The sequence below is a fragment of the Actinomyces sp. zg328 genome (assembly GCF_009829635.1).
Classification (GTDB): domain Bacteria; phylum Actinomycetota; class Actinomycetes; order Actinomycetales; family Actinomycetaceae; genus Actinomyces; species Actinomyces marmotae.
Map to the genome: position 1 here is coordinate 115,018 of NZ_VWPE01000002.1, position 57,671 is coordinate 172,688.

46 protein-coding genes and 2 tRNA genes (2 of these 48 only partly in view) are annotated in these 57,671 nt (G+C 72.2%); 36 read left to right on the forward strand and 12 right to left on the reverse strand.

Going from position 1 to position 57,671, the window contains the following annotated elements:
* Window positions 1–23 carry the final stretch of a tRNA (cytidine(34)-2'-O)-methyltransferase gene (locus GVV75_RS01810; RefSeq protein ID WP_159523086.1) on the forward strand. 436 nt of this gene lie to the left of the window's left edge, so the window shows 23 of its 459 coding nt (coding positions 437–459); its start codon lies off the left edge, out of view; it ends in the stop codon at window positions 21–23.
* A gap of 22 nt (window positions 24–45) precedes the next feature.
* Here GVV75_RS01810 and GVV75_RS01815 read toward each other — a convergent pair whose 3' ends face one another.
* Together GVV75_RS01815 and GVV75_RS01820 are read right to left on the reverse strand one after the other, a co-directional pair.
* Window positions 46–933, reverse strand: coding sequence for an SDR family oxidoreductase (locus GVV75_RS01815; RefSeq protein WP_175994029.1), 888 nt, complete (start codon window positions 931–933; stop codon window positions 46–48).
* Entirely contained in the window at window positions 930–1,505 is a 576-nt protein-coding gene (locus GVV75_RS01820; RefSeq protein WP_159523084.1) for a YbhB/YbcL family Raf kinase inhibitor-like protein, read from the reverse strand. Before GVV75_RS01820 ends, GVV75_RS01815 begins: the two co-directional genes overlap by 4 nt.
* 161 nt (window positions 1,506–1,666) lie before the next feature.
* Here GVV75_RS01820 and GVV75_RS01825 point away from each other — a divergent pair, with 161 nt between their 5' ends.
* Entirely contained in the window at window positions 1,667–2,446 is a 780-nt protein-coding gene (locus tag GVV75_RS01825) for a hypothetical protein (RefSeq protein ID WP_159813251.1), read from the forward strand.
* Window positions 2,443–4,131 (forward strand): DNA polymerase Y family protein, encoded by a 1,689-nt coding sequence (locus GVV75_RS01830; RefSeq protein WP_159813252.1) that lies wholly within the window; start codon window positions 2,443–2,445, stop codon window positions 4,129–4,131. The genes GVV75_RS01825 and GVV75_RS01830 overlap by 4 nt, the downstream gene beginning before the upstream one ends.
* Before the next feature lie 31 nt (window positions 4,132–4,162).
* Here the strand turns inward: GVV75_RS01830 and GVV75_RS01835 are convergent, their stop codons facing one another.
* Together GVV75_RS01835 and GVV75_RS01840 are read right to left on the reverse strand one after the other, a co-directional pair.
* On the reverse strand, window positions 4,163–4,897 hold the full coding sequence (locus GVV75_RS01835; protein ID WP_159813253.1) for a phosphatase PAP2 family protein: 735 nt from the start codon (window positions 4,895–4,897) through the stop codon (window positions 4,163–4,165).
* A gap of 101 nt (window positions 4,898–4,998) precedes the next feature.
* Window positions 4,999–6,480 carry an amino acid permease gene (locus GVV75_RS01840; RefSeq protein ID WP_159813254.1) on the reverse strand — a complete coding sequence of 494 codons (1,482 nt, stop codon included), beginning with the start codon at window positions 6,478–6,480 and terminating at the stop codon, window positions 4,999–5,001.
* A 197-nt stretch (window positions 6,481–6,677) separates the two neighbouring features.
* On the opposite strand from GVV75_RS01840, the gene GVV75_RS01845 reads away from it, so the two are divergent.
* Window positions 6,678–10,001, forward strand: a complete 3,324-nt coding sequence (locus tag GVV75_RS01845; protein WP_159716737.1) for an error-prone DNA polymerase — start codon at window positions 6,678–6,680, stop codon at window positions 9,999–10,001.
* Between the two features lie 56 nt (window positions 10,002–10,057).
* Here the strand turns inward: GVV75_RS01845 and GVV75_RS01850 are convergent, their stop codons facing one another.
* Complete coding sequence (locus GVV75_RS01850) at window positions 10,058–11,431, reverse strand: AI-2E family transporter (RefSeq protein ID WP_159716739.1); 1,374 nt, start codon at window positions 11,429–11,431, stop codon at window positions 10,058–10,060.
* Window positions 11,432–11,487: 56 nt separating this feature from the next.
* Between GVV75_RS01850 and GVV75_RS01855 the strand changes: the two genes are divergently transcribed.
* Both GVV75_RS01855 and GVV75_RS01860 read left to right on the forward strand, forming a co-directional pair.
* Window positions 11,488–12,369, forward strand: a complete 882-nt coding sequence (locus tag GVV75_RS01855) for a D-hexose-6-phosphate mutarotase (RefSeq protein ID WP_159813255.1) — start codon at window positions 11,488–11,490, stop codon at window positions 12,367–12,369.
* Window positions 12,370–12,505: 136 nt separating this feature from the next.
* Window positions 12,506–12,593 (forward strand) — tRNA-Leu (locus GVV75_RS01860).
* Window positions 12,594–12,682: 89 nt separating this feature from the next.
* Here GVV75_RS01860 and GVV75_RS01865 read toward each other — a convergent pair.
* A complete protein-coding gene (locus GVV75_RS01865; protein WP_159716743.1) occupies window positions 12,683–13,234 on the reverse strand; it encodes a DUF805 domain-containing protein in 552 nt (183 codons plus the stop codon).
* A 203-nt stretch (window positions 13,235–13,437) separates the two neighbouring features.
* Between GVV75_RS01865 and GVV75_RS01870 the strand changes: the two genes are divergently transcribed.
* From GVV75_RS01870 to GVV75_RS01880, 3 genes are all read left to right on the forward strand, one after another.
* Window positions 13,438–14,583 (forward strand): GNAT family N-acetyltransferase, encoded by a 1,146-nt coding sequence (locus GVV75_RS01870; RefSeq protein ID WP_159716745.1) that lies wholly within the window; start codon window positions 13,438–13,440, stop codon window positions 14,581–14,583.
* 138 nt (window positions 14,584–14,721) lie between these two features.
* Window positions 14,722–15,816, forward strand: a complete 1,095-nt coding sequence (locus tag GVV75_RS01875; protein ID WP_159716747.1) for an NAD(P)/FAD-dependent oxidoreductase — start codon at window positions 14,722–14,724, stop codon at window positions 15,814–15,816.
* A 104-nt stretch (window positions 15,817–15,920) separates the two neighbouring features.
* Window positions 15,921–16,220, forward strand: a complete 300-nt coding sequence (locus GVV75_RS01880) for a DNA primase (RefSeq protein WP_159523064.1) — start codon at window positions 15,921–15,923, stop codon at window positions 16,218–16,220.
* Window positions 16,221–16,252: 32 nt separating this feature from the next.
* Here GVV75_RS01880 and GVV75_RS01885 read toward each other — a convergent pair whose 3' ends face one another.
* The 4 genes from GVV75_RS01885 to GVV75_RS01900 form a co-directional block, all read right to left on the reverse strand.
* Window positions 16,253–17,233 (reverse strand): aldo/keto reductase, encoded by a 981-nt coding sequence (locus tag GVV75_RS01885; RefSeq protein WP_159716749.1) that lies wholly within the window; start codon window positions 17,231–17,233, stop codon window positions 16,253–16,255.
* A gap of 69 nt (window positions 17,234–17,302) precedes the next feature.
* Window positions 17,303–17,524, reverse strand: a complete 222-nt coding sequence (locus GVV75_RS01890; protein ID WP_159523060.1) for a sulfurtransferase TusA family protein — start codon at window positions 17,522–17,524, stop codon at window positions 17,303–17,305.
* A 68-nt stretch (window positions 17,525–17,592) separates the two neighbouring features.
* A complete protein-coding gene (locus GVV75_RS01895; RefSeq protein WP_159625408.1) occupies window positions 17,593–18,708 on the reverse strand; it encodes a YeeE/YedE family protein in 1,116 nt (371 codons plus the stop codon).
* A 465-nt stretch (window positions 18,709–19,173) separates the two neighbouring features.
* Window positions 19,174–20,130: a RecB family exonuclease gene (locus tag GVV75_RS01900; protein WP_159625406.1), complete on the reverse strand. Its 957-nt coding sequence runs from the start codon at window positions 20,128–20,130 to the stop codon at window positions 19,174–19,176.
* A gap of 159 nt (window positions 20,131–20,289) precedes the next feature.
* On the opposite strand from GVV75_RS01900, the gene GVV75_RS01905 reads away from it, so the two are divergent.
* The 17 genes from GVV75_RS01905 (at window position 20,290) to pyk (ending at window position 41,457) form a co-directional block, all read left to right on the forward strand.
* Window positions 20,290–22,974, forward strand: coding sequence for a tetratricopeptide repeat protein (locus tag GVV75_RS01905; RefSeq protein WP_159813256.1), 2,685 nt, complete (start codon window positions 20,290–20,292; stop codon window positions 22,972–22,974).
* A gap of 26 nt (window positions 22,975–23,000) precedes the next feature.
* Window positions 23,001–24,110: a site-2 protease family protein gene (locus tag GVV75_RS01910; protein WP_235925141.1), complete on the forward strand. Its 1,110-nt coding sequence runs from the start codon at window positions 23,001–23,003 to the stop codon at window positions 24,108–24,110.
* 33 nt (window positions 24,111–24,143) lie between these two features.
* Window positions 24,144–25,397, forward strand: a complete 1,254-nt coding sequence (locus tag GVV75_RS01915) for a multidrug effflux MFS transporter (RefSeq protein ID WP_159716753.1) — start codon at window positions 24,144–24,146, stop codon at window positions 25,395–25,397.
* A 146-nt stretch (window positions 25,398–25,543) separates the two neighbouring features.
* Window positions 25,544–26,647, forward strand: coding sequence for a tRNA (adenine-N1)-methyltransferase (locus GVV75_RS01920; RefSeq protein WP_159625402.1), 1,104 nt, complete (start codon window positions 25,544–25,546; stop codon window positions 26,645–26,647).
* Window positions 26,640–28,358 (forward strand): proteasome ATPase, encoded by a 1,719-nt coding sequence (gene arc / locus GVV75_RS01925; RefSeq protein ID WP_159716755.1) that lies wholly within the window; start codon window positions 26,640–26,642, stop codon window positions 28,356–28,358. The genes GVV75_RS01920 and arc overlap by 8 nt, the downstream gene beginning before the upstream one ends.
* Window positions 28,359–28,402: 44 nt before the next feature.
* Entirely contained in the window at window positions 28,403–30,112 is a 1,710-nt protein-coding gene (locus tag GVV75_RS01930; RefSeq protein ID WP_159716920.1) for a proteasome accessory factor PafA2 family protein, read from the forward strand.
* Window positions 30,113–30,170: 58 nt separating this feature from the next.
* The gene (locus GVV75_RS01935) at window positions 30,171–30,359 is read left to right on the forward strand and encodes a ubiquitin-like protein Pup (protein WP_159523046.1); all 189 of its coding nucleotides are present in this window, start codon (window positions 30,171–30,173) and stop codon (window positions 30,357–30,359) included.
* Window positions 30,360–31,844 (forward strand): Pup--protein ligase, encoded by a 1,485-nt coding sequence (pafA, locus tag GVV75_RS01940; RefSeq protein ID WP_159716757.1) that lies wholly within the window; start codon window positions 30,360–30,362, stop codon window positions 31,842–31,844.
* The gene (locus GVV75_RS01945; protein WP_159716759.1) at window positions 31,841–33,553 is read left to right on the forward strand and encodes a hypothetical protein; all 1,713 of its coding nucleotides are present in this window, start codon (window positions 31,841–31,843) and stop codon (window positions 33,551–33,553) included. Before pafA ends, GVV75_RS01945 begins: the two co-directional genes overlap by 4 nt.
* Before the next feature lie 40 nt (window positions 33,554–33,593).
* On the forward strand, window positions 33,594–34,364 hold the full coding sequence (gene hisF, locus GVV75_RS01950) for an imidazole glycerol phosphate synthase subunit HisF (protein ID WP_159716761.1): 771 nt from the start codon (window positions 33,594–33,596) through the stop codon (window positions 34,362–34,364).
* Between the two features lie 149 nt (window positions 34,365–34,513).
* Entirely contained in the window at window positions 34,514–34,954 is a 441-nt protein-coding gene (locus GVV75_RS01955) for a DUF4190 domain-containing protein (RefSeq protein WP_159523038.1), read from the forward strand.
* Window positions 34,955–35,096: 142 nt separating this feature from the next.
* On the forward strand, window positions 35,097–35,405 hold the full coding sequence (locus GVV75_RS01960; RefSeq protein ID WP_235925142.1) for a DUF2752 domain-containing protein: 309 nt from the start codon (window positions 35,097–35,099) through the stop codon (window positions 35,403–35,405).
* 153 nt (window positions 35,406–35,558) lie between these two features.
* On the forward strand, window positions 35,559–35,954 hold the full coding sequence (gene hisI / locus GVV75_RS01965; RefSeq protein WP_159625387.1) for a phosphoribosyl-AMP cyclohydrolase: 396 nt from the start codon (window positions 35,559–35,561) through the stop codon (window positions 35,952–35,954).
* Between the two features lie 114 nt (window positions 35,955–36,068).
* Window positions 36,069–38,060, forward strand: coding sequence for an OPT family oligopeptide transporter (locus GVV75_RS01970; protein ID WP_159716763.1), 1,992 nt, complete (start codon window positions 36,069–36,071; stop codon window positions 38,058–38,060).
* Window positions 38,061–38,214: 154 nt separating this feature from the next.
* Entirely contained in the window at window positions 38,215–39,039 is an 825-nt protein-coding gene (locus tag GVV75_RS01975) for an indole-3-glycerol phosphate synthase TrpC (RefSeq protein ID WP_159716765.1), read from the forward strand.
* The gene (gene lgt, locus GVV75_RS01980) at window positions 39,040–39,963 is read left to right on the forward strand and encodes a prolipoprotein diacylglyceryl transferase (RefSeq protein WP_235925143.1); all 924 of its coding nucleotides are present in this window, start codon (window positions 39,040–39,042) and stop codon (window positions 39,961–39,963) included.
* A 63-nt stretch (window positions 39,964–40,026) separates the two neighbouring features.
* On the forward strand, window positions 40,027–41,457 hold the full coding sequence (gene pyk, locus GVV75_RS01985) for a pyruvate kinase (RefSeq protein WP_159523030.1): 1,431 nt from the start codon (window positions 40,027–40,029) through the stop codon (window positions 41,455–41,457).
* Between the two features lie 138 nt (window positions 41,458–41,595).
* Here pyk and GVV75_RS01990 read toward each other — a convergent pair.
* Window positions 41,596–41,672, reverse strand: a tRNA-Leu gene (locus GVV75_RS01990).
* A 111-nt stretch (window positions 41,673–41,783) separates the two neighbouring features.
* Between GVV75_RS01990 and GVV75_RS01995 the strand changes: the two genes are divergently transcribed.
* Entirely contained in the window at window positions 41,784–42,428 is a 645-nt protein-coding gene (locus tag GVV75_RS01995; RefSeq protein WP_159716767.1) for an ANTAR domain-containing response regulator, read from the forward strand.
* A 123-nt stretch (window positions 42,429–42,551) separates the two neighbouring features.
* Here the strand turns inward: GVV75_RS01995 and GVV75_RS02000 are convergent, their stop codons facing one another.
* Window positions 42,552–43,166 (reverse strand): PaaI family thioesterase, encoded by a 615-nt coding sequence (locus GVV75_RS02000; RefSeq protein WP_201288683.1) that lies wholly within the window; start codon window positions 43,164–43,166, stop codon window positions 42,552–42,554.
* Between the two features lie 18 nt (window positions 43,167–43,184).
* Between GVV75_RS02000 and polA the strand changes: the two genes are divergently transcribed.
* The 9 genes from polA to GVV75_RS02045 all read left to right on the forward strand — a co-directional run.
* Window positions 43,185–45,971, forward strand: coding sequence for a DNA polymerase I (polA, locus tag GVV75_RS02005; RefSeq protein WP_159813257.1), 2,787 nt, complete (start codon window positions 43,185–43,187; stop codon window positions 45,969–45,971).
* 241 nt (window positions 45,972–46,212) lie between these two features.
* On the forward strand, window positions 46,213–47,664 hold the full coding sequence (rpsA, locus tag GVV75_RS02010) for a 30S ribosomal protein S1 (protein ID WP_159523024.1): 1,452 nt from the start codon (window positions 46,213–46,215) through the stop codon (window positions 47,662–47,664).
* Window positions 47,665–47,841: 177 nt separating this feature from the next.
* Window positions 47,842–49,584: a hypothetical protein gene (locus tag GVV75_RS02015; protein WP_159813258.1), complete on the forward strand. Its 1,743-nt coding sequence runs from the start codon at window positions 47,842–47,844 to the stop codon at window positions 49,582–49,584.
* On the forward strand, window positions 49,568–50,446 hold the full coding sequence (coaE, locus tag GVV75_RS02020; protein WP_236266026.1) for a dephospho-CoA kinase: 879 nt from the start codon (window positions 49,568–49,570) through the stop codon (window positions 50,444–50,446). The genes GVV75_RS02015 and coaE overlap by 17 nt, the downstream gene beginning before the upstream one ends.
* A gap of 102 nt (window positions 50,447–50,548) precedes the next feature.
* Window positions 50,549–52,645, forward strand: coding sequence for an excinuclease ABC subunit UvrB (uvrB, locus tag GVV75_RS02025; RefSeq protein WP_159625377.1), 2,097 nt, complete (start codon window positions 50,549–50,551; stop codon window positions 52,643–52,645).
* Between the two features lie 216 nt (window positions 52,646–52,861).
* A complete protein-coding gene (locus GVV75_RS02030) occupies window positions 52,862–53,473 on the forward strand; it encodes a hypothetical protein (RefSeq protein WP_236266027.1) in 612 nt (203 codons plus the stop codon).
* Complete coding sequence (locus tag GVV75_RS02035) at window positions 53,470–54,990, forward strand: glycosyltransferase family 2 protein (protein ID WP_159625375.1); 1,521 nt, start codon at window positions 53,470–53,472, stop codon at window positions 54,988–54,990. Before GVV75_RS02030 ends, GVV75_RS02035 begins: the two co-directional genes overlap by 4 nt.
* Entirely contained in the window at window positions 54,987–56,591 is a 1,605-nt protein-coding gene (locus GVV75_RS02040; protein WP_159813259.1) for an ABC transporter, read from the forward strand. The genes GVV75_RS02035 and GVV75_RS02040 overlap by 4 nt, the downstream gene beginning before the upstream one ends.
* A gap of 287 nt (window positions 56,592–56,878) precedes the next feature.
* Window positions 56,879–57,671, forward strand: the 5' portion of a protein-coding gene (locus GVV75_RS02045) for a TerC/Alx family metal homeostasis membrane protein (protein WP_159523014.1). It continues 239 nt past the right edge of the window; the window shows 793 of its 1,032 coding nt (coding positions 1–793); it begins with the start codon at window positions 56,879–56,881; the stop codon falls past the right edge of the window.

A 57,671-nucleotide genomic window follows, 5' to 3' on the forward strand; every position in this document is an offset into this window, starting at 1 on the left:
TCGGCTTCCCCGGTGGGCGCTGAGCGGGCGGGGCCGCCGCGCGGCTCAGGTGAGCTGGGAGGGACGCACCATGAGGTCCTCCACGGCCGCGCCCTGAGGCATGTCCACGGCCACGCGCACGGCGGAGGCCACCGAGTCCGGCGTCATGTACTCCGCCGGCCGGTACTCCTCGCCGGCTCCGTCCTGGAGGCGCTTCAGCAGCGGGGTGTCCACGCGGCCCGGGTAGATGGTGGTCACCCGCAGGTCCCCGCGCTCCTCCTCCCGCAGGCAGTCGGCCAGGGCGCGCAACCCGTGCTTGGCCGCGCAGTACAGGGCCTGGCCCACGAAGGAGCGGTGCCCCGCGCCGGAGTTGATCATGACCACCAGGCCCTTGCGCACCCGCAGGGCCGGCAGCAGCAGCTTGGTCAGATGCGCGACCGCCACCAGGTCCAGGTCGAGCGCCGAGCGCCACTGGGATGGCTCCAGGTCCTCCACGCGGCCCGGGGCCTCCACCCCCGCCGAGTGGACGAGCACATCGAGTCGGGGTAGCCCCAGGCCCGCCACCGCGCGGGCCAGCGCGTCGTCATCGGTCAGATCCACCGCCACGGCGCGCACCCGGGTGCCCGAGTGCTGGCGCAGGGCGACGGCCAGGTCGTCGAGGTCCGACCCCGTGCGGGCCATGAGGATGAGGTCATGATCCCGGGACAGGTCCCGGGCGATCGCCAGTCCGATCCCCGACGTCGCCCCCGTGACCACGGCGATCGGCCGACGCTGGTGGCGCCCGATCGGCGCCGCCGGGAACGCGCCGGTGACCGCTTCCACGAGTTCGCCGCGCGCCGCGTCCCGGCGGCTGCGGCGCGTGCCCGCCCCCTGCGAAGGGCTGGCCGCGCCCGTGGGGGAGGACGGGCTGGTCGGAGGCGCGGTGATGGGCGGCCCCGCCGCCCGTCGGCTCATGCCGGCCCCTGGAGGAAGGGCGCGGCGCCGGCCTCGCCGGGGAGCGAGTAGACGGCGGTCAGCGTCGCGCGGGCCAGGGCGTGCTGCGCCATTTGGAAGGCCGCCATGGCCGGCGTCGCCTCATCGTCGAGGCCCAGGGTCTCCACGTCCAAGGCGTGCACGGTGAAGACGTAGCGGTGGTCGCCGTCGCCCGCCGGGGGGTAGGGGCCGAAGTAGGCGTGATCGCCCGAGTCGCCCCGCAGGTGGAAGGCGGCGCCGTCGAGGGTCAGGTCCGAGGCCCCCGCCCCCTGCGGCAAGGAGGTCGTGGAGGCGTCGAGATCCACGATGGTCCAGTGCCACCAGCCCGATGGCGTCGGGGCATCGGGATCGAAGCAGGACACTGCGAAGGAGGCGGTGCCCTCAGGGAATCCCGACCACGACAGGGCGGGCGAGATGCTCTCACCCGCGGCGGCGGTGAAACGGTCCGAGATGCGCGCGCCAGCGGCGATGTCCGTCGACTCCAGGGTGAACGTGGGGACGGCGGGAAGCAGGTCATAAGGGAAAGGGGGGCGCGGGCGTCGCAGGTCGGTCATGGATGCCTCCGTTCTCGGTCGAGCCTATGGGGCCCACTCTAGACGTCGGTCCCGCCGTCCTGAAGGCGCCTGACGAGCGGGCTTCATTCCTGTCGCCCCCGCGCGCTACGCTCATGCCGAACTCGAACACGTGTTCGAATGTGCTACGGGGAGGAGGCGCCATGGGCGGGGATGAGAGGCTCTCGCGCCTCCGGGCGGCCAGGAGCGCCCTGGCCAGCGCCGAGGAGCGCGCCGGCCTGCGCTCAGCGCGCCAGCCCCTCGCCCCCCGGGCCCGGGAAGGCCGCATCGGCGATCCCCCTCCCGGCCCCTGGCTCGGCGTGGGCGCCGCCACCAGTGGGGCCGTGGTCCTCACCGGCTCGACCAGTGCCCTCCTCGCCCTCCTCGCCCACCGCCAGGGGGCCCAGGGGTGGTGTGCGGTGGTCGGCGGGGATGACCTCGGCTGGTGCGCCGCCGCCCACCTCGGCCTCGCCCTCGACCGCGTGCTCGCCGTCCCCATCGGCGCGGGGGGTGGCGCAGGGGCCCGCGCGGCGCGGGGGGAGCTCGCCCCCGCCAACATCCTCGCCGTCACCGCCGCCCTGCTCGACGGCGTCGACGCCCTCCTCATCACCGCTCGCCCCGCCTCGCGCCTCCGCGCCCGGGACCGCGCCGCCCTGACCGCCCGCGCCCGGGACCGCGGCGCCCTCATCCTCAGCCCCATCCCCTGGGAGGGCGCTCGCGTCCTGCGCGCCGAGCCCCGCGGCACCCTCGTCCCCCTGCGCGCCAGCGCTCAGGGTGCGCAGGAGATGCCCTCCGGATACCTCGACGCCCTGTCCTGGCGCCTGCGCGACGAGGCCCGAGGATCCCGCCTCGAGCTGCGCCTGGGAGGCCGCGGCATGGAGCGCGAGGGCCCCGCCGCCCCCGCCACGCCCGGCACCCCTACTGCCCGCAGGGGGAGCGCATGAGCCCACCGCCGCCCCCGACTCCCGCCGTCCCGCGACTCCTCGCCGTATGGGTCCCCGACTGGCCTGTCGTCGCCCTCACCCTCCAGGGTCGCGATCAGGCTCGGGCCCGCCGGGGATCCGGGCGGACCCCGCCCGATCCGGCCACCGGGCCCGTCGCCGTCATCGGCGCTCGGGGCGTCATCGCCGCCTCCCCAGCGGCCAGGGCCGCCGGCGTGGGCGTCGGGATGCGCCTGCGCCTGGCCCGATCCCTGTGCCCCGGCCTGGCCGTCATCCCCCCGCACCCCGAGCAGGAGGCTCGCGCCTTTGAGGATGTCATGGAGGCCCTGACCGCCGTCCTCGCCGACCCCTCGGTCATGCGGCCCGGCCTGGCCCTGTCCGGCGCTCGCGGCCCCGCCGCCTGGGCCGGGGGAGAGGAGCCCCTCGCCGAGGCCGTCGTCGAGGCCGTCGCCCAGGGGGCCGGCGTCGAGTGCCAGGTCGGCATCGCCGACTCCCTCCTCGGGGCCGTCCTCGCCGCCAGGCGCGGCATCATCGTCTCCCCCGGCGCCACCGCCGAATTCCTGTCCCCCTGGCCGATGTCCTCCGCCCTGACCGCCGTGTCCTCCCGCGCGGCGGGGCAGGAGGCCAGGGCCGTCATCGAGACGCTCTCGCGCCTGGGCGTCCACCGCCTGGGGGATCTGGCCCGGCTCCCGCGCCGGGATATAGCCGCGCGATTCGGGCTCACCGGGGAGCGCCTCCACCTCCTGGCCAGCGCCGAGGCGCGCGACGCCCCCCGGGCTCCGCGCCCCCGGGCGGGCCTCGGCGTCGAGGAGCGCCCCGATCCGCCCATCGAGCGGGCCGATGCCGCCGCCTTCGCGGCTCGCGCCCTCGCCGAGCGCCTGGCCGCCCGTCTGGCGGGCGCGGGCCTCGGCGCGGGGCGGCTCCTCATCGAGGCCGTCTGCGAGGACGGCTCCGAGCTCACCCGCTCCTGGATGCTCGACTCTTTCCCCGACCCCTCCTGGACCACGGACCGAGTCCGCTGGCAGATCGAGGGCTGGCTGGCTGGCCGCTCCGGCCGCCCGCCCGCCGCGCCCCTGACCCTCCTGCGCCTGACCGCTCTTGAGCCCGTCGTCGCCGGCGCCTACCCGGAGGGGCTGTGGGGAGCCCCGGGCGAGCGGGGGCGGCGCCTCGCCCGCAGGGCCGCCGAGCGCGTCGAGTCCCTCCTCGGGGCCGGTGGGGTGCTGACCCCCCGCCTCGTCCCCGGGCGGGACCCGCGCTCCCGCGCCCGCCTCATCGGCTGGGATGAGCCGCCCGCCGGGCCCTCCTCGCTGGGGCGCCCGGGCGGCGCCGCGCGCGAGGGGGCGCCGCCCTGGGCCGGGATGCTCCCGGAGCCGAGCCCCGCCACCGTCCCCTGCCACCGAGTGCCCGCGATCCTCGCCGATGCCACGGGGGAGGAGATCGGCGTCGACGCCCAGGGGATCCTCGACGGCGCTCCCGCTACCATCCGCATCGGGGAGCCGGGGGGCCCGGCCTCGGAGTGGGACGGGAGCGATGAGGTCCTGGCCTGGGCCGGGCCCTGGGCCATCGACGAGGGCTGGTGGGGGCCCGGCGCCCACCGGCGCGCCTACCTTCAGGTGACCCGCCGCTGCGGCCCTCCCCTGCTCCTGGAGCGCTCCGGGAGGTGGTGGCTCGACGCCGTCTACGACTGACTGTGAGGGGCCGTGACCGGCCGGGGCGGGCCTACGAGCGGGCGCTGGCGCGGCGCGACCGCCGACGGCTGAGCGCGATGACCACGAGCGCCGTGGCGCACGCCCATGCCAGTCCCAGGGCCCAGCCCGCCAGGATCTCCGTGAGGCGGTGGTAGCCGAGGTAGGCGCGGGAGGCGCCCACGGCGGCCGTGACCACCAGGGCCGCCGCCACGGCGCCCGCCCGCGCTGTCCGCGAAGCCGTTGAGATGAGGACGAACCCCGCCAGAAGAGCCATGAGAGCCGCGGTGTTGAGGGAGTGCCCCGAGGGGAAGGCCGTGGTGCGCGGGGGCGGGCCCAGGCGGAACTCGGCGCCCAGGCGCGGGCGGTTGAAGACTCCCTTGAGCGCGAGGGTGAGGATGGACGCGCCGCTCATGGAGGCCACCAGGGTGACCGCCTGCGCCCGCAGCCCCCGCAGGGCCAGCGCGGAAGCGATCGCCGCGGTGAGGAGCGTCAGGCCGATCGTCCCTCCCACGTGGGTGAGGGACCAGGCGAGGGGCGTGAGCGCGGGGGTGCGCAGCGAGGCCGTCCGCCTGGCCGCCCACAGGTCGATGGCCAGGCTCCGGCCGGGGGCGCCCGTGCCGGCGCGCCCGCCTGCGTCGACAGCGAGCGTGGCGACCGCCATGACGGTGAAGACGGCGAGCGCCACCGCCATCGTCCAGGCGAGGGCCCGACTGGACGGCAGGGACCGCGACGTTGGCCCGGGGAGCGCCGGTGATGAGAATCGCACGAGGTCATCCTAGGGGCGCGCTGCGCGGACGCCGTGGGAGCCCACGGGACGCTCGCCGTCCCGGCGGGCTGCTCGGTGTCGCGCGGGGCGCCGCTGCCCCGCTACTCCCGGCCCAGGTCCGCCTGCGCGGGGTCCACGGTGGGGGCGTGGGTGACGATCTTGTGGCCCCACCACAGGGCCAGGAATACCGGGATGCCGATGTAGGGCATGAGGATCTTTCCCAGGGAGTCCCCACTGGTGATCGGCCCGTAGGCCTGCCCGATGATGATGGCGATGCAGGCCAGCAGGGCCACGATGGCGCCCGCGGGGAAGAACCGGGCCCGGTAGGGCAGGTCGGTCAGCGGGCGGCCCTGCGCCTTGAGGGCCATGCGGAAGCGCCAGTGGCACCAGGAGATGCCCGCCCAGGTGATGAAGCCCGCCAGGGCGGACAGGGTGAGCAGGAACTCGTAGGCGGCGCCGTCGCCGACGAGGGAGGTGATGAAGCCCGCCAGGCCCACGAGGGTCGTGGCCACGAGTGCGTTCATCGGCACCTGGTGGGAGGACAGGCGCGTGAGGAAGCGCGGGGCGTGCCCGCGCTCGGCCAGCGCGAAGAGCATCCGGGTGGAGGAGTACAGGCCGGAGGTGCCCGCTGAGAGCACGGAGGTGAGGATAATCGCGTTGATGACCGAGGCGGCCCCCAGGATGCCCGCCCGCTCGAAGACGAGCGTGAAGGGGGACACCGAGATATTGGACTCCGAGGAGTCGAGCAGATTGGGGTCGGTGTAGGGGATGAGGAAGCCGATGACGGCGATCGCCCCGACGTAGAACAGCAGGATGCGCCAGAAGATCGTGCGGATGGCGCGGGGGATGGTGCGCTCGGGGTTCTCCGCCTCGCCCGCGGCCGTCCCGATGAGCTCGGTGCCCTGGAAGGAGTAGCCGGCCACGAGGAGGACGAGGAGGATCCCCTTGCCGCCGCCCACGAAGGGCGCCTCGCCCGTGGTCCAGTTCGCCGTGCCCGGGCTGGGGCCGCCCAGGATCCCGGCGATCATCGCCGTGCCGAGGATGAGGAAGGCGACGACGGCGACCACCTTGATCGAGGCGAAGAGGAACTCGGACTCCCCGTAGGCGCGGGCGCTCAGGGCGTTAATGGTGAACAGGATGGCGAGGAAGAGGGCTGACCAGACCAGGGAGGGGACGTCGGGCAGCCAGTACTTCATCACCAGCGCCGCCGCCACGAGCTCGGCGGCCACGGTGATCGCCCAGTTGAACCAGTAGTTCCAGCCGATCGCGAAGCCGAAGGAGCGGGAGACGAAGCGCGTCCCGTACTCGCCGAAGGAGCCGGCCACCGGTAGGTAGGCGGCCATCTCGCCCAGGGACTGCATGATGAGCCACACCATGATGCCGACGGCGGCGTAGGCCACGAGCGCGCCGCCGGGGCCCGCCTGGGAGATGGTGGCGCCGGAGGCGACGAACAGGCCGGTGCCGATCGCACCACCGATCGAGATCATGGTGAGGTGGCGGCTGAGCAGGCTGCGGCGCAGCTCCTGGGGCTCGCCCCGCTCTCCGTCAGGGGCTGCGGCGCCCGCGGGCTGGGAATCGGTCATGCTGGATCCTGGATCGAGGTGGCGCGGCGCTCAGGGATGAGTCGCCGACATGAGGAATGCGGGCACAGTAACTACCCCGCGGGTGAACGACGGGGATTGTCTCACGTGGCTGCCTCAGGGGCGCCCGAGCGCCGTCCCGACTCGGGCGCGCTATTCTGTACACGTGTTCGAATCCGCTGCTCGGGAGGGGGCCGCCCATGCCGTCCGCGCACCGCTACGCCGAGCTCCACGCCCACTCGGCCTACTCCTTCCTCGACGGCGCAAACGAGCCCGCCGAGCTCCACGCCGCGGCCGCCGAGCTCGGCCTGGAGGCCCTGGCCCTGACCGATCACGACGGCATGCCCGGCATCGTCAAGCACGCCCAGGCCGGGCGGGCCCACGGAGTCCCCACCATCCACGGCGCCGAGCTCACCCTCGATGACGCCTCCCGCCTGCCGATCCTCGCCCGCGACCCCCGCGGGTACCGGCGCCTGGCCGCCGCCATCTCCCATCACAACCTCGCCGCCGGGCGGCGCGAGGAGCCGGCCCATCGCCTCCAGGACCTCGCCGTGGCCCTGGAGGGCGGGGGGATCCTGGCCCTGACCGGCACCGCCAACGGCCCCCTGCGCCGGGCCCTGGGGGACCCGCGCCGCCCCGCCGAGTGGAGCCTGGCGGCGGCTGACGCGGCCCTGGGGCGGCTCGTCGATCTCCTCGGGCCTGACGGCGTCGCCGTGGAGCTCGCGCTCGACGGGTCCTTCACCGACGCGCCGCTGACCGAGGCCCTGGGCTCCCTGGCCCTCGCCCACCGCCTGCCGCTCGTGGCCACCGGCGCCGCGCGCTGCGCCCGCCCGGCCGATTCCCACCTGGCCGATGTGCTCATCGCCACCCGCCTGGCCACCGACCTGGACTCCGCGCGCGGACACCTGCCCGCCGTCGGCCGCCACCTGCGCGGCCCCGATCAGATGGCGCGCCTGCACCGCCGTGATCCGGCCGCCGTCGACGCCGCGGCGGATATCGGGGCGGACCTGGCCTTCGACCTCGCCCTCGTCGTCCCCGACCTGCCCATCCCACCCGTCCCCGAGGGACACACCCCAGCCACCTGGCTCCGCGAGCTCACCCGGCGCGGCGCCCTGGAGCGCTACGGCTCCCCCCGTGAGGAGCCCGAGGCTTGGAGGACCCTGGCCCACGAGCTCGACGTCATCGAGTCCCTCGGCTTCCCCGGCTACTTCCTCATCGTGCGCTCCATCGTCGACTTCTGCGCTGAGGCCGGCATCCTGTGCCAGGGGCGCGGCAGCGCCGCCAACTCGGCCGTCTGCTACGCCCTGGGCATCACGGCCGTGGACGCCGTGCGCCACCGGATGCTCTTCGAGCGCTTCCTGTCCCCGGGGCGCAGGGGGTACCCGGATATCGACCTGGATATCGAGGCCTGCCGCCGCGAGGAGGTCATCCAGCACGTCTACGCCCGCTACGGGCGCGAGCGCGCCGCCCAGGTCGCCAACGTCATCTCCTACCGGCCGCGCTCGGCCGTGCGCGACGCTGCCCGGGCCCTGGGCCACCCCAGTGGGCTCCAGGACCGGTGGGCGGGCCTCATGGACCGCTGGGCCACCGTGCGCGCGGACCTGGCCGAGGGCGCGCCGGGCGGTGGGGGAGGTGCGGGCGACGGCGCCCCGGGAGGCGGTGACGGCATTCCCGACCAGGTCCTCGACGTCGCCGAGTCCCTCCTGCGCCTGCCCCGCCACCTGGGCGTCCATTCCGGCGGCATGGTCCTGGCCGACCGCCCCATCACCGAGGTCTGCCCCGTGCGCTGGGCCGCCATGGAGGGGCGCACCGTCCTGCAGTGGGACAAGGACGACTGCGCCGACGCCGGGCTGGTCAAGTTCGACCTGCTTGGCTTGGGGATGCTCACCGCGCTGCGCCTGGCCTTCACCAGCCTGGCCGCCCGTGGGGAGACCGTGCCCGAGCTCGCGCCCGGGGGAGAGCTGCGCGCGGCGAAGGTCGGCCGCCCCTGGGACCTGCACACCCTGCCCGAGGAGGACCCGGCGGTCTACCGGCTCCTGCGCGCCGCGGACACCGTGGGCGTCTTCCAGGTTGAGTCGCGCGCGCAGATGGCCACCCTGCCGAGGCTGCGCCCCGAGACCTTCTACGACATCGTCGTCGAGGTCGCCCTCATCCGCCCCGGCCCCATCCAGGGCAACGCCGTGAGCCCCTACCTCCGGCGCCGGCTCGGCCGAGAGCCCATCACCTACCTTCACGACTCCCTCAAGCCTGCCCTGGCCAAGACCCTGGGCGTGCCCCTGTTCCAGGAGCAGCTCATGCGGATCGCCATCGACGCCGCCGGCTTCACCCCCGCCGAGGCCGACGCCCTGCGCCAGGCCATGGGCGCCAAGCGCTCGGCCGAGCGCATGGAGGCCCTGCGCGCCCGGCTCGTGGACGGCATGACGCGGCGCGGGGTGGCCCGGGCCGACGCCGAATCGGTCTTCGCCCAGCTCAGGGGCTTCGCGGACTTCGGCTTCCCCGAGTCCCACGCCTTCTCCTTCGCCTACCTCGTCTACGCTTCCGCCTGGCTCAAGGCCCGCCGGCCCGAGGACTTCTACGCCGGCGTCCTGGGCGCCCAGCCCATGGGCTTCTGGTCGCCCGCCACGCTCGTGGCCGACGCCCGCCGCCACGGGGTGCGCGTCCTGCCCGCCGACGTCAATGCCTCGGCGGTCGAGGCCGGGGTGGAGCAGCGCCCCGCGTCGCCGGGCCCCGACTGGGAGCCCCTCACGCCCTCCCCGCACGCCCTGGCGCCCCTTGACGTCCACCCGGACCTGGCCGTGCGCCTCGGGCTGGGCGGCGTCAAAGGCCTGGGCGGAGCCGCTGAGCGGATCGTCGCCGAGCGCGCCGAGAACGGGCCTTTCGCGGACCTGGCGGACCTGGCCCGACGCGTGCGGCTGACGACGGCGAGGCTGGAGTCCCTGGCCGCTGCCGGGGCGCTGCACTCACTCGGAGTGGATCGGCGCGAGGCCCTCTGGGCGGCGGGGGCGGTCTCCGGGGAGATGGGGCGGAGCCGCGCCTCCTCCCCGGGCGGGGCCTGGTCCCAGCCGCCGCTGCCGGGCACCGCCGTCGGCGCGAGCGCACCGGAGCTGACCCCGATGACCCCCGCGGAGGAGGCCGTCGCCGATATCCGGCTCACGGGGGTGTCCTCCTCGCGCTCCCCGATGGCCCTCGCGCGCCCCGCGCTGGCGGCCGACGGTATCCTCACGATCGCCGAGGTGGCGCACCGGGCGGGCCAGCGGGCGCGGGTGGCGGGGGTCGTCACCCACCGGCAGCGCCCCCACACGGCGTCGGGGATGGTCTTCCTCAACCTGGAGGATGAGACCGGTTTGCTCAACGTCGTGTGCTCCGCGGGCATGTGGCGCCGCTACCGGGGGATCGGCCGGCGGGCCGGCGCTCTCGTGGCGCGCGGGATGGTGGAGGCCGACGACGGCGCGGTGGCCCTCATCGCCGAGCGACTGGAGGCCCTGGGCGGGATTGTGGCGCCGTCGAGCCGCGACTGGGCCTGAACCGGGCCTGCATCCAGGGCCCGAGGGCGATCGGGATGGGCGGGGCTCGGGCGCCCTCAGGGCTTCGCGCGGATCTCTGAGTAGGCGGGCAGTTCCCCAATGACCGGCGCGTCCTTGACGTGGAGCTCGGAGTAGACCGACCAGGCGACGCTGATGAGGGGGACGGCGATGACCGCGCCGAGCAGGCCCGCGGAGTAGGTGCCCACCGCCACGCCGATGATGACGACCACCGGGTGCAGTGAGACCTGCTTGCCCATGATGAGGGGCTGGAGGATGTGCCCCTCGATCTGGCCGATGCCCGCCACGCCGAGGCACACGATGATCATCGTGAGGAAGCCCTTGGAGGCCAGGGCCACGATCATGGCCACGACCATGGCCACCGGCGCGCCGAGCAGCGGGATGAAGGCGCCGATGAACACGAGCACGCCCAGGGGGGCGGCCAGGGGGATCCCGATGAGCTGCAGGAAGATCCCCGCCATGATGCCGTCGGTGGCGGCCACGAGCACGGTGCCCCGGGCGTAGCCGGCGAAGGTGTACCAGCCGGCGCCGGCCGCGCGGTGGACGGGCTCGCGCAGGTGGGCGGGCAACTCGTTGAGGAACCAGCGCCACATGCGGCCCCCGGAGGCCAGGAAGAAGATCGTGCAGAACAGGGCCAGGGCGAGCACAGCGAAAACGTCGACGACGGCGCCCGCGTTGGCCAGGGCCTCGGAGACGAGGGTCGGCGCGTTGGTGCGCAGGTACTCCTGGCCCTTGACGACGAGGCTGTGCACCTGGGCGAAGATCTGGTCCTCGGTCAGGTGCAGGGGCAGGGGGCCGTGCTCGAGGAAGTTGACGATCGTGTCGATGCCGGTGTTGAACTGGTCGGCGAGGCTGCCCCACTGGTCCGTCACCGAGGTGATGACGTAGAACATGAGGCCGGCGACGACGCCGATGGCCACCCCGAGCGCGAGGAAGGTTGCCGCGTAGCGGGGCATGACGCGGGCGAAGAAGGTCACGAGGGGCTGTAGGAGGGTGGTGAACACGAGGGCGATGAACAGCCCGACGACCACCGGGACGAGTTTGAAGGTCGCGAAGAAGACGAGGCTGATGATGATGAGGAGCCCCAGCCCCAGCCAGGCCGCGATCCCACCGCGCACGAGCCAATGGGGCAGGGCGTCCAGGACGGTGGGCCTGGAGGCCACGACGACGGTGGGCGGGGTGGCCGGATCCGCGGCGGCGGTCCTCTCGGCGCCCACCGCCCCCTGGGCCCCCTCCTCTCGCGCGGCCCCGCCGGCCGGCGCGCGCCCGTGATCGGCGGGATCGTGGGGCTGCGCGGTCATCGGCGCCGTGGTGCCCGCCGCGCCGGGGATGGTGGTGGCGCCGGGGGCGCCCGCGGCGTCGTCGGGGGCGTCTGGCGCGCCGTGGGGCGCTGGGTCTCGGGGACTCGTCATGATCCTCGCGTCTCGCTCTCACTGACGGTTCCCGGCCAGCCTACTAGCGTGGAACCATGAGTCCCTCACGCCGTGCCGGTTCCCGACCGCCATTCCGCCTGCCGCGCGTCGCGGCCCTGACCCCGGGCAGGGGCGGCCAGCCCCGCCTGCTCATCGACGCGCCCTCGGGGGCCGCCGAGATCTACCTCCATGGAGCGCACCTGACCTCCTGGATCCCCCGGGGTGGCGGTGAGGTCCTGTTCACCTCCCGCCAGGCCGTCTTCGACGGGCGGACCGCCATCCGGGGCGGCGTGCCCCTGTGCCTCCCCTGGTTCGCCTCCGGGCCCGACGGCGTGCGGAGGCCCTCCCACGGATGGGCCCGGATCATGGAATGGGAGCCGCGCTGCGTCGAGAGCCGGCCCGACGGCGCCGTGCGGGTCCTCATGGCCCTGAAGCATGATGGGCTGAGCCTCCTCTACGAGATCAGCGTGGGGGAGGAGCTGGGGCTGTCCCTGTCGATCAGCAACCGGGGTCCGGCGCCCCGGAGCGTGGAGGCGGCGCTGCACACCTACCTGCGGGTCGGCGACGTGACCGCCGTGCGGATCGTCGGGCTGGAGGGGCGCGAGTACGTGGACAAGGTGGCCGGGGGCGCCACCTCGGTGCAGGCCGGCCCCCTGGGCGTGCGCGGCCCCGTGGACAGGATCTACGAGTCCGGCGCGCCGACGATGGTCTTCGACCCGGCGCTCGGCCGCCGCGCGCGGGTCTCGCCCACGGGGTCGGAACAGACCGTCATCTGGAACCCGTGGAGCAGTGGCGCCGCCGCGCTGGCGGATATGGCCGAGGAGGAGTTCCCGACGATGGTGTGCGTCGAGACCGCCCGGCTGGGCCGTTCCGCGGCCCTGCTCGGGCCGGGGGAGACCATGGCCATGGGGGCCAGGATCGCCGTCGAGAGCCTGTGAGGAGCGGGGTGAGCCCGGGCGCCGCGGCGCTGTGAGATGAAGCACCGCGGGGTGATTTGCGCGCGAGCGCTCCTCCTGGGTAACTTTCTCTGCGTTGCCGGCGCGGGATGCCCGAGCGGGCGGCGCAACTGAATAGGTCCGAGTGGCGGAATTGGTAGACGCGCTAGCTTGAGGTGCTAGTGCCTTATTAAACGGGCGTGGGGGTTCAAGTCCCCCCTCGGACACGGCGAGGGCGGGCCCCAGGAGTGATCCTGGGGCCCGCCCTCATTTTCTGCTCCCGGTTGTTTTGCTTCCGGTTGCTCCCGGACGGGGCTCAGGCCCACTTGGGCCGGAACAACTCCGGCCTCGATGACGACAACAGCAGGACGAGCAGCCAGATCGGCCCGGCGATGGGCACGAAACTGATGAACCACCATCCGCCGGACTTGCCGACGTCGTGGAGGCGGCGGACCTGGACCGCGATGGAGGGGATGATGAGAGCCAGGTTGAAGATCGCAATGGCGATGAGGCAGGGGGTCGCGATGGCGACCGCCCAATCGGCCACATCGGGCTTGTCATAGACCGTCTTGGCGGGGATCTCGCCGACCCTGAGCGAGACGACGGCGATCGTCAGCAGGCCGACGGAGACCAGGAGGCGGAACAGCAAGGGCCACACCAGCTCCGAGACCGAGGCGGTTCCCCGGAACTGGGCGTAGCGGCGGAAGAAGCGGCGCAGGGCCTCGCCGAAGGAGGCCCCGGGGAGGGCGGCGAGCTCAGCGGGGAGCATGGGCGTCTGGGGCGCCCCAGGAGCGGGGGCGCCCATGGGGTCGCCGGGCTGGGCATAGGGAACCTGAGGAGGCTGGATGCTCCCATGGGAAACGGACAAGATGACTCCTGTTGGTGAAAGACAAGGACTTACGGCCTGCGATGATGTTGGCTCATCGCCAGAACCGCCGCACATCGTAACGGATTCGTATCGCCCTTGACGTAGACCTCGATCCGCGCCGCGCAGGGCGGTCGCCCCCGTGCCGGGCTCCGCGGCTGCCGTTCCGGCCAGGGGGCGGCGGGCCGCCTGATTAGGATCGGGGCATGCAGCCCTTCGAGATCACCGTCCCAGCCGAGGCGGGCCGCCCGGGCCTCCTCCTGTCCGCGCCTACGATGGACGACGCCGAGCGGGTCCACGAGATCTGCCAGGACCCCGAGATCCACCGCTGGACGCTCGCCCCCTCGCCCTATTCCCTCGACGACGCCAGGCGCTACCTCGCCGACGTTGTCGCCCCCGGCTGGGAGACGGGGAGCGAGCTCACCTGGGCCATTCGCGAGCGGCGCGGCGCGGGTGGGGATGGCGCGGACGGGAGGCTCGTGGGGATGATCGGGCTGCGCCTCGACTCCTCCGGCAGGGGCGATCTCGGCTTCTGGGTGGCGCCCGAGGCCCGCGGCAGGGGGGTGGCCACTCGGGCGGCGGGCGCCGTCGTCGATGCCGCCCTCGATCCCGGCGCCCTGGCCCTTCCCGCCGTGTCCTGGAGCTGCTGGATCGAGGACGGCGTGCCCAACTGGCCGTCGTGGCGGATCGCCTGGTCCCTCGGCTTCACCCGCGAGGGGCTGCGGCGCGCGGCCCTCGTGCGCGATGGGCGCCGCCTCGACGAGTGGACGGCCACGCTCCTGGCCGGGGAGCCCCGGCGCCCCGTGGCCCCCTGGGACGGGCCGGCGGTGCCCGCTCAGGCCCCGCTCGTCGCTCATGACGGCGTCGGCGAGCGCGAGGGCGACGACCCTGAGGCGCTCGTGCGGCGGTTCCACCGCGTCTACGGGCTGCCCATCCGCGACGATGGGCCGAGCCTGGACCGCGAGAGCCTGGACATGCGGATGAGCCTGATCGCCGAGGAGTTCGCCGAGCTGACCGGCGCCGTTTACGGCCGGGCCGCCAGGGCTGAGATCGAGGCCGCCTGTGCCCGGGCGCGCGCGGCCGACGACGGCTCCCGGGACCTCGTCGAGACGGCGGACGCTCTGGCGGACCTCGTCTACGTCATCTATGGGATGGCCCTGGAGACCGGCATCGACCTGGCCGCCGTGCTGGCCGAGGTGCAGCGCTCCAACATGTCCAAGCTGGGCGAGGACGGGCGCCCGATCTACCGTGAGGACGGCAAGGTCCTCAAGGGCCCGGGCTACTTTCCGCCGGATGTGGCCCGAGTGCTGCGCGAGCCGCGCGGGATCGACCGGGCCCACGGGCAGCGGTAAGGGCCCGGGACTCGCCGTGCGGGGGCGGCCGGTATTGGGAAGCGCGCCAGGATCGGGATAGCCTGGCCCGGCCCACAGCAGAATCGGTCGGCCCGGTCCGAGGACGGACCCGCGCCCGGCCCCCGTGAGAGGACCCCCATGGCACGTGTCACCATCGTCGGCGGAGGCTACGGCGGCATCACCCTGGCCAAGGCGCTCGACGGCATCGCCGAGGTCACCCTGGTCGAGCAGAAGGACGCCTTCGTCCACCACGCCGCCTCCCTGCGCGCGGCGGTGGATGCGGAGTGGTCGGAGAAGATCTTCCTGCCCTACGACAGGCTCCTGACCAACGGCCGCGTGGTGCGCGGCACCGCCATGGCGGTCAAAGGCACCACCGTCCAGGTCTCCGGCGAGGGCGATATCCAGGCCGACCACCTCGTGCTCGCCACGGGCACCAACTACCCGTTCCCCGCCAAGCACCTGGAGTCCACGGCGGCGATCGCCAAGGCCCGCATCGAGCGCGTGCGAGTCTCCCTGGGCTCCGCCAAGCGCGCCCTCATCCTGGGCGCGGGCGCCGTCGGCCTGGAGTTCGCCGGCGAGATCACCTCCGCCTTCCCGGACCTGCGCGTGACCATCGTCGAGGCCGGCCCCACCATCCTGCCGCAGGGCGACTACAAGGCCGAGTTGCGCGACTCGATCGCCGCCCAGCTCGCCGAGCGCGGCGTTGAGATCATCACCGGGGACACCCTGGCCTACCTGCCCCCGATCGACATCGGCGGCCTCGCCCCCTTCCGCGTGACCACCACCGGTGGGCGCACCATCGAGGCCGACATCTGGTTCCGCGCCTACGGGGCCTCCGCCGCTACGGGCTTCCTCGGCGAGGACTACGACGAGATCCGCCGCTATGACGGCACGATCCGCGTGGATGACAAGCTCCGGGTCATCGATCACCCGGGCGTGTGGGCCATCGGGGACATCGCCGACGTCCGCGAGTCCAACCGCGCCCAGCACGCTCGTGACCACGCTGCCGTCGTCGCCCAGAACATCCAGGACATCATGGCGGGCCGCGAGCCGTCGGCCTCCTACGCTCCCCAGTCCGATCTCGTCGTGCTCCCGCTGGGGCCGGTCGGCGGCGCCTCCCAGGTGCTCAAGGACGGGGTGAGCGTGGTCGAGGGCCCCGAGTTCACCAATCGCATCAAGGGCGAGGACCTGTTCACGGAGAATCTGCGCGAGCAGCTCGGCCTGGCCGGTTGACCTCGTCCCCGCCCGGGCGCGGCCGCGGGCGTCCTGGCCCCCTCACGCGGGGCCAGGACGCTGATGTGGTGCGCGCCGCCGGGGGATGCCGGTAGGCTGGCGCCATGACGAACGACCCGCGGTCCGCGCTCAACCGACTCATCGCCGCCTTCGAGGCCCACCTCGACGCCGCCGCGACGGGTGATGAGAACTCGCCGGCAGTGGTCGCCGCTGAGAACGCCCTCCAGGACGCCTTCATCACCTACGACGACGTCCTGTTCACCGCCTACGGCATCGAGCTCCCCTTCGACACCTACGACGATGACGACGACATCATCGACATCGATGACGACGATGATGAGGATGACGACGTCGACTATGACGATGATGAGGACGATGACGTCGACTACGACGATGAGGACTGATCTGCCGGGCCCCGTCGGGGCGGCCTGATCGGTCAGAATCTCTCGGGGTAGCCGATCCTCTGGGCGCTGACCTCGCCGAGGGCGTGGCGGATCTGCGTGGGCAGATCGAGGTCCTGCGCTGAGAGCGCTCCTTGGAGTTGCGCCGGGGTGCGGGCTCCCACGATCGTGGAGGCGATGCCCTCGGCATCGCGGGCCCAGGCGAGCGCCACCTCGACGGGCTTGCGGTCCAGGCCCGCGGCGGCCGTGGCTACCGACTCCACGATGCCCCGGTGCTCGCTGCCCAGGTACGCCGAGGCGTAGGAGCGCAGGTGCGGGGAGGCGGCCCGCGAGTCCGCGGGGATCGTGGCCCGGTACTTGCCGCTGAGGACCCCCCGACCCAGTGGCGCGTAACCGATGACGCCGAAGCCCATGGCCTCGGCGGCGGGGATGACCTCCCGCTCGATGCCCCGGTTGAGCAGGGAGTGCTCCACCTCGACGGCGGCCATCCCGGGCGCGTCAGGGCCCTCGGCGAGCAGGCTGGCGACGCGCGCGCTCGCCCACGCGGGATGGTTGGAGACCCCCACGTAGCGGGCCCGACCGGAGGCGACGGCGCGACGCAGGGCGTCGGCCGTCTCCTCCAGGGGGGTGGCGGGGTCGGGGACCTGGACGAGCCACAGGTCGAGATGGTCCGTGCCCAGGGTCTCCAGGGTCGCGTCGAGGCTGTCCAGGAGCGTGCCGCGCGAGGCATCGGCGGTGGCCGGGCCATCGCCCGTGCGCCAGGTGCGCACCCCCGCCTTGGACACGATGATGAGGTCCTGGCGGTTGACGTAGTCGCGCAGGAGGGTGCCGATGGTGCGCTCGGCCAGGCCCTCGGTGTAGGTGGCGGCGGTGTCCAGGAGGGTGCCGCCGGCGTCGAGGAAGATCCCGAGCTGGTCCTTGGCCTCGACCTCGTCGGTGTCCCGGCCCCAGGTCATCGTGCCGAGGCCGACGGCGGACACGCGCAGGCCGGTGCGGCCCAGTCTCCTGTACTCCATGCTGCCAAAGGTACCCGCCCCGACCCCGAATCCTCGTGCCGCGCGCACCGGGGCGGGGTGGCGGCCCCGCTACTTGCGAACCGTCATGGTCCAGGAGGCGGGGCCGACGGTCTCGAACTCGGTGACGGTGTAGCCGTTCTTCGCGGCCCAGGCGGGCAGGGTTTCTGTTCCCTGGGTGCAGTCGAAGGCGATGACGAGCTCGTCGCCGGCGTCGAGGTCCTCCATGGCCTCCTCCGCCTCCATGACGGGGAAGGGGCAGACCTGGCCGTTGGTCTCGAGGATCGTGCGCATGATGGCGTCCTTTCAGCGTGAAGGTATCGGTGTGAAGGGGGATGGGGGCGCGCCGTCGCCCCCGCGGGTTAGGCGTGGGCGGGCGCGGCCTCGCGGGCGGGGGAGGGCTCAGCGGCGCCAGCCGCCTTGGCGCGGGCGGCGCGGGCGGCGCGCCGCTTCTGGCGGGGGCGGATGAGCAGCGCCCAGGCGGCGGCTCCGACCCCGAGGACCTGGAAGACCAGCGCGATCCAGCCCTGCCAGGACAGCAGGGAGGTCTGCACGAGGGCGTTGCCGATGGAGCAGCCGCCGGCCCAGGCGGCGCCCACGCCCATGAGGAGGCCGCCCAGGATGGAGCGGATGATGATGGTGGCGTCGGGGACGCGCACGCGGAACTCGCCGGAGGCCTTCGCGGCGATGAAGGAGCCCAGGAGGATGCCCAGCACGAGCAGGACGCCCCAGTCGAAGCGGCCGGTGTCCCCGGTGACGATGACGCCGATGAGGTTGGCCGACGGCGTCGTGATGCCCAGGCCGTCCTCGCGGCCGGCCGCCCAGGACAGGGGCCAGGCGGCGGCCGCGACGATCCCGACGATCGCCCCGGTGGCCAGGGGGTTCCAGCGCTTCTCCAGGAGCAGGTGGGCCAGGCCGGTGCGGCGGGCGGGCAGGGTGGGCTGGGGGCCGCGCGCAGCGGTGAGGCGCAGCTGCCTGCGGGCCAGGAGGGCGACTCCGACGGCGAGGGCCGCCACTCCCACCCACTGGGGCAGGTGCAGCGCGGCCGGGATGGTGGTGAGCTCGGTGGTCCACAGGCCCTTCACCCAGCGGGTGGGGCCGGCGAGGATGCCGGTCTTGGCCGCGGCGGCGGATAGCGCGTAGGCGATGAGGGCGAACCAGGATCCGACGAGGCCCTCGCCGGCGCGGTAGTAGGTGCCGGTGGCGCAGCCTCCCGCCAGCACGATGCCGACTCCGAAGAGGAGGGAGCCGACGGCGGTGGCGACCACGGAGAGCTGGGGCGCCTCCGGGGCGATGGTGCCGGTGAGGGTGAGTGCGAGGACGCCGACGGCCTGGACGGCGATGGCGATGAGGAAGGCGGTGAGCCAGAAGGAGGATCGTGAGACCCAGAGGTCCCGGAACGCGCCGGTGATGCAGAAGCGGCCGCGTTGGAGGATGAAGCCGAGGGTGGCTCCGGTGATCAGTCCGGTGATGATCATGGGGGTCCTTCCTGGGGTGGGGCGCGGGTGCGGCGCCCGGTTGTTGGGAGGGCCCGGGTGACGGGGCGCGCGGCGCCGTGGCGCTGAGGCGCTGGGAGCGGCGGTGGTGACGCGTCGCGCGTTCGGCGGCCGCGAGGGGGGCGCGGTGCCGTCACCCGGGGTGTCGGGTGAGTGGTGCGCCTGGTCCGGGGAGGCCGGCGCGGTTATCGCGCCGTGGCCGGTGAGGGGGCTCGCTGGGTGCTGGTCGCGGAGCGCTGCCCTCAGATCGCCTGGACCAGGCAGCGCATACACATGGCAACCCCGCCGAGGGCGGTGCGGTTGCGGCGTGCGTGGTCCGTGCTCATGCGATCGTCCGTTCAGTCGTGGCGCCGCGAGGTGCGGCGACGTGGCCGGACGTTATCGGGGCGAGTCCCGCTGTGGCAAGCGGTGTCCGCATGGCGACTCGCGCCGAGCAGGCCGGGCGCGTCAGCGGGCGCCTGCCGAGGCGACGCTGGCGCGGGCGGTGAGAAGGCGGGCGACGCCGTCGTCCGGCAGTGGGGGAGTCTCGCCGCCGAAGAGGGGGCAGCGGGACTGGAAGGCGCACCAGCCGCACAGGGGGCCGCGCTTGGGGGTGAAGGCGCCGGCGTGGGCGCAGTCCTCGATGTCGTCCCAGATGCGGGCCAGGCGCGTCTCGGTGGCCTCGAGCTCGGGCAGGCGCGGGTCATGGGTGAGGGTGCGGCCGTCCTTAAGGTAGAGGAGTTGGAGGCGGGCGGGGGCCCGCCCGCGCAGGCGCCACAGGACGAGCCCGTAGAAGCGCATCTGGAACAGCGCCTCCTCCTGGAATCTGGGGGAGGGGGACTTGCCGGTCTTGTAATCGACGACGCGCATGGCGCCGTCGGGGGCGATGTCGAGGCGGTCGACGAATCCGCGGATGAGCAGGCCGTCGGCGACCTCGGTCTCCACGAAGAGCTCGCGCTCGGCGGGGGCGAGGCGCTGAGGGTTCTCCATGCGGAAGTAGGAGGTGATGAGGTCTCGCGCCTGGCCGAGCCAGGCCTCGATCTGCGCGGGCTCCTCGAAGAGCCCCATGACCTCAGGGCTCTTGGCGCGGTGAGCCTCCCACTGCTCGGGCAGCATGGCGAGGGCGGCCTCCGGGGCGCGCTCGCGCGCGGGCAGGTCGTAGAGGCGCTCAAGGATCGCGTGGACGAGCGTGCCCTTGTGGGTGGCGAGGGAGCCGGGCTCGGCCAGGCCGTCCACGGCGCGCAGGCGGAACAGCAGGGGGCACTGGAGGAAGTCCTTGGCGCGCGATGGGGAGAGCGCCGCCCGGCGCGGCCCCCTGCGCGCGGAGCGGCCGGCGCCTGGGCCCGTGGCCCGCGGCCGGGTGGTAGCCGGGGCGGCGGGCCGCCCGGGGGATGAGGGCACTGCGGGTGCCGCATCTGCTGTCATGGTGGCACCGTACCCCGGGGCTCCGACATGAATCCGGGTGACGGGAGGGGGAGGGCGCGCGTGGGAAGACGGTGAGGGCCTCTGGGCAGCGGTGCGGAGGGCGCCCCTGGCCCGTATGTCCGTAAGAGTCCGTGGCCTGGTGAGAACTAGGATGCGGCCATGGATGCGTTATCTCTGGGTGGCGTGGCCTCCAGTGTTGTCTCGGTGCTCCTGCGCACCGTGGATCTGTGCCTCAACCCCACGTTGGCCGGCGCGGCCGCGCTGAGCAATGATGGTCGGCAGGCCGCTGACCGGCTCGGCGATGCCGCTCATGACGAGGGCGCAGAGGGGCGGATCGCCAAAAGGATTGAGAAGCGCCTGGAAGAAGAGGCGGAACGGCTTCCGCGGGAGAGGCGCGCTGAGCTCGATGGCGTGGCGGTCGCCGTGGAGGCGGTCCTCACGAAGGCGCTGGAATCGGATGAGGCGCTGCTGGAGGCGGTGCGGCGCCCGGAAGGGCTCGCCGAGTTCCTGAAGAGGCAGGGGCGGGCTCAGAGGGCTGATCTTCCTGCCGCTGCTGAGCCCGCATTCGATTCCCTCATCGGGATCGTGGCCGAGGAGTTCGCGACGATCGCGCCGTTGTCGCCGTCATTCGATAAGGCGCGCGCTCGGTATGTCATGGATGCGCTCGATGAGATCAACGCGACGGCGTCGCGCACCGAGCATAACTTTGAGGCTGTGCTGCTGGGTCAGCAGGAGATCTCCGGGAAGATCGATCGGCTTGGAAGCGGGATGGGCCGGCCGAATCCTTTCAGTGATGGGCCCGTGCGTTTCGGGGCTATTCCTGATCCGGCCCCGGGATATATTGTGCGCGATGAGTATCATCGTCTGCGTGAGGCGTTCGCTCATGGTGAGGGGGTGGCTCGCTTGGTGCTGCGCGGCATGAAAGGGGTTGGTAAGTCCCAGATCGCGGCGCAGTACGCGCGCGAATGCCGGGAGGCGGGTTGGAGTCTCGTGGCCTGGGTCAACGCGGCTCCCGCCGGCGCCCCAGACAGAGGGCTGCCCAGCGGCGTGGAGACGGGGCTCGCCGAACTGGCGAACCAACTCAGACTCGTTGATCCATCGGATCCGCCCAGGAAGAGCGCTCGGTTCATGGTGGGCTGCCTCAACTCGGGCGGGGCGGCGGATCGGCTCATCGTGTTCGACAACCTGGAGCGTGCCGATGACCTTCGGGAGTTGAAGTTGACGGGTCCCGGAATGCGGGTCATCGTGACGACGAACCTCCGAGGCGGGGAACTGGGTGAGACGATCCCTGTGGAGGTCTTCGGCCGGCGCCAGTCCCTGGCCTTCTTGCGGGAGCGGATCCCCGGGATCGCTGATGCCCATGCCGACGGGCTCGCCGAGCTCCTTGGCGATCTTCCTCTGGCGTTGTCCCAAGCGGCGTCAACGATGAGGGAACAGAGGTTCGCTCCGCTGGAGTACATGGAGCTTCTTGAAGAGGTGCCACTTGAGGAGGCGATGGATCGCTCGGATGGCGAGGACTACCCGCACGCCGTGTGGCAGGCTTTGCGCCTGAGTCATCAGACCGCCCTGAAGGCGCTGGGCGAGCGGGATGAGGAGCAGGCCCGTCTGGCGCGTCTTCAGCTGGGGATGCTGTCGATCATGCCGGAGGGCGGTGTTCCTCGTGACTGGCTCTACCGTGCTGATGCTGGTCATTCTCTGGCGGCGAGGAAGTCATTGGCCTTCCTCTGCAAGCGCGGCATTGTCTCGGAGACGGAGAATGATGGCGCCCGCGCGGGTATCGTTTCCCTGCACCGCCTCCAGTCGAGACTGATTCGAGAGGATATGCGCCGTGATGGTGAATCAGAGGTGATCGCTGAAGCGGTCATCTCCGCCCTCGCGGAGGCGCTTAACGAGTCCGATCCCAATAATCCTCATGAAGTGGAGCGTGATTCGATTATCGCGGTGATTGAGAGTCTCTCATTTTTAGGGACCCTTGGGCTGGACCGCGTTGGAGTCAATACTGAGGGGCTGTCCAGTGTTCTCCTCTCGGTTCAACGGCGCGCGAATGAGGCAGGGCTCGATTCCTTCGCGGTGTCGTTGGCGGACATCGTTGATGGTCTCGCATCGGTGCTGGGGGCTGATCACCCGGGCACCCTGGTCTCGCGCAATAACCTCGCGGTCGCCTATCAGTCCGCTGGACGGCTGGGTGAGGCTATCGACGTCTATGAGCAGACCCTGGAGGAGAGCCTCAGGGTGCTGGGGGCTGATCACCCGGGCACCCTGGTCTCGCGCAATAACCTCGCGGTCGCCTATCAGTCCGCTGGGCGGCTGGGTGAGGCTATCGACGTCTATGAGCAGACCTTGGAGGATCGTCTCAGGGTGCTGGGGGCTGACCACCCGGGCACCCTGGCCTCGCGCAATAACCTCGCCTACGCCTATCGGTCCGCTGGGCGGTTGGGTGAGGCTATCGACATCTATGAGCAGACCTTGGAGGATCGTCTCAGGGTGCTGGGGGCTGACCACCCGGACACCCTGGCCTCGCGCAATAACCTCGCGGTCGCCTATCAGTCCGCTGGGCGGTTGGAGGACGCCATCGACATCTATGAGCAGACCCTGGAGGATCGTCTCAGGGTGCTGGGGGCTGACAACCCGGACACCCTGGCCTCGCGCAATAACCTCGCGGTCGCCTATCAGTCCGCTGGGCGGTTGGAGGACGCCATCACGATATTCGAGCAGACCCTGGAGGAGAGCCTCAGGGTGCTGGGCCCTAACTACCCGCTCACCAAGCAAATCGCCGAGAATCTCGCGATGGTGCGTCGCCTCCGCGATGAGCGCCACCCTCCGACCCCGGGCGCCGCTACCTGACCGGCCGCCCCGGTAGGCTCGGGCGCATGCCACCCGCAGCCACACGCAACGGGGAGATGACCCTGGGACGAGTCGGCGGCGCGCCCGTCGTCGTGTCCCCCACCTCCCTGCTCCTCGGACTCGTCATCGCCGCCTCCTGGTACCCCCTGGTCAGCGGCGCCCTCGGGGATCTCGGCGCCGTCGTCGTCCTGGGAACCGTGGCTGCCACCGTCATCGGCGCCGCCATCTCGATCCTCCTCCACGAGCTCGCCCACGGCCTGGTCGGCGCCGCCCTGGGCCGCCCGCCCATCCGCTACGAGCTCCTCCTGTGGGGCGGGCGCACCAGCTTCGGCCCGCCCCAGCGCGCCTGGTCCCCCTGGCGCGACGCGGCCTGCTCCCTCGCCGGCCCCGCCGCCAACGCCCTCCTATGGATCGCCTGCCGCAGCGCCCTCGACTCCGGCGCCCTCACCACCCCCGCTATCCACGTCGCCCTGTGGGCCATCGCCTGGCTCAACCTCGCCCTCGCCATCTTCAACGCCCTGCCCGGCCTGCCCCTCGACGGGGGCCAGGCCCTCGCCTCCCTCATCGCCCAGGCCACCGGCAACCGCGCCGCCGGGCTCAAGGCGGCCGCCTGGGGAGGGCTCGCCGTCGTTGCCGGGATCGCCTGGCTCTACCTCCTCCAGCCCCTCCTCATCGACCACCGCCGCCCCAGCGCCACCAGCCTCATCCTCGCCGCCATGGTCGGCTGGACCATCGGTTCCACCAGTTGGCGCGTGCTCGGCCTCGGAGGCGCCCAGCGCGCCGCCGCCCGCCTCGACCTGCGCTCCCTCACCCGCCCCATCGTCACGCTCCCCGCCGCCGCCCCGCTCGCCCGGGTCGGCGCCGCGCTCGACGACGGCGCCGCCCTCGCCCTCATCACCGACGGCCCCACAATCCTCGGCACCATCGACGCCGCCGGCCTGGCCGATCTGGGGGCCATGGGGGAGGGCGCCACCGCCGAGCAGGCCTGCACCGTCCTGCCCGCCGCGGCCATCACCACCTCCCTGACCGGCCAGGAGGCCGTCGACGCCCTCAAGGCGGCGCGCGCCGTCTCCCGCTGGCTCATCGTCATCGACGGCGGACGCATGATCGGCGCCGTCCCCACCGGCGCCCGTTGACCGGAAGAGCCCTGACCACAGCCGACTAATCCCATGAACCGACCCCTCAGCCCCGAGGCCTCCATCACTGCCGGCCTCATCATCGCCCTCGCCATCCAGAACGCCGTGCCGCCCTTCGCCACGGACATGTACTCGCCCGCCTTCCCGCACGTCGCCGCCGATTTCCATGCCTCAGCCACCGCCGTCGGGCTGACCCTGACCGCCTTCTTCGCCGGCATGGGCACGGGGCAGCTCGTGGGCGGCACGGCCTCCGACCGCTACGGCCGGCGCCGCCCCATCATCACCGGCGGGCTCATCTGCGCCCTCGGCGGCATCGTCTGCGCCCTCGCGCCCGGCATCGGCACCCTCCTGGTCGGGCGGATCCTCCAGGGCCTCGGCGGGGGAATCGCCTCTGTCGTCGGGCGCGCCGTCCTCGTCGACATCGCCCACGGCGACCGCCTCGCCCGCATCATGTCCATCCTCATGGCCGTGGGTGGCCTGGCCCCCATGCTCGCGCCCGTGACGGGCAGCGCCGTCCTGTCCGTGGCGACCTGGCGGATGATCTTCTGGTGCCTGGCTGGATTCGGTCTGCTCATGGTGACCATGGCCGCGATCGTCATCCCCGAGACCCTTCCGGCGTCTGACCGCCGCAGCGGGGGGCCGCGCCGATTCGCCGCCGGATTCGCCGAGCTCGTGCGCCACGAGCGGTTCATGGGCTACATGCTCACCTCCGCGTTCTCCGGCTTCGCCATGTTCGCCTACATCTCGGCCTCCTCCTTTGTGCTGCAGGAGATCAAGGGGCTCACCGCCATGCAGTACTCCGTCTTCTTCGGCTGCACCGCCGGGGCCAACATGCTCATGGCGCTGACGAACTCCCGGCTCGTGGGGCGCTACCGGCCCCGGCGGCTCATCGCCGTCGGGCTCGGGATCTCCGGGGCCGGGATCGCGCTGGTGACCCTGGCCGTGCTGGTCTGGGGCACGGCGCTCGTGCCCCTATGCGCGGGCTTCGTGCTCACCATGGCGGCGCAGGGCCTCATCTTCGGTAACGCCGGCGCGCTCGCCCTCGGCGAAGTGCGGCACGTGGCAGGGGCGGCCAGCGCCCTCATGGGCGTGGTGCAGGCGATCGCCATGGGGGTCTCCGCGCCGCTGGCCAGCTCCGGGGGCGGCGCCAGCGCCGTGCCCATGGTCGCCGTCATGCTCACCGGGATCATCGGCGCCTGGGCCGCCTACCTCCTCGTGGGCCGCGCGCCCTCGCAGCGCCGCCTGCCCGGGATGACAGGGCGCGCGGGGCGAAATGGCGAGGTTTGAGGATTGCTCGGCTGAAACGCGGTGATTGATCATTCAAGGAGCGCGCGATTCCGCGGATCCGGCCGCCGCTGGGAGGGGTTGGGGGAGAAGCAATCCTCAAACCGCGCCAACCTCGCTGGCAGGGGGCGGCGCATAGACTGGGGCCGATGAGCGAGCAGGACACTCAGAACCCGCAGGCCACCCCGAGGCTCCCCCCGCGCCACGTCACCCAGGAGGTCCTGGGCCAGGCCGGGCGCCGCGGCCCCTTCCGCTACGGCGAGCGCATCCAGGTCACCGACGTCAAGGGCTCCAAGAGCACCTTCCACCTCCACCCCCAGGGCCACTTCCAGTCCGGGCGCGGCTCCTTCCACCACCGCGAGGTCGTCGGCAGGCAGGAGGGGACCGTCCTGACCACCGACTCCGGCCACGAGCTCCTCCTACTGCGCCCGCTGCTCGCCGACTACGTCCTGTCGATGCCCCGCGGCGCCCAAGTGGTCTACGCCAAGGACTCCGGCCAGATCATCGCCCTGGGTGACATCTTCCCCGGCGCCCGCGTTCTTGAGGCCGGTGTCGGCTCCGGGGCGCTGACGATGAACCTCCTGTCCGCCATCGGGGAGGCCGGGAGCCTCATGTCCATCGAGCGGCGCGAGGATTTCGCCGCCATCGCCGCCTCCAACGTCGATTCCTGGTTCGGGGGCCATCACCCCGCCTGGGAGTTGCGCACCGGAGACTTCAACGACGTGGTCGCCGCCCGCGTCGAGGACGCCTCCATTGACCGCGTCGTCCTGGACATGCTCGCCCCCTGGGAGAACATCGAGGCCTCCGCCCGCGTCCTGGCCCCCGGCGGCCTCTTCCTCGCCTACGTCGCCACCACCACCCAGATGTCGCGCACCGTCGAGGCCCTGCGCCACAGCCGGCTCTTCACGGAGCCCGAGGCCTGGGAGTCCATGGTGCGCACCTGGAACGTCGACGGCCTGTCCGTGCGCCCCGACCACCGCATGGTCGCCCACACCGGATTCCTCCTCGCCGCCCGGCGCCTAGCCCCCGGCAGCGCCCCGCTGACGCGCAAGCGCCCACCCGCTCGCGGCGCCTATGACGACGCCGGCCACTGGATCCCCGAGGACGTGCGCGAGCGCACGAGCACCGACCGGAAGGTCCGCCGCGTCCTGCGCGACTGCCGCGCCAAGCAGCCCGAGGACGCCACCCCGGTCCTCCCCGGCGTCCCCACCGCCGGGGGCGACGACGCCCCGCAGGAGCCCCTCGATGACTGACACCGCCGACCTGGGCATGCCCGCCCCCTCCTTCACCAGCCACCAACTGCGCGAGGCCCGCGCCGAGGCCATCTCCCTGGCGGAGAAGAACGAGCGCCTCACCAGGGCCCTCACCTCCGCCCGGGAGCGGATCGCCGAGCTCGGCGCCCAACTCGACGCCGTCACCCACCCACCCGTCACCCTCGCCCTCCTCACCGGCCTCCACACCCGTTCGGACCGCCCGGACAGCGCTGACCGCGCCGAGGCTCCTGCCGGCCCCGCCCCCGAGGCCCTCGTCCTCCTCGGCGGGCGCACCATGAGCCTCGGCCTGCGCCCGGGCCTCGACCCCGAGGCCCTGCGCGTCGGCCAGCTCGTCGCCGTCAACGACGCCATGCTCGTCGTCGACGCCCTGCCCGAGCCCGACACCGGCGAGGCCGTCGTCCTCGACGAGGTTCTCGATGACACCCGCGCCCTCGTCACCACCGGTTCTGGCGCGACCCGTGTCCTGCGGCTCGGCGGCGCCCTGGACGCCAGCGCCCTCGCCCCGGGCGTCACGCTGGCCGCCGACCTGCGCGCGGACGTGGCCACCGCGGTCATCGAGCGCACGGGCGTTGAGCAGCTCGTCGTCGCCGAGACGCCGGACGTCACCTGGGAGGACATCGGCGGCCTCGGCCCCCAGATCCAGGCGATCCGAGACGCGATCGAACTGCCCTTCACCCATCCCGGCCTCTACCGCGCCTATGGGCTGCGCGCCCCCAAGGGCCTCCTCCTCTACGGACCGCCGGGATGCGGTAAGACTCTCATCGCCAAGGCCGTCGCCACCTCCCTCGGCGGCGACGGGGCCGGCCCCGAGCGCGCCACGGGCCGCGCCGCCGCCTTCCTCAACATCAAGGGCCCCGAGCTGCTCAGCAAGTTCGTCGGGGAGACGGAGCGGCAGATCCGCGCCATCTTCGAGCAGGCCCGCAAGGCCGCCGCCGAGGACCGGCCCGTCGTCATCTTCTTCGATGAGATGGAGGCCCTCTTCCGCACCCGCGGCACCGGGGTCTCCAGCGACGTCGAGACCATGATCGTCCCGCAGGTCCTGGCCGAGATCGACGGCGTGGAGTCCCTGCGCAACGTCGTCATCATCGGCGCCTCCAACCGCGAGGACATGATCGACCCCGCGATCCTGCGCCCCGGCCGCCTCGACGTGAAGATCCGCGTCGCCCGCCCCGATGCCGCCCAGGCCCTCGATATCCTCGCCCGCCACCTCACCGCCGGCCTCCCCTTCGACCCGGCCGAGCTCGCCGCCCATGGCGGCGACCGCGAGGCCACCGCCGCGGCCATGCGCGCCGCCGCCGTCGACGCCCTCTACGCCCGCGCGCCAGGCACCGCGGTCCTCGAGGTCGCCTACGCCTCCGGCGCCACCCGGACCCTCCACCTCGGCGACCTCGTCAGCGGGGCGATGCTCGCCCAGATCGTCGCCCGCGCCAAGACCGCCGCCATCAAGGACGAGCTCTCCGGTGGGGCGGGAGGCCTGTCCACCGCCCGTCTCCTGGCGGCCGTGGCCGAGGAGGCCCGGCAGAACGAGGAGATCACCGGCGCCACCAGCCCTGAGGGATGGGCCAGGCTCATCGGCGCCCAGTCCGAGCCGATCCGCGGCGCGCGGCGCCTGGGCGCCGCCGGTGCCGCACCGACCTCTAGCGCCGCCATCAGCGCCGCGCGGCCCTATGAGACGCGGGAAGGCGCATGACCACCTCAACCATCTCAGCCACCTCAACCATGTCAGTTACGCCCATGCCCGCTACCGCCCAGGCCTCCGCCACCGCCGAGCTCGGCCCCACGACGAGGCCGGTCGGCCTTGAGACCGAGTTCGGCGTCACCGAGCCCGGCAACCCCCGCGCCAACCCCGTCGTGCTCTCCAGCCTCATCGTCGACGCCTACGCCGCCCGCTCCCGCCCGGGCCTGCCCGGTGCCGCCCCGGTGACCTGGGACTACGAGGGGGAGGACCCCCTGGCGGACCTACGCGGCGGGCGCATCGACCGCGCCGCCGCCCACCCCAGCCAACTCACCGACGACCCCACCGCCCCCGCCCCCTCCGGCGACGCGCCCGCCGACGGCGCCCCCGCGGGCCTCGACTGGGGGCCCCGCCCCAGGCCGAGCGCCGAGGAGGCCGCGCTTCCCCGGGCCACCACGGCCGTGCTCGCCAACGGCGCGCGCCTGTATGTCGACCACGCCCACCCCGAGTACTCGGCCCCGGAGGCCCTCACCCCGATGGACGCCCTGGCCTGGGACCGCGCGGGAGAGGTCATCGCCCGGCGCGCCATGGAGGCCCAGGCCCGCTCCGGCGGCCCCGAGATCGTCCTGTACAAGAACAACACTGACGGCAAGGGCGCCGCCTACGGCAGCCACGAGAACTACCTCGTGCGCCGCGACCTGCCCCTTGACGCCCTCGCCACGGCCCTGACGCCCTTCCTCATGACCCGGCCAGTCGTCGTCGGCGCCGGGCGCGTGGGCCTGGGGGAGCACAGCGAGCGCCCCGGCTTCCAGCTCAGCCAGCGCGCCGACTTCATCGGCTGCCCCATCGGCCTTCAGACCACCTTCAACCGGCCCATCGTCAACACCCGCGACGAACCCCACGCCGACGCGTCCCGGTGGCGCCGCTTCCACGTCATCAATGGCGACGCCAACCGCTTCGACGTCCCCGGCTACCTCAAGATCGCCACCACCGACCTCCTCCTGTGGTTCCTGGAGCGCTCCCACGAGCGCGGCGAGGGAATCGGAGCCCTGGCGCCCCTGCGGATCCTCGGAGACCCCGTCGAGCAGCAGTGGGCCCTCTCCCACGACACGGCCCTCGCCCACGCGCTCACCACCGAGGGCGGGCCCATGAGCGCCGTCGCCATCCAGCGCTCGCTCCTGGAGGCCATCGCCACCGCGCTGGACGCCGACTACGGGGGCACCGGCGCGCGGAGCCTCGGCGAGGAGACCGCCCGCGCCCTGGCCCTGTGGGAGGAGGCGCTGGACCTACTCGACGCGATCGCCGCCGCGCCGGGCGACCCCCAGGCGGTGGCGGCCGCCGCGCCCACGATCGAGTGGGCCGCCAAGATGCAGCTCTGCGAGGGCCTGCGCACGCGCTCGGGCTCCGACTGGAGCGATCCGCGCCTGGCCGCTCTCGACATCACCTGGGGCGACCTGCGCGCGGGGTCCATCGTCGATCGCCTCGACGCCGCGGGCCGCGTCCGCCGCCTCCTCGACCCCTCGCGGATCGAGGCCGCCGCCGACACCCCGCCGGCGGGCACCCGCGCCGCCGTGCGGGGCCGCGCGATCGCCACGATCCCCGAGGTCGTCTCCGCCTCCTGGACCAGCCTCGTCATCGACGCCCCCCAGCGTCCCCAGCTCATCCGAGTCGCCCTGCCGGGCGCCGTCGCCGTCACCGACGCCGAGACTGAGGGACTTCTCACGGCGATTGGGCGCGCGGCCCAAGGTGGGGGAGACTGGGCCCAGTGACCGCCCCTTATTCCCGACCCACCCGCCCCACCCGTCGGGCCGACGCGAAGGAACGACCATGACCAGCCAGGACGCGCAGCAGATCCGGCCCTCCGGCGGGGAGGGCGACACCGAGTCCGAGGCCACCAGCGCGGCCGGCCAGGTCCAGGCCACCGGCGTCGACGCCATCCTCGACGAGATCGACTCCGTCCTGGAGACCAACGCGGCGGCCTTCGTCCAGGGATTCGTCCAGAAGGGCGGTCAGTGAGTGGGTGCCACGGCTGACGGCGGGCGCCGCCCGCCCTCCCGGCGGATCATCGGCATCGAGACCGAGTACGGCATCACCTGCGCCTCCACCACTGGCGGCGCGGCTCCGCTCGACGCCGATCACGCCGCCCGCGAGCTCTTCGCCCCCGTCATCGCCGCCCACCGCTCCTCCAACGTCTTCACCCGGGGCGGCGCCCGCCTCTATCTCGACGTCGGCTCCCACCCCGAGTTCGCCACCGCCGAGTGCGACCGCCTCGCCGACCTCCTCGCCCAGGACCGCGCCGGCGAGCTCACCATGGCCGACCTCGCCGCCCAGGCCAATGCCCGGCTGGAGTCGGCCGGCGTGCCCGGGCGGATCCACCTGCTCAAGAACAACCTCGACGCCGAGGGCAGCGGCTTCGGCTGCCATGAGAACTACCTCGTCCACCGCCGGGGGGACTTCTGGAACGACGCCCGCGCCCTCATCCCGCACCTGGTCACCCGGCAGATCCTCGTGGGCGCCGGGCACGTGCTGCCCGCCGACCCGGTCACCGGCGCCCCCGCCCGCTATGCCTTCTCCCAGCGCGCCGACCAGATGCACGACGCCGTCTCCTCGGCCACCACCCGCACGCGCCCCCTGATCAACACCCGCGACGAGCCCCACGCCGACGCCGAGCTCTACCGGCGCATGCATGTCATCGTCGGGGACTCCAACATCGCCCAGGGCTCCACGCTCCTCAAGGCTGGGGCCATGGACCTCCTCCTGGACTACCTCGAGTCCGGGGGCGACCTGGCGGACCTCGAGCTCGCCGAGCCCATGCGCGCCATTCGGGACACCTGCCACGACCTCAGTGGGAAGGCACTCCTGGAGCGCAAGGACGGGCGCGGCATCACCGCCCTGGATCTCCAGGGGGAGCACTTGGCGCGCGTGCGGGCCCACGCCGACGCCGAGCTCGACCTCAGCCCCCTCCAGTCCGCAGTCCTCGACCTGTGGGAGCGCGGCCTGGAGGCCCTGCGGGCGCAGGACCCCGGAGCCGTGGCCACCGAGCTCGACTGGGCCGCCAAGCACCAGCTCCTCACCCGCTACGCCGAGCGCGCCGGTACCGGGCTCGACGACCCGCGCGTCGCCCGCCTCGCGCTGGCCTACCACGACGTGTCCCCGGAGGATGGGCTGCGGTCCCGCCTCGAGGCCGCAGGGATGCTGCGCCGCTACGTCGACGACGACGCCTGCCGGGCCGCGATGAGCGCCCCGCCGGCGACGACGAGGGCTGCCCTGCGGGGCGCGGCGATCGGCCTGGCCCAGGACTTGCGCGCCGATCTGGCCGCCGACTGGGTCAACCTGCGCCTCGACGCCGGCGCAGGCGGGCAGGAGGTGCCGGCCATAGCGCTTCGCGACCCCTTCGCCACGCGGGACGAGAGAGTCGATACGCTCATGTCCTCCCTGAACGCGATGAGGCACCGGCCAGCGGACGATCTCCGCGCCGATGCCCGAGAGGCTTCCCTATGACGAATCATCATGACGACAACGGGCTCGAGAGCACCCGTCCACTGACCCGGCGTGAGCGCAGGGGCCTGGAACGGCTGGGTGAGGCGCAGGCCCAGCGCCAGGCGGCCCAGAAGCGCGCGGCCGAGGCCCTTGCGGCCGAGAAGCGCGCGGCTGAGGCCCGTGCGGCCGAGCAGAGGGCAGAGGCGCGGCGGCGGGCGGCTGAGAGGCGCGCCGCCGAGCGCCGGGTCGCGGAGTTGCGCGCTGAGCAGCAGCGGCAAGCCGCGGAGCATCGCGCCGCCGAGGAGGCCCGCCTGAGGGCCCAGCGCGCGGAGGCGGAGCGCGTCGAGGAGGCCCGGCGCCTGGAGGCGGCCCGCGCCGAGGCGGCTCACCTCGAAGCCGAGCGCCGTGAGGCCGAGAGGCTGGCGGCTGAGCGCCTCGCCGCGCAGCGCCGGGCCGCCCAGGAGGCCCGGCGCCTGGAGGCGGAGCGCGCCGATGAGGCGCGCGCTGAGGCTCTGCGCGCGCGGGCGCCTCGCGCCGCGCACCGGCTTCCCGAGACGCGATCCTCCGAGGCTGGTCCCGGCAAATGGCGCGGGTTCCCCGGTGGATCCTCTGACCGCGTGGCGCCGGAGGCGCCCCCCGCGGCGGGCGGGCAGCGGGCGCTCGGCGCCGCGCTCAACCGCTCCCGCCCCAGAGGCCATGCGGCACTCATCCTCGTCTGCCTCGCGGTGGCGGCGATCATCATCCTCCCGCTGGCCCTGTCCATCGTGAACGGCAAGTCCCCGGCCAGCACGGCCATGGCGAGTCCCGCCGCCACCATGCTCCCCGCGGACACCCCACTGGACCAGGCGATGAGCGTCTCGGGGCGCGTGGGCGCCAGACCGGTGGTCAAGCTGAAGGCGCCGCTCAGCGCGCCATCCTCCCTGATCAAAGACACCCTCATCACCGGTGAGGGCCGCGCCCTCCAGTCCGGGGACGCCGCGCTGCTGTCCATCGCGACCTTCTCGGGCACGGACGGGAAGAACACGACCACTCCCGGGGCGGACTCGGAGGGCAATGAGCACACCGGCCGGCGCCTCGTGAGCGTGAGCGTCGACCAGGCCTCCCTCAACGAACTCACCGACATCGTCAAGGGCACCACCGAGGGCACGCGGCTCGTCCTGCGCGGCCCGGTCGTCGTCGACGGCGCGACCTCCACGGAGATCACCGTCATTGACGTCCTGCCGACCCTCGCCTCGGGAACAGCCGTCGCGCCCGTCGCGGGCATGCCGGCCGTCATCCCCGGCGACTCCGGAGGGGTCACGCTCTCCTTGGCGGGGCTCCCCGCCCCCACCCGCTCCACCGCCGCCGTGCTCATCCAGGGCACGGGCGAGCAGGTCCACTCCGACAGCCGCATCATCGCCCGCGTCCAGGCCATCTCCTGGACCGATGGGAGCGTCATCACCAATGACTACGGCGCTAAGGTCCTGCCCGTCGCCGTCGACTTGAGCAACGCCAAGACCTATGCCGGCCTGAGGAATCACCTCGTGGATGTGCCCGTGGGCAGCAGGGTCGTCCTGGCCCTGCCCGCCGATCAGGCCCGGGGGGACAGGCCCGTTGCCGTCGTCGTCGACATCCTCGCCATTGAGGATCCCAAGACGGATGCCTCCGGGGCCGGCCCGGGCGCCACTCCCACCATCGGCTCTGATCCCGAGATTTCGAACCCGGCGCCCGCCGCGACCGCTGGGAACTGATCCGGCCCATCCACCACCCGAACCCAGGAGCAGTGAATCCATGAGCGTCGCCGTCCGCGTCATCCCCTGCCTCGACGTCAAGGACGGGCGCGTCGTCAAGGGCGTCAACTTCCAGGGCCTGCGCGACGCCGGGGACCCCGTCGAGCTCGCCCGCCGCTATGACGCCCAGGGGGCCGACGAGATCACGTTCCTGGATGTCTCCGCCTCCTCCGAGGGCCGCGCCACCATGCTGGAGGTCGTCTCGGCCACCGCCGAGCAGGTCTTCGTGCCCCTGACCGTCGGCGGGGGAGTGCGCAGCGCCGACGACGTGGCTCGGCTCCTGCGCGCCGGCGCGGACAAGGTCGGCATCAACACCGCCGCCATCGCCCGCCCCGAGCTCCTGACCGAGGTCGCCGAGCGCTTCGGCAACCAGGTGATCGTCCTGTCCGTGGACGCCCGCCGCTGCCCCGACGGCGTGAGCACCCCTTCGGGCTACGAGGTCACCACCCACGGCGGCGCCTGCTCCACCGGCATCGATGCTGTCGAGTGGGCGGTTCGGGCAGCCGAGCTCGGCGCGGGGGAGATCCTGCTCAACTCCATGGACGCCGACGGCGTCACCGGGGGCTTCGACCTGGCCATGCTCGACGACGTCCGCCGGGCGGTGCGCGTCCCCCTCATCGCCTCGGGGGGCGCGGGCGAGCCCGAGCACTTCGCCGCCGCCGCCGACCACGGAGCCGACGCCGTGCTGGCCGCCAGTGTCTTCCACTACGGCACGATGACGATCGGCCAGGCCAAGGACGCTCTGCGCGCCCAGGGCCACCCCGTTCGCTGAGTCCGGGGCGCGGACGCGCCCCGGGCGCGGCTTGGCGCCGCGTCGTCCCAGCCTGTACGGTCGGGGGCGGACACGGAGTCCGCGGCGCATGGCGCGGTACTACCTCGCCCCGGCAGGAGCGCTGCCATCGACCGACAAGGAAGCTGACGATGAGCAACTACCCCGACCCCTCCAACCCCCAGGTCCCCGGTAACGGCATGCCCCAGTACCCCGGCAACGGCATGCCCCAGTACCCCGCTAACGGCACGCCCCAGTACCCGGGAAACGGGGTGCCGCAGTTCCCCGACCAGGGACTCAACCCCTATGGGATGCCGAATGGCTTTGGCCCCAACCCGACTGAGAAGAACTGGATGGGCATCACCGCACTCGTCTGCGGCTGCCTTGTCCTCCTGTGCGGATTGTTCACGGGGATCCCGGCGATCATCTTCGGCGCGATGGGTATGAACGCCGCCGGCAGGGGCGAGGCCACGAACAGGGGAATGGCCATCGCGGGTCTGGTCCTGGGCGTGATCTCCGTGGTGATGACCATCATCTGGATCGCTCTCGGCGGCTTTGAGGGTGTCTTTGACTCTGTCAACAACGCGAAGTGACCCCCCGGGGCCCCGGGGCGGCCGGGGCTCCTCCGGCCGGGGAATCGCCATTGCCGCGGCGGCCGCCTCCTGGGCATTGCCGGGGGTCTTCGCCATCGGCGGCAACGCGCTCGCGCCTGGCCGTTTCGCGGGGATGCCCGACTTGTGCCCCCTGCACCGCCTCACCGGCTTCTGGTGCCCGCTGTGCGGGGGGACCCGGGCCACGGCCTCGGTGATCGACGGGGACCTGGCCACCGCCCTGGCCTACAACCCCTTCGCCTTGGCCACCGAAGTCGTCGCGGTCCTCCTCGCGGCGCGATGGATGGCCCGGAGGCTGGCCGGGCGCCCCGGCCCCCTCCTCACCTCCGCCGAGGCCATCGGCTACGGCGTCGCCTGCGTCGGGTTCCTCGTCCTGCGGAATCTCCCGGGCATGTGGGCGCGGGTGAGCCCCCTCCTCGGGCCCCCCGGCTGAATCGGAGCCGACGAATCAGCGAGTCGTCGCAAGGGCCGCGGCCGGCTACGAGCCGCCCCGACGCACCCTCCCCGGGGCCCGGGCCCTGTCCCCGCCCTCCTGGCCGCGGGCTCCCACGGGCGACGGCAGCCCCGGCCGTGCGAAGATGCGCCCATGAGCCATGACGCGCCCACCGCCCTCCAGCCTCTTCTCGATGAGGGCATCGCCTCCCGTCTCAAGCGGGACGAGCGGGGCCTCGTGTGCGCCGTCATCCAGCAGTGGGACACCCGTGAGGTGCTCATGGTCGGCTGGATGGATGATGAGGCCCTGCGGCGCACCCTCACCGAGGGGCGCGTCACCTTCTGGTCCCGCTCCCGCCAGGAGTACTGGCGGAAGGGGGACTCCTCCGGGCACGCCCAGTACGTCAAGGCCGTCAGCCTGGACTGCGACGGCGACGCCCTCCTGGTCGAGGTGGACCAGGTCGTCGCCGCCTGCCACACCGGCGAGCGCACCTGCTTCAACGCCGGCGGCGACCTGGGCGCCATCGTCGGCGCCCGTCCGGCCCCCTGAGCCGGCAACGCGCTACTCCAGGCACCAGTGCTACGGTGCGATGGCATCCTCCGATCCCGCGCGCCCGCGTGGCACCGGGATGCCCCATCGTCCACCGAGCAACGAGAGTTTCGCATGTCCTCCTCGTCCACCACGGGCGCGGCGGCGGGTACCCGGCCCCCCGCATCCCATCCCCTCAAGGAGCTCACGCTCCGCGGCATCCTCATCGGCGGGATCATCACGATCATCTTCACCGCCGCGAACGTCTACCTCGGGCTCAAGGCGGGACTGACCTTCGCCACCTCGATCCCGGCGGCCGTCATCTCCATGGCGATCCTGCGCTACTTCAAGGACCACACGGTCCAGGAGAACAACATCGTCCAGACCATCGCCTCCGCGGCGGGAACGCTGTCCGCCATCATCTTCGTCCTCCCGGGCCTCGTCATGGTCGGTTGGTGGCAGGGATTCCCGTACTGGCAGTCCGTGTTCGTCATCGCTCTGGGCGGGATCCTCGGCGTCATGTACTCCATCCCGCTGCGCCGCGCGCTCGTCACCCACTCCAGCCTGCCCTACCCCGAGGGCGTGGCCGCGGCCGAGGTCCTCAAGGTCGGTGACACCCGCGAGGGTGCCGATGACTCGCGCCTGGGGCTCATGGCCATCATCTGGGGCGGGCTGTCCTCCGCCGGGTTCGCCATCCTCGGCTCTCTCAAGGCCGTGTCCACCGAGGTCACCGGCGCCTTCAGGATCGGCGCGGGTGGGACGACGGTGGCCGGCTCCCTCTCCCTGGCCCTCATCGGCGTCGGCCACCTGGTCGGCATCGGCGTCGGCATCGCCATGATCGTCGGCCTGGTCATCTCCTACGGCGTGCTCCTGCCCATCCAGACCTCGGGCGAGCTCGACGGCGTCGAGGACCTCGCGGGCGCCGTCGGCGCCGTGTTCAAGAGCGACGTGCGCCTCATCGGCGCCGGCACCATCGCCGTGGCCGCCGTGTGGACGCTCATCAAACTCATGGGCCCGATCGTCACCGGCATCCGCGACTCGATCCGCTCCACGTCGCTGCGCGGCTCCGGGCAGGAGGTCGATCTGACCGAGCGCGACCTGTCGGCCAAGGTCGTCATCGCCGTCACCCTGGCCTCCATGCTGCCCATCGGCACGCTCCTGTGGCTCTTCGTCCGGGGCACCGCCATCGCGCACTCCGCCATCGGGCTCGTCATCGTCTCGATCATCTTCATCCTGCTCACCGGCCTGGCCGTGGCCTCGGTGTGCGGGTACATGGCCGGCCTCATCGGCGCCTCCAACTCCCCGATCTCCGGCGTCGGCATTATCGTGGCCATCGCCGCCGCGCTCCTCGTCAAGGCCGTCCACGGCGGCGTCCAGGGCGACCAGCTCCCCGCGCTCGTCGCCTACACGCTGTTCACCGCGGCCGTCGTCTTCGGCATCGCGACGATCTCCAATGACAACCTCCAGGACCTCAAGACGGGCCAGCTCGTGGGCGCCACCCCCTGGAAGCAGCAGGTCGCCCTCATCATCGGCGTGGGATTCGGCTCCATCATCATCCCGCCGGTCCTCAACCTCATGCAGACCGCCTTCGGGTTCCAGGGCGCCCCCGGCGCGGGGGACAACGCCCTCGCGGCCCCGCAGGCCTCCCTCATTTCCGATCTCATCAAGGGCGTCTTCGGCGGGGACCTGAACTGGGGCCTCCTGGGCCTGGGGGCCATCATCGGCGTGGTCGTCATCATCATCAACGAGACCCTGACCCGCACGACCAAGAACCTGTCCCTGCCCGGCCTGGCCGTCGGCATGGGCATGTACCTGCCCATGGCGATCACCATCATGATCCCCCTCGGCGCGCTTCTCGGCCTCCTCCACGACCGCTGGGCCGCGAAGCAGGCGGATCCCGAGCGCGCCAAGCGCATGGGCACCTTGGCCGCGACGGGCCTTATCGTCGGTGAGTCCCTGTGGGGCGTCGTCTACGCCGGCATCGTCGGCTTCTCGGGGGAGGAGGCGCCTCTGGCCCTCGTCCCCGACGGCTTCGAGACCGTCGCCTACTGGCTCGGCCCGGTGGTCTTCGCCCTCGTGACCGCCGGCATGTACTGGTACTCCCGCAAGGCGGCCCGCCGGGCCTGAGCGGCCCTTCGCCCTCCTGGCTCGCGGCCCCGCCCGGCGTGTCCGAATCCGTGCCGAGGATTTGCGCGCCGGGCGCTGCCTTGGGGACGATGGGAGCGGGTAACGATATGGGAACCGGCACAACGGGTCCCATTCAGACGCGAGGAGGTGCGCCGTGACATCCTTCGAGGAGATGGTCGTCTCCGCCCGCGCTGCCGTCGCGGGGCGCGAGTCACGCGTGCCCCTGGAAGAGATGCGGGACCGAGTCCGTGAGGCGGACAGCCCCACCAACGCCCTCGACGCCCTGCGCCCCCGCGACGGCTCGATCTCTGTCATCGCCGAGGTCAAGCGCGCCACCGCCACGTTCGCGGACCTCAGCGGGGTCGGGGACGTGGCCGTCCTGGCCCGCTTCTACGCCGCCGGGGGCGCCGCGGGCGTCTCCGTGGTCACCGAGCCCGTGCGCTCCCACGGCCGCCTGGCGGACCTCGACGTCGTGCGCGCCAGCATCGACGTGCCCATCCTCGTCAACGACCTCGTCGTCACCCCCTACCAGGTCCACGAGGCGAGGGTCCACGGGGCCGACCTCCTCCTCCTCGACGCCCGGCTCGAGCCGCTCGTCCTGGAGGCCCTCATCGAGCGCACGCACTCCCTGGGCATGCTCGCCGTCGTCGAGGCCCACTCCCGCAGGGAGGCGATCACCGCCGTGGAGACCGGGGCGCTGTGCGTGGCCGCCGATGCCCGCGACCCCTTCACCGGCCTGGTGGACCATCGCCGCTTCGAGCAGGTCGCCGAGGTCCTGCCCTCCTCCGTGCTGCGCGTGGCCACGGGCGGCGTCGCCGGTCCGAGGGACGTCATGTCCTACGCCCGCCGGGGCGCGGACGTGGTGCTCGTGGGGGAGGCCATCATCCGCTCCCAGGACCCCCAGCAGTTCGTCGCCGAGCTCGTCGCGGCGGGAAACCACCCCGCCCTCCAGAACGCCACCAACCGAGAGGTCAGCTGAGTGCCGCTCCCCATCGCAGCCGTCGGGGCCTCGCTCGTCCCCGCGTCGATCCCCAGCCCCCCGCAGTCCGTCTGGCACCTCGGCCCGATCCCGATCCGCGCCTACGCGATCTGCATCCTCGCCGGGGTCGCCCTGGCCGTGTGGTGGACGGATCGGCGCTACCGGGCCCGCGGCGGCCAGGCCGACCTCGCCCTCGACACGGCGATGCTCACCGTGCCCATCGGCATCGTTTGCGCCCGCCTCTACCACGTCGTCACCTCGCCGGACGCCTACTTCGGGCCGGACGGCGACCTCACGCGGGTCTGGCGCATCTGGGAGGGCGGCATCGGGATCTGGGGCGGCGTGGCGGGCGGCCTGATCAGCGGCGCCCTCTTCCTGCGCTACCGGGGCGTGCGCCTGGCGCCCTTCGCCGACGCCGTCGCCCCCGCCCTGCTGGCGGCGCAGGCCATCGGCCGCTTCGGCAACTGGTTCAACCAGGAGCTCTTCGGCGGGCCCACGACCCTGCCCTGGGGTCTTGAGATCGACCGGGCCCACCTGCCCGCCGGCTACCCGACCGGGACCCTCTTCCACCCGACCTTCCTCTACGAGGCCCTGTGGTCCGCCTTGGGCGTGTGCGCCCTGCTCTGGCTGGAGCGCCGCCTGCGCGGCGCAGGAGCGTGCGGCGGCCGCCTCCTGTGGGCCTACCTCATGGTCTACACCGCCGGCCGCGCCTGGGTAGAGCACCTGAGGATCGATGACGCCCAGCGCGTGCTCGGCCTGCGCCTCAACGAGTGGACCTCGCTGGTGGTCTTCGTCATCGGGCTCATCGGGTTCGTCGTCGTGACCCGCCGCGGTCCCGGTGACGCGATCACCGCCGACGGCGATGAGGCCGGTGGGGCCGAGGGCGGGGAGACCGCCGAGAGATCTGACGCGCCGACCCCGTGAGAAGGCCGACGATCCGCGCGGCCCTCGCCGTGGTGCCCACCGAGCTCGGCTAGCATTGGGGCCATGCGTAGAGCCAAGATCGTCTGCACCCTCGGTCCCGCCACAGATTCCCCCGAGCAGGTACAGGCGCTCGTGGACGCGGGCATGAACGTCGCCCGCATCAACCGCTCCCACGGCAGCGCCGAGGACCACGAGAAGGTCATCGCGCGCGTTCGCCAGGCCGCCGAGGCCTCCGGCCGCTCCATCGCCATCCTCGTGGACCTCCAGGGCCCCAAGATCCGCCTCGGCCGCTTCGTGGGCGACCAGAAGGTCATGCTCAACAAGGGCGACGAGTTCACCATCACCACGGATGACGTGCTCGGCACTGTCAAGCGCTCCTCCACCACCTTCAAGGGCCTGCCGGGGGACTGCCGCCCCGGCGACCGCCTCCTCATCGACGACGGCAACGTGGCCGTGCGCGTCACCGCCGTCACGGACACCGATGTGGTGACGAGGGTCGAGGTCCCCGGGTATGTCTCGAACAACAAGGGCATCAACCTGCCCGGCGTGGCCGTCTCCGTGCCGGCGCTCAGCGAGAAGGATCGCGAGGACCTGCGCTGGGCCCTGAGGGTCGGCGCGGATGTCATCGCCCTGTCCTTCGTGCGCGACGCTAACGATGTCAAGGATGTCCACGAGATCATGGACGAGGCCGGCGCGCGCATCCCCGTCATCGCCAAGATCGAGAAGCCCCAGGCGGTCGAGCACCTCCTGGAGATCGTCGACGCCTTCGACGGCATCATGGTGGCCCGCGGGGACCTTGGCGTGGAGATGCCCCTGGAGGCCGTGCCGCTGGTGCAGAAGCGCGCCATCGAGTTGGCCCGGCGCAACGCCAAGCCGGTCATCGTGGCCACCCAGGTGCTGGAGTCGATGATCCAGAACCCGCGCCCGACGCGCGCCGAGGCCTCGGACTGCGCCAACGCCATTCTCGACGGCGCCGACGCGGTCATGCTCTCCGGTGAGACCTCGGTGGGCGCCTACCCGATCGAGGCCGTGCGCACGATGGCCAACATCATCGAGAACGTTGAGGAGCACGGCGGCGAGCGCATTGCCCCACTGGGCTCCTTCCCGCAGACGCGCGGGGGCGCCCTGACGCGCGCCGCCGCTGAGATGGGCGAGCAGCTCGGCGCTGACTACCTCGTCACGTTCACCCAGTCCGGTGACACGGCCCGCCGCCTGTCCCGCCTGCGCTCACCCATCCCGCTGCTGGCCTTCACGCCGCTGACGACGACGCGCAACCAGCTCTCGGTCTCCTGGGGCGTGCAGACCTTCGAGGTCCCTGAGGTCCAGCACACCGATGAGATGGTGGCGCAGGTGGACAAGATCCTCCAGGACAAGCACCTCGCGCGGGTCGGTGATTCGGTGGTGATCGTCGCTGGCATGCCCCCGGGCACCCCGGGCTCCACGAACTCCATCCGCGTCCACACGGTGGGGGAGACAGCCGACTACCGCGGCTGAGCCGCTCCACGGCGCAGCGCTCCGCCGCGCGCCGACCGGTGCCATCCGCACCCACCGGAACGAAATCCACCCACAGGCGCGTCCTGCCCGCGCCTGTGGGTGGATTTCGCTCCGCTCGGTGCGAGAAGCGCTCCTCAGTGGTACCTCCGGTGGGACTCGAACCCACAACACTCCGATTTTGAGTCGGATGCCTCTGCCAGTTGGGCTACGGAGGCGCGTGACGACCGGGGCCGCCACGCGGTGGAACCGGGCAGTGACCGGCTCGTGTCCACCTGTGTCACTGTGATTGGCCCACCACGTACGGCGATCATACTAGACTTATGCCCGTGAGTACCGAGTCCCGCACTAGCGCCCGCCGGGTTCTCGTCGCAGAGGACGAGACCCTCATCCGTCTCGACATCGTCGAGACCCTCACCGAGGCCGGCTACGAGGTCGTCGCCGAGGCCGCGGATGGCGAGGAGGCTGTCCGCCTCGCGGGCGAGCATGAGCCCGACCTCTGCGTCATGGACGTCAAGATGCCCGTCATGGACGGCATCACCGCCGCGGAGCAGATCATCGAGAAGCACGGCTGTGCCGTCGTCATGCTCACCGCCTTCTCCCAGGCCGAGCTCGTCGAGCGCGCCAGTGCCGCTGGCGCCATGGCGTACGTCGTTAAGCCCTTCACTCCGGCGGACCTCCTGCCAGCCCTCGAGATCGCGTTCTCCCGCCACGAGGAGATCGCCTCCCTCGAATCCGAGATCGCCGACCTCAATGAGCGCTTCGAGACCCGCAAGCGGGTGGATCGCGCCAAGGGCCTGCTCATGGAGCGCATGGGCCTGTCCGAGCCCGAGGCATTCCGCTGGATGCAGAAGACCTCCATGAACCGGCGCCTGACCATGCGCGAGGTCGCCGACGCCGTCATCGAGCAGGTCGGCTCCGCCGCCAAGAGCAGCGGGAAGAGCGCCAAGGCCCCCAGGAGCGCGGACGCCTGAGCCCGGATCGGGGCGCACCAGTACCCCGAGCCTCAGCGTCACGTGCCTCGGAGTTCATGCGCCTCAGCGCCCATGCGGCGCGGGGGCGCTGGCCTCGCCTGAGCGGCCTTTTGGGGCGCCGCGTTAGACGAACATGCTCCGCAGCGTGCCCCGAGCGGTGGTCCTGCCCTCGTCGTCGCTGAGGACCACTTCGTAGACGCAGGTCTTCCTGCCCACGTGAACGGGCTGCGCCACCGCCGTCACCCATCCCTGCCGCACCGGGCGGAGGTGGCTGACCTGAAGTTCCGCGCCCATCGGGAGCATGCCCTCCGGCGCCGCCCGCCGGGCCGCGAAGGACGCCGCCGTCTCGATGAGCGCGGCGCTCGCGCCCCCGTGCAGGACCCCGGAGGCCTGCCGGGCGCCCTCGACGGGCATCCGCATGACCGTGCGCTGGGCGCCGAGCATGATGATCTGCATCCCCAGGGTCGCCATGAGGGTTCCCGCCTCGCGGTCCTCCATCGCGGTTCCCATGGCGGAGGCGGCCGACACGGCCGAGCCGGGGGGCAGTGGCACGGGGAACTGCCTCGTGCGCCGAGGGGGAAACGCCGCCGTCACCTCGGGCGACTCCGCCGACTCCCCGCTGGCGCCCGCCCCGGCGGGCCAGGCGGCCGCATCAGGGCTGATCGGGCTCGGCGCCGTCTCCGCGTCTGAGGGCGCCGGGCGGTCGGTCGGGAGGGCGCTGGGGCTCATGTCGCTCATACACCGTAGGCTGGCACGGTGAGCACCTCCACGACCAGACCCGCATCCTCATCGCAGGCTGGAGCGGCCCGCCGTCTGCTCCTCATCGACGGCCACTCCATGGCCTTCAGGGCCTACTACGCCCTGCCCGTGGAGAATTTCACGACCTCCACCGGCCAGGCCACCAACGCCGTCCACGGCTTCGCCTCCATGCTGCTCTCCCTCATCGAGCAGGAGGCGCCCACACATGTGGCTGTCGCCTTCGACCTGGCCGGCGGCACCTTCCGCACCGAGGAGTACTCCGAGTACAAGGGCACCCGGGATGCCACGCCCGAGCCCTTCATCGGGCAGGTCGAACTCATCCAGGAGGTCCTCGACGCGATGGGCGTGCGCTGGCTCACCAAGGACCGCTATGAGGCCGACGACATCCTCGCCACGCTGGCCTCCGCCGGCCAGGGGGAGGGCATGGAGGTCCTCCTGTGCTCAGGGGACCGCGACTCCTTCCAGACCGTCACCGAGCGATGCACCGTGCTCTACCCGATCAAAGGCGTGTCCACCCTGCGCCGCATGACCCCCGCCGAGGTGGAGGAGCGCTACGGCGTCACCCCCGAGCGCTACCCGCACCTGGCCGCCCTCGTGGGCGAGACGAGCGACAACCTGCCCGGCGTGCCCGGGGTGGGCCCCAAGACCGCCGCCAAGTGGATCGCCCAGTACGACGGCCTCGACGGCATCATCGCCAGCGCCGACCTGATCAAGGGCAAGGCGGGCCAGTCCCTGCGCGACCACCTCGACGACGTGCTGCGCAACCGCCGCCTCAACCGGCTGCTGACCGACCTCGACCTTGGCGTCGACCCCGCCCGCGACCTGGAGTACCGGGGCGCCGACCGCGCCGCGCTCACCCGCGTCATGGAGGCCCTGGAGTTCCGCACCATTCTCCAGCGCGCCCAGCGCGTCCTGCCCTTCGCCGACGCCTCCGACCACGGCCCCCAGGGCGCGGCCGCCCCTCACGGCCCCGCTTCCACCCTCGAGGCCCTCGCGCCGCGGGTCCTGGGCCAAGGCATCGAGCCCGGCCGCTTCGCCGAGGCCCTCCAGGACCTGGCCGAGGGCCCTCTCGGCCTCCATGTCATCGGTGATCCGCGCCCGGGCCTGGGCGACCCGCGCCTCGTGGCCCTCTCCGACGGCGAGAGGGCCGTCGTCGCCGACCCATCCCTGCTCCTGCCCGATGACGAGCGGGCCCTCGGAGCGCTCCTGGCCGATCCCGCCCGGCGCCTCGTCGTCGCCGACGCCAAAGGCGCCGCCCACGCCTTGGCAGCCCGGGGATTCGAGCTGCGTGGCGTGGTCGCGGACCCCTCCCTCGCCGGGTACCTGTGCCGCCCCGAGCAGCGCGGCTACGATGTCGACAGCCTCGTCCAGCGATGGCTCGGCATCGACCTAGCCTCCATGGAGGACGACGCCGGCGCCGACGGCGGCCAGCAGGGCTTCGACCTCGACGCCCTCACCGCGGGCGCCATCCCCGCCGACGCCCTGCGCTGCGCGCGCCGCGCCGCCGCCCTCCTGCCGCTCCAGGAGGCCCTCGACGCCCAGATGGGGGAGCGCGGCGCGCTGGCGCTCTTCACCGGTCTTGAGATGCCCGTCTCGGAGTGCCTGGGCAGGATGGAGGCCCTGGGCATCGCCGTCGACGACGACGTCCTGGCCGCCCGCGAGGCCGAGCTCGACGGGCGCGTCAACCACGCCCAGGCGGCCGCCTTCGAGGCCGCCGGGCACGAGCTCAACCTCTCCAGCCCCAAGCAGCTCCAAGCCGTCCTCTTCGACGAGCTCGGCATGCCCAAGACCCGCAAGACCAAGACCGGCCACACCACGGACGCCAGCGCCCTGGCCGAGCTCTACGCCAAAACCGGGCACCCCTTCCTCGCCCAGCTCCTGGAGCACCGCGACGCCATCAAGCTGCGCCAGACCGTCGAGGGGCTTCGCAAGGCGATCCAGCCCGATGGCCGCATCCGCACCACCTTCCAGCAGACCATCGCCGCCACCGGGCGTCTGTCCTCCATCGACCCCAACCTGCAGAACATCCCCGCCCGCACCGAGGAGGGGCGTCGCATCCGCGAGGCCTTCACCGTCGGCGAGGGCTACGAGTGCCTCATGACGGCGGACTACTCCCAGATCGAGATGCGCATCATGGCGCACCTGTCCGGGGACGGCGCCCTCATCGAGGCCTTCCGCTCCGGGGAGGACCTGCACCGCTACGTGGCCGCCCTCGTGCACCGCATCGACGTCGACGACGTCACCCCCGAGCAGCGCGGCCATGTCAAGGCCATGAGCTACGGGCTGGCCTACGGGCTGTCCACCTACGGCTTGGCCAAGCAGCTGGGCATCGAGACCGCCGAGGCCATGGCGCTGCGCGACGCCTACTTCTCCCGCTTCGGGCGCGTCCACGACTACCTTGAGGCCGTCGTCGACCAGGCGCGCCGCGACGGCTTCACCCAGACCATGCTGGGGCGGCGCCGCTACCTGCCGGACCTGAGCAGCGACAACCGTCAGCGCCGCGAGATGGCCGAGCGCGCCGCCCTCAACGCCCCCATCCAGGGCTCGGCAGCCGACATCGTCAAGCGCGCCATGGTGGACGTCGCGGAGGCGCTGACGGGGCGGGGCCTGGGCAGCCGCGTCCTCCTGCAGATCCATGACGAGCTCCTCCTGGAGATCGCGCCGGGGGAGGCCGACGACGTCGAGGCCCTCGTGAAGGAGCGCATGGGCGGGGCGGTCTCGCTGTCCGTGCCCCTGGACGTGTCCGTGGGGCGCGGCGGCACCTGGCGCGACGCCGCCCACTGAGCCCCGTCGTGTGAGGGATCCCATGATCGGGCGCGCGCCAGGGCTGTGGGAACCTCAGGGTTCCGAAACGCCGACGGCCTGGTAGAGTTCTGCGCGTGCGCCCCTCGGGCAGATCGCCCTCTCATGAGGTCTGATGATCAGCCCGGCCGTGTGGTGATGTCAGTCCGGGCTGTCTCATCGCGCGGGGGACGCATGGCATCTATCGTCCCGACCCTCAAGTCCGTTTCGGAGCAACCCCTACATGACCAACAACACGCCCAGCCCCGCCCCGGTCGCCGTCAACGACATCGGTTCGACCGAGGACATCCTCGCCGCCGTCGACGAGACCATCAAGTACTTCGATGACGGCGACATCGTCGAGGGCACCGTCGTCAAGGTCGACCACGACGAGGTCCTCCTCGACATCGGCTACAAGACCGAGGGCGTGATCCTCGCTCGTGAGCTGTCCATCAAGCACGACGTCGACCCCGACGAGATCGTCTCCGTCGGCGACGAGATCGAGGCCCTCGTGCTCCAGAAGGAGGACAAGGAGGGGCGCCTGCTCCTGAGCAAGAAGCGCGCCCAGTACGAGCGGGCCTGGGGCACCATCGAGCGCGTCAAGGAGGAGGACGGCGTCGTCACCGGCTCCGTCATCGAGGTCGTCAAGGGCGGCCTGATCCTCGACATCGGCCTGCGCGGCTTCCTGCCCGCCTCCCTGGTCGAGATGCGCCGCGTCCGCGACCTCCAGCCCTACGTGGGCCGCGAGCTTGAGGCCAAGATCATCGAGCTGGACAAGAACCGAAACAACGTGGTCCTTTCCCGCCGCGCCTTCCTCGAGCAGACCCAGTCCGAGGTCCGCACCAACTTCCTGCAGACCCTCGGCAAGAGCCAGGTCCGCACCGGCGTGGTCTCCTCCATCGTCAACTTCGGTGCCTTCGTGGACCTGGGCGGCGTCGACGGCCTCGTCCACGTCTCCGAGCTGTCCTGGAAGCACATCGACCACCCCTCGGAGGTCGTCGAGGTGGGCCAGGAGGTCACCGTCGAGGTCCTCGACGTCGACTTCGACCGCGAGCGCGTCTCCCTGTCGCTGAAGTCCACGCAGGAGGACCCGTGGCAGGCCTTCGCCCGCACCCACGCCATCGGCCAGGTCGTCCCCGGCAAGGTCACCAAGCTCGTTCCCTTCGGCGCGTTCGTCCGCGTCGAGGACGGCATCGAGGGCCTCGTCCACATCTCCGAGCTCGCCCAGCGCCACGTCGAGGTGCCCGAGCAGGTCGTCAAGGTCGGTGAGGACGTCTTCGTCAAGGTCATCGACATCGACCTCGAGCGCCGCCGGATCTCGCTGTCCCTCAAGCAGGCCAATGAGGGTGTCGACCCCGCCAGCGAGGACTTCGACCCCTCGCTCTACGGCATGGCCGCCGAGTACGACGAGAACGGCAACTACAAGTACCCCGAGGGCTTCGACCCGGAGACCAACGAGTGGCTCGAGGGCTTCGAGGCCCAGCGGGAGGCCTGGGAGGCCGAGTACGCGGCCGCCCACGCCCGTTGGGAGGCCCACAAGGCCCAGGTCGCCAAGGCCCAGGAGGAGGACCAGGACTCCGGCGAGGCCGTCCCCGCCGGCTCCACCTCCTACTCCTCGGCCCCCGCGGAGGCCACGGGCACCCTCGCCTCCGACGAGGCCCTGGCCGCCCTGCGCGAGAAGCTGACCGGCAACTGAGCGGTCAACGCGCGTAGCACTGCGACGGCGCGCCCCCGGCCCAGCGGCCGGGGGCGCGCCCGCGTCACGAGCGCGTCATGTCCGGCAGCGCTCCCCATCGCGAATGATCTAGTCTCTATGCGAGGCTGAACCAGGGCGGTGACCTGCCGCCGCAGTCAACCCCTGAGAGGCAGGATGATGAGCTGGTCCGACGACGCCGAGGCCCTGCGCGGTATCGGGGAACCGAGGTCCCCCTCCGGGGCGGCAGCGTTCCTCGCCGCTGTGACCTCGGCATTCGACGGCTCCGATCCCACGGATGCCGGCAGCCGGGAGGAGTTGCGCCACTCCGGGCTGGGGGACGCCCTCGCCGCCGTCGACCGCGCGGCGCTCGTGGCGCTCGCCGAGGACCCCCGGCTCAGCAGGGATGAGATCGAGACCGCGATCAGCCATTGCATCGGCATCCGGCGCGTGGCGGGCGCCTCCGAGGCGCCGACGCGCTACGCCCGCATCGAGATGTGCGCGGCGCTCGGCCAGCGCGCCGAGGCGCTTAGCGAGCTCCGCGAGGCCAGGCTCTTCTCCATGGGGGACGTCGATCCGCGAGTCACCCTGGCGGCGGCCACCTTCAACGATGACTTCTCCGGCGTCATCCGCACCGCCTCTTCCGCCACGCTGCGCAAGATCGCCGACCCGTCTGCAGCGGCCGAGGGACTGTCCTCCAGCCTTCTGCCGTATCTCGCGCAGGACCGCCGGGTCGAGGGCGAGGACGCGCTCGCCACCCTTGATGGCTTCCAGATCCCGGGCTGGCAGCGGTTGCGCGTGCTCGGCCGGCGCCTGGAGTACATGGCCCTGGCCGGCCAGTGGGAGCGGGCCATGGCCGTCATGCGGCACACCGACCTCAAGGACGGCTCGCAGTCCACCGCCTGGACCCTGATGAACACCGCCGCCTGCATGGCGCTGGTCCTGCGCGAGGCCGGGCGCGCCGGCTACGGCCAGAACGCGCTGGGTGCCGCCGTGCAGTTGCGCTCCGAGCCCGGGCCCGAGCTCGTGCTGACAGGCTGGGACACCGTCGCCCACGCCTACGACATGGCCACCACCTTCGCCCGAGTCCTGGCCCGAATCTTCGACGAGCGCAATGGCGGCAATGGCGTCTCGGAGCGCATCGAGACGCGCATGGCTGCCGAGGCCTCCAGCCTGCGCAACCGCTCCTACGGCACTATGACCGGTGGCTTCGGCGGGCGGGCCGAGACCGCCGCGAACCGCGCGGCCCTCATCCAGGAGACCCAGGAGCTGCTCGTCCTCGCCCGCGGCTACGGCCTCGGCGCGGTGCGCGAGCGGGCCATGCGCACCGCGGAGATGGTCAGCGACTCCCTTGCCGCGGGCATCGATGAGACCCAGCTCGAGGTCGTCATTGAGCTGCGTGTCGTCTTCGCCCGCCTTCTGCTCGCCCTGGGAGCCTACGAGCGAGCGGAGGGCGAGGCGCTGCGCACGGCGGAGCTGTGCCTGTCCCAGGGATGGCAGGAGATCGCCTGCGCCTCCTATGTGACGGCCGGACGAGCGGCCTCCGAGCGCCACGAGGCCTCCGCCGCCCGCGAGCACGCCGGCCGGGTCGGCGCGATCCTCAATGACTGGGGCACCAGCCGCATGAGCGAGCGCCTGACGGTGCTCGTCGAGGCCATCGGGGACCACGCCAGTTCGGCCCTGCTCCTCACCGATCTTGCCGAGCGCACCTCCCAGGACGTCGAGGAGGACAACACCCTGGCCGCCCCCACCCGCGAGACCTGCCGGAAGGCGCGCTCTGAGCTCGGCAAGGTGGGCCGCGCCCCCGAGGGTGTCGAGGCCCGCCTGAGCGCCGTTGAGGAGAGGATCGCCCCCTACGGCCGCGGCCGGGGAGGCCGGCACCGTGCCGCCGGATTAGCGGCCACCGATGACGCGCCGGCCTGACACGGCGATCAGGCTGTGGGAGGGGCAGATCGCGGCCTCTTTAGTGGGGCGCCTGAGGGCTCATGGGCACCCCTTCGCCCTCGCTGATCCCGCGGCGCCCTCCCAACCGGGCGCCATCCTCGGCCTGCCCGCCCCCGGATCCCTTCCCCCCGGCACGGGCGAGCGAGCCCTGCTCGCCCTCATCAGGGAGCGGGCGGAGCTCCTCGCCCGTGGGCGCGCCTTCGCGGCCGGGATGGGCCGACCGGCCGCCCCCCGCGGTCAGCGCGCCCTGCGCGTGGGCCTGACCGGCGGCATCGGCACCGGCAAGTCCACCGTCGCCCGCCTCCTCGCCGAGCATGGGGCGGGCGTCGTCGACGCCGACGCGATCGCCCGGGAGGTCCTCGCACCCGGTGGCGAGGCCCTGGCGGAAGCGACCACGGCCTTCGGGGGCGGCATCCTCGCCGCGGACGGCTCCCTCAACAGGGCCGTGCTGGCGGGCCGCGTCTTCGCGGACCCCGCCGCCCGGGCGCGCCTGGACGCCATCACCCTGCCTCGCATCGCCGAGTTGGCCGCCTACCGGCTGGAGGCCGTGCCCCCGGGCAGGGTCGCCGTCTACGACGTGCCGCTCCTGGCCGAGAGCGGCATAGCCGACCTGTTCGACTGCGTCATCGTCGTCGAAGCGCCCCTGGAGGCGCGGCTCGCCCGGCTCGCCCGGCGCGGGATGGACGAGGCGGACGCGCTGCGGCGGATCGCCGCCCAGGCCAGTGACGCGCGGCGCCGCTGCCTGGCAGACATCGTGCTGCCCAATGATCGAGGCGAGCAGGACCTTGCCGACGCCGTCACCCGGATGTGGGAGGACCGGGTGGAGCCAGCCCTGTCCTGACCCCCACTGGGCCGCGGGGGCGGCGGCCCGCCGATCGTGCCGACCGCGCGGAAGACTGACCGTCGTCGAGCAGGGGAAGCGCGCAGCAGTAGCCTAAAGCCTATGCGCCCCGTCACCGACCTGCGTCGAACCGACAAGCCCTTCGAGGTGGTCAGCCAGTACACGCCCAGCGGCGACCAGCCCACCGCCATCAATGAGCTCGCCGAGCGCTTGAGCGCGGGGGAGAAGGACATCGTCCTGCTCGGTGCCACCGGCACCGGGAAGTCCGCCACCACCGCCTGGCTCGTGGAGAGGACGCAGCGCCCCACCCTCATCCTGGAGCCGAATAAGACGCTGGCCGCGCAGATGGCCGCGGAGTTCCGCGAGCTCCTGCCGAACAACGCGGTGGAGTACTTCGTCTCCTACTACGACTACTACCAGCCCGAGGCCTACGTCCCCCAGACGGACACCTTCATCGAGAAGGACTCCTCCATCAACGACGAGGTCGAGCGACTGCGCCACAGCGCCACGAACTCCCTGCTCACGCGCCGCGACGTCGTCGTGGTCTCCTCGGTGTCCTGCATCTACGGCCTGGGCACGCCCCAGGAGTACGTCGACCGCATGACTCCCCTGGCGGTGGGCGACCGGATCGACCGCGACGAGCTCCTGCGCCGCTTCGTCGGCATGCAGTACACCCGCAACGACATCGACTTCACCCGCGGGACCTTCCGCGTGCGCGGGGACACCGTCGAGATCATCCCCATGTATGAGGAGCTCGCCATCCGCATCGAGTTCTTCGGCGATGAGATCGAGTCCCTGGCCACCCTCCACCCCGTCACCGGTGACGTCATCGCCCCCGCCGAGCAGGTGTTCGTATTCCCCGCCTCCCACTACGTGGCCGGGCCCGAGCGCATGAGCCGCGCCATCGAGGGCATCGAGGCCGAGCTCGCCGAGCGCCTGGCCGTCCTCGAGCGCGACGGCAAGCTCCTCGAGGCCCAGCGCCTGCGCATGCGCACCACGTACGACCTGGAGATGATGCGCCAGATCGGCATGTGCTCGGGCATCGAGAACTACTCGATGCACATCGACGGGCGCAGCCCCGGCACCCCGCCCAACACGCTGCTCGACTACTTCCCCGAGGACTTCCTCCTCGTCATCGACGAGTCGCACGTGACCGTCCCCCAGATCGGCGCCATGCACGAGGGCGACGCGTCCCGCAAGCGCACCCTCGTCGACCACGGCTTCCGCCTGCCCAGCGCCCTGGACAACCGACCGCTGACCTTCACGGAGTTCGAGAACCGCATCGGCCAGACCGTCTACCTGTCCGCCACCCCCGGTGACTACGAGACACGGCGCTCCGACGGCGTGGTCGAGCAGATCATCCGCCCCACCGGGCTCGTGGACCCCAGGATCGTCGTCAAGCCGACCCAGGGGCAGATCGACGACCTCCTTGAGGAGGTGCGCCAGCGGGTGGACAAGGACGAGCGCGTCCTGGTCACCACGCTCACCAAGCGCATGGCGGAGGACCTGACCACCTATATGGCCGAGCGCGGCGTGCGCGTGGAGTACCTGCACTCCGACGTCGACACCCTGCGGCGTGTCGAGCTCTTGCGCGAGCTCCGGCAGGGCCGCTTCGACGTCCTCGTCGGCATCAACCTCCTGCGCGAGGGCCTGGACCTGCCCGAGGTCTCGCTGGTGTCCATCCTCGATGCCGACAAGGAGGGCTTCCTGCGCTCCACGAGATCCCTCATCCAGACCATCGGCCGCGCGGCGCGCAACGTCTCCGGCGAGGTCCACATGTACGCCGATACCACCACCCCCGCCATGGCGGAGGCCATCGAGGAGACCGAGCGCCGCCGCGCCCTCCAACTCGCCTACAACGAGGCCAACGGCATCGACCCCCAGCCCCTGCGCAAGAGGATCGCGGATGTCACCGACATGCTCGCCCGGGAGGACGTCGACACCGCCGAGCTTCTCGCCGGCGGGTATCGGGGACACGAGGAGGCCTCGGCGCGCAAAGGCCGTAAGAAGGCCGCCGAGGCCACGGTCCGCGAGCGCCTCGCCGGGGCGGCGCAGGGCGATCTCGCCGCTCTCATCACCGAGCTCACTGAGCAGATGCGCGCGGCGGCGGTTGACCTCCAGTTCGAGCTCGCCGCGCGATTGCGAGATGAGATCCAGGACCTGAAGAAGGAGTTGCGCGCCATGCGGGAGACGAGCTGACCCGCTGCCGCCCATGGCGCCGCCGCGGTCCTCAGACCATGAGCGGAGGGCGCGGAAACACGTGTATCACAGAGGATTCACGGGGCAGTAACGAATCGCTCGCCATGTGCGGGGTTGTCCGCTATCATCCCGAGAGGCGGGACCCTGCCCGCTTCCCCATCTCGTTCTGCTGCTCCCTGACGGCATCCCCCTCCAACAGAAGAGCCCGCCCCTCCCATGAGCAGTCCCGGCCTGGCGGCAGCGCGCCCGCCCTCACGCGCCTTCAAGATCCCGCGGCTCGTGCCGCACCTCCTCATCCTCACCATGATCGCGTTGATCGCGATCCTCCTCGTTCCCGGGCCGGCCATCACGGCGGGCGCCCGGATGTGGAGGATCGGCGCCGTGATCCTCGCGCTCGCCCTCGTGATGACGCGCCGCAAGCAGCCCCGCATCGACGACCGGGATCTCGACCGGATCCTCGCCGTCGGCGGCTTCGTGACCGCCGCGTGGATCATCACGCACTGGGACACCGCGACGCATCAGGCCGCCGCGGTGCTCGCCGCCGCCTCGGCGGGCCTGGGCCTGGCGCTGTGGGTCGTGGGGACCCGCGAGACCTCCTGGCTCGCCCCCGCGATCGCGCCCCTGGGCCTGAGCCTGGTCCCCTCTCTCGGCTCGGTGATGCTCGGGATGATCGCGCTGGCGCTGTGCGCGCTGGCGGCCCTGGCCCTCATCGTCGCCAACGGCCCCGCCCCACGGCGGCAGTTCCAGCGGATCGTACCCGCGCGCCTCGTCGTCCCCGCGCTCGCCGCCATTGCGCTGGCCGCGGTGGCCAGGGGGTGGTTCGCGTGAGCAACGTCCGTGTCCTGCCCAGGCGGGACCGCCACGTCATCGACCTGCCCGATCCCGAGGAGCTCGTCGACCAGGGCGAGCGGGCCCTGGACCTCGCCTGCTACGGCCTGTCCGAGGCGGCGCCCGAGTACTCCGCCAGGGGAGTGCTGGTGGCCTGGCAGCGAGTGGCGCTTATTGCCGCCGTCGCGCTGGTCATCCTCGGCCTTGTCTTCGTCCCGAGGGCCACCGGGATCGCCGTCGTCGCCATCGTCACCGCCGTCTACGGCATCGCGCTCGTCTACCGGCTCGCCCTGTTCCACCTGGGAGCCAAGGGCGGGCATGTCGTCACGGTGAGCGATGAGGAGGCGCGCGCCGTGCCCCATGCCGAACTGCCCCGATACACCGTGCTCGTCCCGGTCTTCCACGAGCCCCTTCTCGGCGAGCTCGTGGCGAGGCTGGAGCGCCTGGAGTACCCCCGCCACCTCCTCGACATCCGCCTCCTCCTGGAGGCCGACGACGAGGAGACCAACGCGGCCGCCTCCGGGCTCGCCCTCGGCCGGCACGTCACCGTTGTGCGAGTGCCCGCCCACGAGCCGCGCACGAAGCCGAAGGCCTGCAACTACGGCTTCCTCATCTCCGAGAGCGGCATGTGCACGATCTACGACGCCGAGGACTCGCCCGATCCCCTCCAGTTGCTGCGCGCCGTCGTCGCGATGAGGAGGCTCGGGCCCCGCTACGCCTGCGTGCAGGCCCGACTCGGCTTCTACAACGCCGACCAGAACCTTCTCACCCGCTGGTTCGCGCTCGACTACGGATCATGGTTCGGCAACCTCCTGCCCGGGCTCGTGGCCCTCGGCGCGCCGATCCCGCTGGGCGGCACCTCCAACCACTTCCGCTCCGACGTGCTGCGGCGGGTTGGGGCCTGGGATCCCTGGAACGTCACCGAGGACGCCGACCTGGGGCTGCGCCTGGCCCGGGCCGGCTACCAGGTGGGAGTCCTCGACTCGGACACGGGGGAGGAGGCCAACCCCGACGCCATCAACTGGGTGCGCCAGCGCTCCCGCTGGTACAAGGGCTACTTGCAGACCTTCCTCGTCCACATGCGCAGGCCTGGGCTCGTCAACCGCCAGCTCGGCGCGAGGGGCATGGTCGGCCTCGTCATCTTCATCGCGGGCACGCCGCTGCTCTCAGCGCTCAACGGGTTCTTCTGGGCCCTGACGGTCGTCTGGTTCACCTCCCACGACCCGGCGGTGGCGGCCCTGTTCCCACCAGCCATCTACTACCTGGGCATGGTCAGCCTCATCCTCGGCAACCTCGCGGTGCTGTACATGGGGCTGTTCACCGCCCGGCAGATGGAGCGCCTGGGGCTCCTCATCCCCGCGCTCCTCATGCCGCTGTACTGGATCCTCATGTGGCTGGCGGCGGTCAAGGCGGTGCTGCAACTCATCACGGCGCCCTCCTACTGGGAGAAGACCGCGCACGGCCTCCACAAGGCTGAGGCGCCCCAGGCCGCGCAGACCGCGGGGGTGGCGGCATGACCAGGCATCGCCTTGACCCCGCTCGAAGGAGGCAGCGGAGGATCGGGTGGGGGGTCGTCGCCACGGCGCTCGTCCTCTACCTCGGGGTGGGCTGGTGGCTCAGCGCCCACGACCTCATCTTCCCCGACGCGATGAGCCGCGTCGCCAACGGCTACTACACGATGCGCAGCCGGGATCCGCACCTGGCCGCCATCGGCTTCGTGTGGAACCCGCTGCCCTCGTTGGCCGTCATCCCCCTCCTCCTGCTCACGCCGATCTGGCCGACCCTGGCCTCCAAGGCCGTGGCGGGGTGCCTCGTGTCCGTGGCGTGCGGGGCGGTGACGGTGGGACTCATGCACCGCCTACTGGCGCTTCTGGGCTCCCATGGCCCGGCGCGCATCCTGCTTACCGCCGCCTTCGCCCTCCATCCCCTGGTGCTGCTTGGCGCCACGACGGGAGCCAGCGAGGCTATGCTCCTTCTGACCTGCGCGTTCATGGCCGTGCGGCTCGCGCTGTGGTTGGGAGACCCCAAGCCCTGGCTGCTGGTCCAGGTGGGGGTGGGCGCCGGGGTCGCCTACCTTGTGCGCTACGAGGCGCTGGCGGCGGGCGCGGCCATCGCCGTGCTCGTGGCAGGAGCCTCGTGGTGGCGCTCCCGCGGGCGGAAGGGCGGTGACGGAGCCATCGGCATCGCTTGCCTCGACGTCGCGCTGGTCATCGCGCCCATCGCCGCGGCGTTCGGCCTGTGGGCGCTGGCCAGCAAAATCGTCGTCGGCTCCTGGCTGGAGACCTTCACCTCCCAGTACGGCAACTCGGCGCAGGTCGGGGCCTTTCGGGCCTCCATCGATGGCATCGTCGGGACGGGCGGCGGCGCGCAGCTGGCCTATGTCTCTGAGCAGTTGCTCCGTACGGCGCCGCTGGCGATCCCCCTGACGATCATCGCCCTGGTCGTGGCCTGGCGGCGCCGCGAGCCGGCCCTCCTTGCCCCGGTGTTCGTCTTCGGATCGATCCTGCTGTTCCAGAACCTCGCCTTCCTGCGGGGGATGTCCTTCGGATGGATCCGCTTCCAGATCGCGGCCGTGCCCCTGGCAATACTCACCGCCGGATACCTCGTCGCGGCGGTGGGCAGCGGCGCGCGCGGGCGGCGGGCCCGGCGGGCCCTCGCGGTCGGCCTCGTGGCCGCGGTGGTGCTGGTGCTTCCCCTCGCCTGGGTCACAGAGGCCGACCCCCGCTTCGGGCGTGAAGAGGTCTTGGCGCGTGAGGTCGCCGGCGGCGACCAGTACGGGATGGAGGCCGCTGTCGCCCGGGACATCAAGAGCATGGGGCTGGGCGAGGGGGCGGTCATCACTGATGTCGCCTACTCCTTCCCGATCATCCTCGCCTCCCAGGAGCCTAAGGTCTTCACGATCACGACCGACCGCGACTTCGAGGATCGCCTGGCGGATCCCGGCGGCGCCTCCGTCCTCTACGCGCTCGTCAGCGCCCCGGACAGCGCCCCCGCGGACGCGGTGGACAAGGCGTACCCGGGCATGTGGGAAAACGGCGCCGGCGTGGCCACCCTGGCCAGGGAGTGGAAGGACGGCCGGGGCCTCACCTGGCGCCTCTACCGCTTCAACGACGCCTGAGGGCCGGCGGCGCCCGCGGGCCCGCGCGGCGCCGGGATGGCCCTCGGCGCGGATCACACGACTGAGGAGCGATCGACTCGCGACCCATGGTGGCCGGGCCGCTAGACTGCGAGGCGCAACCGCACATGTCGGAGGGGAGTACTCCCACCAACAGCGGCGTCGTCATCACGGCAGACCAGTGGCCCCGGGCCGCCGGCCCCCGGCGCCGCAGGCCAGTCGCCCCGCGCCGGGAGCGATGCTGGCGGGAGGAGACCTTCGGTACTCGAGTCCGTACCGGAGGTACCCGCGTGGACGTCCACTCCCTCGGATGGCTGGCGCTCGCCGCCGTCATCCTCACCATGATCACCATCGACGTCGTCGGGCACGTGCGCACCCCGCATGAGCCCACGATGAGGGAAGCCGCCTGGTGGTCACTCGCCTACATCGCCGTGGCCGTCGTCTTCGGCGGCATCGTCTGGGCCATCTGGGGCGGCCGCTACGGGGGCGAGTACTTCGCCGGCTACATCGTCGAGAAGTCCCTGAGCGCCGACAACCTCTTCGTCTTCGTCATCATGATCGCCGCCTTCCGGGTGCCCAGGAAGTACCAGCAGGAGGTGCTGCTGGCGGGCATCGTCATCGCGCTCGTGCTGCGCCTCATCTTCATCCTCGTCGGCGCCGCCCTCATCGAGAGCTTCTCCGCGATCTTCTACGTCTTCGGGGCCTGGCTGATCTGGACCGCGATCTCCCAGGCGCGCGAGGGCGTCGAGGACCCCGACGACCACGACGCCGACGACTACGAGCCGTCCCGCTTCGTGCGGCTCGTGGCCCGGGTGGTCCCCATGACCGACGGCTTCGTCGGCGGCAAGGTCCTCCACCGTCATGGCGGGAGGACCATGATCACCCCCATGATGCTGTGCATCATCGCCATCGGCACCGCCGACGTCGTGTTCGCCATCGACTCGATCCCCGCGATCTACTCCCTGACCGCCGAGCCCTTCCTCGTGTTCGCCGCGAACGCCTTCTCCCTGCTGGGCCTGAGGCAGCTCTACTTCCTCATCGACGGCCTCCTCGACCGCCTCGTCTTCCTGCACTACGGCCTGG

What these genes read in the sequence shown, in the direction of transcription:
- GVV75_RS01815 (WP_175994029.1), bottom strand. Translation starts at nt 933, where the DNA reads ATGAGCCGACGGGCGGCGGGGCCGCCCATCACCGCGCCTCCGACCAGC.
- GVV75_RS01820 (WP_159523084.1), bottom strand. Translation starts at nt 1,505, where the DNA reads ATGACCGACCTGCGACGCCCGCGCCCCCCTTTCCCTTATGACCTGCTT.
- GVV75_RS01825 (WP_159813251.1), top strand. Translation starts at nt 1,667, where the DNA reads ATGGGCGGGGATGAGAGGCTCTCGCGCCTCCGGGCGGCCAGGAGCGCC.
- GVV75_RS01830 (WP_159813252.1), top strand. Translation starts at nt 2,443, where the DNA reads ATGAGCCCACCGCCGCCCCCGACTCCCGCCGTCCCGCGACTCCTCGCC.
- GVV75_RS01840 (WP_159813254.1), bottom strand. Translation starts at nt 6,480, where the DNA reads ATGACCGATTCCCAGCCCGCGGGCGCCGCAGCCCCTGACGGAGAGCGG.
- GVV75_RS01845 (WP_159716737.1), top strand. Translation starts at nt 6,678, where the DNA reads ATGCCGTCCGCGCACCGCTACGCCGAGCTCCACGCCCACTCGGCCTAC.
- GVV75_RS01850 (WP_159716739.1), bottom strand. Translation starts at nt 11,431, where the DNA reads ATGACGAGTCCCCGAGACCCAGCGCCCCACGGCGCGCCAGACGCCCCC.
- GVV75_RS01855 (WP_159813255.1), top strand. Translation starts at nt 11,488, where the DNA reads ATGAGTCCCTCACGCCGTGCCGGTTCCCGACCGCCATTCCGCCTGCCG.
- GVV75_RS01870 (WP_159716745.1), top strand. Translation starts at nt 13,438, where the DNA reads ATGCAGCCCTTCGAGATCACCGTCCCAGCCGAGGCGGGCCGCCCGGGC.
- GVV75_RS01875 (WP_159716747.1), top strand. Translation starts at nt 14,722, where the DNA reads ATGGCACGTGTCACCATCGTCGGCGGAGGCTACGGCGGCATCACCCTG.
- GVV75_RS01880 (WP_159523064.1), top strand. Translation starts at nt 15,921, where the DNA reads ATGACGAACGACCCGCGGTCCGCGCTCAACCGACTCATCGCCGCCTTC.
- GVV75_RS01885 (WP_159716749.1), bottom strand. Translation starts at nt 17,233, where the DNA reads ATGGAGTACAGGAGACTGGGCCGCACCGGCCTGCGCGTGTCCGCCGTC.
- GVV75_RS01890 (WP_159523060.1), bottom strand. Translation starts at nt 17,524, where the DNA reads ATGCGCACGATCCTCGAGACCAACGGCCAGGTCTGCCCCTTCCCCGTC.
- GVV75_RS01895 (WP_159625408.1), bottom strand. Translation starts at nt 18,708, where the DNA reads ATGATCATCACCGGACTGATCACCGGAGCCACCCTCGGCTTCATCCTC.
- GVV75_RS01900 (WP_159625406.1), bottom strand. Translation starts at nt 20,130, where the DNA reads ATGACAGCAGATGCGGCACCCGCAGTGCCCTCATCCCCCGGGCGGCCC.
- GVV75_RS01905 (WP_159813256.1), top strand. Translation starts at nt 20,290, where the DNA reads ATGGATGCGTTATCTCTGGGTGGCGTGGCCTCCAGTGTTGTCTCGGTG.
- GVV75_RS01910 (WP_235925141.1), top strand. Translation starts at nt 23,001, where the DNA reads ATGCCACCCGCAGCCACACGCAACGGGGAGATGACCCTGGGACGAGTC.
- GVV75_RS01915 (WP_159716753.1), top strand. Translation starts at nt 24,144, where the DNA reads ATGAACCGACCCCTCAGCCCCGAGGCCTCCATCACTGCCGGCCTCATC.
- GVV75_RS01920 (WP_159625402.1), top strand. Translation starts at nt 25,544, where the DNA reads ATGAGCGAGCAGGACACTCAGAACCCGCAGGCCACCCCGAGGCTCCCC.
- arc (WP_159716755.1), top strand. Translation starts at nt 26,640, where the DNA reads ATGACTGACACCGCCGACCTGGGCATGCCCGCCCCCTCCTTCACCAGC.
- GVV75_RS01930 (WP_159716920.1), top strand. Translation starts at nt 28,403, where the DNA reads ATGCCCGCTACCGCCCAGGCCTCCGCCACCGCCGAGCTCGGCCCCACG.
- GVV75_RS01935 (WP_159523046.1), top strand. Translation starts at nt 30,171, where the DNA reads ATGACCAGCCAGGACGCGCAGCAGATCCGGCCCTCCGGCGGGGAGGGC.
- GVV75_RS01945 (WP_159716759.1), top strand. Translation starts at nt 31,841, where the DNA reads ATGACGAATCATCATGACGACAACGGGCTCGAGAGCACCCGTCCACTG.
- hisF (WP_159716761.1), top strand. Translation starts at nt 33,594, where the DNA reads ATGAGCGTCGCCGTCCGCGTCATCCCCTGCCTCGACGTCAAGGACGGG.
- GVV75_RS01955 (WP_159523038.1), top strand. Translation starts at nt 34,514, where the DNA reads ATGAGCAACTACCCCGACCCCTCCAACCCCCAGGTCCCCGGTAACGGC.
- hisI (WP_159625387.1), top strand. Translation starts at nt 35,559, where the DNA reads ATGAGCCATGACGCGCCCACCGCCCTCCAGCCTCTTCTCGATGAGGGC.
- GVV75_RS01970 (WP_159716763.1), top strand. Translation starts at nt 36,069, where the DNA reads ATGTCCTCCTCGTCCACCACGGGCGCGGCGGCGGGTACCCGGCCCCCC.
- pyk (WP_159523030.1), top strand. Translation starts at nt 40,027, where the DNA reads ATGCGTAGAGCCAAGATCGTCTGCACCCTCGGTCCCGCCACAGATTCC.
- GVV75_RS02000 (WP_201288683.1), bottom strand. Translation starts at nt 43,166, where the DNA reads ATGAGCGACATGAGCCCCAGCGCCCTCCCGACCGACCGCCCGGCGCCC.
- rpsA (WP_159523024.1), top strand. Translation starts at nt 46,213, where the DNA reads ATGACCAACAACACGCCCAGCCCCGCCCCGGTCGCCGTCAACGACATC.
- GVV75_RS02015 (WP_159813258.1), top strand. Translation starts at nt 47,842, where the DNA reads ATGAGCTGGTCCGACGACGCCGAGGCCCTGCGCGGTATCGGGGAACCG.
- coaE (WP_236266026.1), top strand. Translation starts at nt 49,568, where the DNA reads ATGACGCGCCGGCCTGACACGGCGATCAGGCTGTGGGAGGGGCAGATC.
- uvrB (WP_159625377.1), top strand. Translation starts at nt 50,549, where the DNA reads ATGCGCCCCGTCACCGACCTGCGTCGAACCGACAAGCCCTTCGAGGTG.
- GVV75_RS02030 (WP_236266027.1), top strand. Translation starts at nt 52,862, where the DNA reads ATGAGCAGTCCCGGCCTGGCGGCAGCGCGCCCGCCCTCACGCGCCTTC.
- GVV75_RS02040 (WP_159813259.1), top strand. Translation starts at nt 54,987, where the DNA reads ATGACCAGGCATCGCCTTGACCCCGCTCGAAGGAGGCAGCGGAGGATC.